This is a genomic window from Pseudomonas sp. ok272 (assembly GCF_900109995.1).
Taxonomy (GTDB): Bacteria; Pseudomonadota; Gammaproteobacteria; order Pseudomonadales; family Pseudomonadaceae; genus Aquipseudomonas.
This window is the reverse complement of sequence record NZ_FOCB01000017.1, coordinates 1-57028: the sequence shown is the minus strand read 5'-3', so window position 1 is coordinate 57028 and position 57028 is coordinate 1. Positions and strand designations below refer to the sequence as shown.

The 57028-nt window shown below is 63.1% G+C and carries 50 protein-coding genes and 1 tRNA gene (1 of these 51 cut by a window edge); 12 read left to right on the top strand and 39 right to left on the bottom strand.

Annotated elements, in window-relative coordinates:
• The 3 genes in view from BMW74_RS21135 to BMW74_RS21125 are tightly spaced (each overlapping or abutting the next) and all read right to left on the bottom strand, a layout consistent with a single transcriptional unit that may run on beyond the window.
• On the bottom strand, window positions 1-868 hold the start of the coding sequence (locus BMW74_RS21135; RefSeq protein WP_093426088.1) for an efflux RND transporter permease subunit. 2183 nt of this gene lie to the left of the window's left edge; the window shows 868 of its 3051 coding nt (coding positions 1-868); it begins with the start codon at window positions 866-868; its stop codon lies beyond the left edge, outside the window.
• A complete protein-coding gene (locus tag BMW74_RS21130) occupies window positions 865-1932 on the bottom strand; it encodes an efflux RND transporter periplasmic adaptor subunit (RefSeq protein ID WP_093426087.1) in 1068 nt (355 codons plus the stop codon). The genes BMW74_RS21135 and BMW74_RS21130 overlap by 4 nt, the downstream gene beginning before the upstream one ends.
• Window positions 1929-3026 (bottom strand): efflux RND transporter periplasmic adaptor subunit, encoded by a 1098-nt coding sequence (locus BMW74_RS21125; RefSeq protein ID WP_093426086.1) that lies wholly within the window; start codon window positions 3024-3026, stop codon window positions 1929-1931. Before BMW74_RS21125 ends, BMW74_RS21130 begins: the two co-directional genes overlap by 4 nt.
• A 255-nt stretch (window positions 3027-3281) precedes the next feature.
• Between BMW74_RS21125 and BMW74_RS21120 the strand changes: the two genes are divergently transcribed.
• Complete coding sequence (locus BMW74_RS21120) at window positions 3282-4442, top strand: AAA family ATPase (protein ID WP_093426085.1); 1161 nt, start codon at window positions 3282-3284, stop codon at window positions 4440-4442.
• A 307-nt stretch (window positions 4443-4749) separates the two neighbouring features.
• On the opposite strand, the gene BMW74_RS21115 is transcribed toward BMW74_RS21120, so the two are convergent.
• The 4 genes from BMW74_RS21115 to BMW74_RS21095 all read right to left on the bottom strand — a co-directional run bounded on the left by BMW74_RS21115 (window position 4750) and on the right by BMW74_RS21095 (window position 9060).
• Complete coding sequence (locus tag BMW74_RS21115) at window positions 4750-5532, bottom strand: MetQ/NlpA family ABC transporter substrate-binding protein (protein ID WP_093426084.1); 783 nt, start codon at window positions 5530-5532, stop codon at window positions 4750-4752.
• A 640-nt stretch (window positions 5533-6172) separates the two neighbouring features.
• Window positions 6173-7105: a sigma 54-interacting transcriptional regulator gene (locus BMW74_RS21105; protein ID WP_093426082.1), complete on the bottom strand. Its 933-nt coding sequence runs from the start codon at window positions 7103-7105 to the stop codon at window positions 6173-6175.
• Window positions 7106-7160: 55 nt separating this feature from the next.
• Window positions 7161-7742 carry an alpha/beta hydrolase gene (locus tag BMW74_RS21100; RefSeq protein ID WP_093426081.1) on the bottom strand — a complete coding sequence of 194 codons (582 nt, stop codon included), beginning with the start codon at window positions 7740-7742 and terminating at the stop codon, window positions 7161-7163.
• Between the two features lie 244 nt (window positions 7743-7986).
• The gene (locus tag BMW74_RS21095; protein WP_093426080.1) at window positions 7987-9060 is read right to left on the bottom strand and encodes a fatty acid desaturase; all 1074 of its coding nucleotides are present in this window, start codon (window positions 9058-9060) and stop codon (window positions 7987-7989) included.
• 100 nt (window positions 9061-9160) lie between these two features.
• On the opposite strand from BMW74_RS21095, the gene BMW74_RS21090 reads away from it, so the two are divergent.
• Entirely contained in the window at window positions 9161-10165 is a 1005-nt protein-coding gene (locus BMW74_RS21090; protein WP_093426079.1) for an AraC family transcriptional regulator, read from the top strand.
• 6 nt (window positions 10166-10171) lie between these two features.
• Here the strand turns inward: BMW74_RS21090 and BMW74_RS21085 are convergent, their stop codons facing one another.
• Complete coding sequence (locus BMW74_RS21085; RefSeq protein WP_093426078.1) at window positions 10172-10537, bottom strand: response regulator; 366 nt, start codon at window positions 10535-10537, stop codon at window positions 10172-10174.
• A 75-nt stretch (window positions 10538-10612) separates the two neighbouring features.
• Window positions 10613-11311: a Crp/Fnr family transcriptional regulator gene (locus BMW74_RS21080; protein WP_093426077.1), complete on the bottom strand. Its 699-nt coding sequence runs from the start codon at window positions 11309-11311 to the stop codon at window positions 10613-10615.
• 90 nt (window positions 11312-11401) lie between these two features.
• Between BMW74_RS21080 and BMW74_RS21075 the strand changes: the two genes are divergently transcribed.
• Complete coding sequence (locus tag BMW74_RS21075; RefSeq protein WP_093426076.1) at window positions 11402-11932, top strand: Mpo1 family 2-hydroxy fatty acid dioxygenase; 531 nt, start codon at window positions 11402-11404, stop codon at window positions 11930-11932.
• Between the two features lie 209 nt (window positions 11933-12141).
• On the opposite strand, the gene BMW74_RS21065 is transcribed toward BMW74_RS21075, so the two are convergent.
• Window positions 12142-13893 (bottom strand): hybrid sensor histidine kinase/response regulator, encoded by a 1752-nt coding sequence (locus BMW74_RS21065; protein WP_093426074.1) that lies wholly within the window; start codon window positions 13891-13893, stop codon window positions 12142-12144.
• A 35-nt stretch (window positions 13894-13928) separates the two neighbouring features.
• Between BMW74_RS21065 and BMW74_RS21060 the strand changes: the two genes are divergently transcribed.
• Both BMW74_RS21060 and BMW74_RS21055 read left to right on the top strand, forming a co-directional pair.
• The gene (locus tag BMW74_RS21060) at window positions 13929-14588 is read left to right on the top strand and encodes a response regulator (protein ID WP_093426073.1); all 660 of its coding nucleotides are present in this window, start codon (window positions 13929-13931) and stop codon (window positions 14586-14588) included.
• Window positions 14589-15020: 432 nt separating this feature from the next.
• Entirely contained in the window at window positions 15021-15641 is a 621-nt protein-coding gene (locus BMW74_RS21055) for a LysE family translocator (protein ID WP_093426072.1), read from the top strand.
• Between the two features lie 124 nt (window positions 15642-15765).
• On the opposite strand, the gene BMW74_RS21050 is transcribed toward BMW74_RS21055, so the two are convergent.
• The 6 genes from BMW74_RS21050 to dibA all read right to left on the bottom strand — a co-directional run bounded on the left by BMW74_RS21050 (window position 15766) and on the right by dibA (window position 22080).
• Entirely contained in the window at window positions 15766-16755 is a 990-nt protein-coding gene (locus tag BMW74_RS21050) for a sulfate/molybdate ABC transporter ATP-binding protein (protein WP_093426071.1), read from the bottom strand.
• Window positions 16756-16758: 3 nt separating this feature from the next.
• A complete protein-coding gene (gene cysW, locus BMW74_RS21045) occupies window positions 16759-17631 on the bottom strand; it encodes a sulfate ABC transporter permease subunit CysW (protein ID WP_093426070.1) in 873 nt (290 codons plus the stop codon).
• Window positions 17632-17643: 12 nt separating this feature from the next.
• A complete protein-coding gene (cysT, locus tag BMW74_RS21040; RefSeq protein ID WP_093426069.1) occupies window positions 17644-18462 on the bottom strand; it encodes a sulfate ABC transporter permease subunit CysT in 819 nt (272 codons plus the stop codon).
• A gap of 176 nt (window positions 18463-18638) precedes the next feature.
• Entirely contained in the window at window positions 18639-19652 is a 1014-nt protein-coding gene (locus tag BMW74_RS21035) for a sulfate ABC transporter substrate-binding protein (protein ID WP_093426068.1), read from the bottom strand.
• Between the two features lie 67 nt (window positions 19653-19719).
• Entirely contained in the window at window positions 19720-19902 is a 183-nt protein-coding gene (oscA, locus tag BMW74_RS21030; RefSeq protein WP_093426067.1) for a sulfur starvation response protein OscA, read from the bottom strand.
• Between the two features lie 249 nt (window positions 19903-20151).
• A complete protein-coding gene (gene dibA, locus BMW74_RS21025; protein ID WP_093426066.1) occupies window positions 20152-22080 on the bottom strand; it encodes a phosphodiesterase DibA in 1929 nt (642 codons plus the stop codon).
• Between the two features lie 144 nt (window positions 22081-22224).
• On the opposite strand from dibA, the gene desA reads away from it, so the two are divergent.
• Window positions 22225-23403, top strand: coding sequence for a delta-9 fatty acid desaturase DesA (gene desA / locus BMW74_RS21020; RefSeq protein ID WP_093426065.1), 1179 nt, complete (start codon window positions 22225-22227; stop codon window positions 23401-23403).
• Window positions 23404-23809: 406 nt separating this feature from the next.
• Here desA and BMW74_RS21015 read toward each other — a convergent pair whose 3' ends face one another.
• The 3 genes from BMW74_RS21015 to gabD all read right to left on the bottom strand — a co-directional run bounded on the left by BMW74_RS21015 (window position 23810) and on the right by gabD (window position 28063).
• On the bottom strand, window positions 23810-25024 hold the full coding sequence (locus tag BMW74_RS21015) for an HDOD domain-containing protein (RefSeq protein ID WP_093426064.1): 1215 nt from the start codon (window positions 25022-25024) through the stop codon (window positions 23810-23812).
• A 136-nt stretch (window positions 25025-25160) separates the two neighbouring features.
• On the bottom strand, window positions 25161-26438 hold the full coding sequence (gabT, locus tag BMW74_RS21010; RefSeq protein ID WP_093426063.1) for a 4-aminobutyrate--2-oxoglutarate transaminase: 1278 nt from the start codon (window positions 26436-26438) through the stop codon (window positions 25161-25163).
• 182 nt (window positions 26439-26620) lie between these two features.
• A complete protein-coding gene (gene gabD, locus BMW74_RS21005) occupies window positions 26621-28063 on the bottom strand; it encodes an NADP-dependent succinate-semialdehyde dehydrogenase (protein WP_093426062.1) in 1443 nt (480 codons plus the stop codon).
• A 347-nt stretch (window positions 28064-28410) separates the two neighbouring features.
• Between gabD and BMW74_RS21000 the strand changes: the two genes are divergently transcribed.
• The 3 genes from BMW74_RS21000 (at window position 28411) to BMW74_RS20990 (ending at window position 30533) form a co-directional block, all read left to right on the top strand.
• Window positions 28411-28487, top strand: a tRNA-Arg gene (locus BMW74_RS21000).
• A gap of 226 nt (window positions 28488-28713) precedes the next feature.
• Window positions 28714-29775: an acyltransferase family protein gene (locus BMW74_RS20995; RefSeq protein ID WP_093426061.1), complete on the top strand. Its 1062-nt coding sequence runs from the start codon at window positions 28714-28716 to the stop codon at window positions 29773-29775.
• 152 nt (window positions 29776-29927) lie between these two features.
• Window positions 29928-30533, top strand: coding sequence for a transglycosylase SLT domain-containing protein (locus tag BMW74_RS20990; protein WP_093426060.1), 606 nt, complete (start codon window positions 29928-29930; stop codon window positions 30531-30533).
• Between the two features lie 2 nt (window positions 30534-30535).
• Here BMW74_RS20990 and BMW74_RS25280 read toward each other — a convergent pair whose 3' ends face one another.
• From BMW74_RS25280 to BMW74_RS20915, 16 genes are all read right to left on the bottom strand, one after another.
• Window positions 30536-30709 carry a hypothetical protein gene (locus BMW74_RS25280; protein ID WP_175479274.1) on the bottom strand — a complete coding sequence of 58 codons (174 nt, stop codon included), beginning with the start codon at window positions 30707-30709 and terminating at the stop codon, window positions 30536-30538.
• A gap of 119 nt (window positions 30710-30828) precedes the next feature.
• Window positions 30829-31302 (bottom strand): poly-beta-1,6-N-acetyl-D-glucosamine biosynthesis protein PgaD, encoded by a 474-nt coding sequence (gene pgaD / locus BMW74_RS20985; protein WP_093426059.1) that lies wholly within the window; start codon window positions 31300-31302, stop codon window positions 30829-30831.
• Window positions 31299-32666, bottom strand: a complete 1368-nt coding sequence (gene pgaC, locus BMW74_RS20980; protein ID WP_093426058.1) for a poly-beta-1,6-N-acetyl-D-glucosamine synthase — start codon at window positions 32664-32666, stop codon at window positions 31299-31301. Before pgaC ends, pgaD begins: the two co-directional genes overlap by 4 nt.
• Window position 32667: 1 nt before the next feature.
• The gene (pgaB, locus tag BMW74_RS20975) at window positions 32668-34665 is read right to left on the bottom strand and encodes a poly-beta-1,6-N-acetyl-D-glucosamine N-deacetylase PgaB (protein WP_093426057.1); all 1998 of its coding nucleotides are present in this window, start codon (window positions 34663-34665) and stop codon (window positions 32668-32670) included.
• A 12-nt stretch (window positions 34666-34677) separates the two neighbouring features.
• Window positions 34678-37158, bottom strand: coding sequence for a poly-beta-1,6 N-acetyl-D-glucosamine export porin PgaA (gene pgaA / locus BMW74_RS20970; RefSeq protein WP_093426056.1), 2481 nt, complete (start codon window positions 37156-37158; stop codon window positions 34678-34680).
• Between the two features lie 334 nt (window positions 37159-37492).
• The gene (locus BMW74_RS20965) at window positions 37493-39001 is read right to left on the bottom strand and encodes a YdgA family protein (protein WP_093426054.1); all 1509 of its coding nucleotides are present in this window, start codon (window positions 38999-39001) and stop codon (window positions 37493-37495) included.
• Window positions 39002-39236: 235 nt separating this feature from the next.
• Window positions 39237-39872, bottom strand: coding sequence for an NADH:ubiquinone oxidoreductase subunit N (locus tag BMW74_RS20960; protein ID WP_093426051.1), 636 nt, complete (start codon window positions 39870-39872; stop codon window positions 39237-39239).
• An 81-nt stretch (window positions 39873-39953) separates the two neighbouring features.
• Window positions 39954-41402 (bottom strand): efflux transporter outer membrane subunit, encoded by a 1449-nt coding sequence (locus BMW74_RS20955; RefSeq protein ID WP_093426048.1) that lies wholly within the window; start codon window positions 41400-41402, stop codon window positions 39954-39956.
• Window positions 41399-42289 carry an efflux RND transporter periplasmic adaptor subunit gene (locus tag BMW74_RS20950; RefSeq protein ID WP_093426045.1) on the bottom strand — a complete coding sequence of 297 codons (891 nt, stop codon included), beginning with the start codon at window positions 42287-42289 and terminating at the stop codon, window positions 41399-41401. Before BMW74_RS20950 ends, BMW74_RS20955 begins: the two co-directional genes overlap by 4 nt.
• Entirely contained in the window at window positions 42286-42495 is a 210-nt protein-coding gene (locus BMW74_RS20945; protein WP_093426042.1) for a DUF1656 domain-containing protein, read from the bottom strand. The genes BMW74_RS20950 and BMW74_RS20945 overlap by 4 nt, the downstream gene beginning before the upstream one ends.
• Window positions 42492-44573 carry an FUSC family protein gene (locus tag BMW74_RS20940; protein ID WP_093426038.1) on the bottom strand — a complete coding sequence of 694 codons (2082 nt, stop codon included), beginning with the start codon at window positions 44571-44573 and terminating at the stop codon, window positions 42492-42494. Before BMW74_RS20940 ends, BMW74_RS20945 begins: the two co-directional genes overlap by 4 nt.
• Complete coding sequence (locus tag BMW74_RS20935) at window positions 44570-44998, bottom strand: MarR family winged helix-turn-helix transcriptional regulator (RefSeq protein WP_093426127.1); 429 nt, start codon at window positions 44996-44998, stop codon at window positions 44570-44572. Before BMW74_RS20935 ends, BMW74_RS20940 begins: the two co-directional genes overlap by 4 nt.
• Before the next feature lie 368 nt (window positions 44999-45366).
• A complete protein-coding gene (locus tag BMW74_RS20930) occupies window positions 45367-45660 on the bottom strand; it encodes a type II toxin-antitoxin system RelE family toxin (RefSeq protein WP_093426035.1) in 294 nt (97 codons plus the stop codon).
• Complete coding sequence (locus BMW74_RS20925) at window positions 45650-45895, bottom strand: type II toxin-antitoxin system Phd/YefM family antitoxin (protein ID WP_093426032.1); 246 nt, start codon at window positions 45893-45895, stop codon at window positions 45650-45652. The genes BMW74_RS20930 and BMW74_RS20925 overlap by 11 nt, the downstream gene beginning before the upstream one ends.
• 42 nt (window positions 45896-45937) lie before the next feature.
• Window positions 45938-46189: a DUF2789 domain-containing protein gene (locus BMW74_RS20920; protein ID WP_093426030.1), complete on the bottom strand. Its 252-nt coding sequence runs from the start codon at window positions 46187-46189 to the stop codon at window positions 45938-45940.
• A gap of 97 nt (window positions 46190-46286) precedes the next feature.
• On the bottom strand, window positions 46287-46748 hold the full coding sequence (locus tag BMW74_RS20915) for an aminoacyl-tRNA deacylase (protein ID WP_093426028.1): 462 nt from the start codon (window positions 46746-46748) through the stop codon (window positions 46287-46289).
• A 215-nt stretch (window positions 46749-46963) separates the two neighbouring features.
• On the opposite strand from BMW74_RS20915, the gene BMW74_RS20910 reads away from it, so the two are divergent.
• Window positions 46964-47500, top strand: coding sequence for an NfeD family protein (locus BMW74_RS20910; protein WP_093426026.1), 537 nt, complete (start codon window positions 46964-46966; stop codon window positions 47498-47500).
• Between the two features lie 2 nt (window positions 47501-47502).
• The gene (locus tag BMW74_RS20905; protein WP_093426126.1) at window positions 47503-48261 is read left to right on the top strand and encodes a slipin family protein; all 759 of its coding nucleotides are present in this window, start codon (window positions 47503-47505) and stop codon (window positions 48259-48261) included.
• 34 nt (window positions 48262-48295) lie between these two features.
• On the opposite strand, the gene BMW74_RS20900 is transcribed toward BMW74_RS20905, so the two are convergent.
• The 4 genes from BMW74_RS20900 to BMW74_RS20885 all read right to left on the bottom strand — a co-directional run bounded on the left by BMW74_RS20900 (window position 48296) and on the right by BMW74_RS20885 (window position 54976).
• On the bottom strand, window positions 48296-49882 hold the full coding sequence (locus BMW74_RS20900) for a glycosyltransferase family 39 protein (RefSeq protein WP_093426024.1): 1587 nt from the start codon (window positions 49880-49882) through the stop codon (window positions 48296-48298).
• A gap of 190 nt (window positions 49883-50072) precedes the next feature.
• Entirely contained in the window at window positions 50073-51440 is a 1368-nt protein-coding gene (locus tag BMW74_RS20895) for an HlyD family type I secretion periplasmic adaptor subunit (RefSeq protein WP_093426021.1), read from the bottom strand.
• On the bottom strand, window positions 51430-53586 hold the full coding sequence (locus BMW74_RS20890) for a type I secretion system permease/ATPase (RefSeq protein ID WP_093426019.1): 2157 nt from the start codon (window positions 53584-53586) through the stop codon (window positions 51430-51432). Before BMW74_RS20890 ends, BMW74_RS20895 begins: the two co-directional genes overlap by 11 nt.
• A gap of 40 nt (window positions 53587-53626) precedes the next feature.
• Window positions 53627-54976 (bottom strand): TolC family outer membrane protein, encoded by a 1350-nt coding sequence (locus BMW74_RS20885; protein WP_093426017.1) that lies wholly within the window; start codon window positions 54974-54976, stop codon window positions 53627-53629.
• A gap of 355 nt (window positions 54977-55331) precedes the next feature.
• Here BMW74_RS20885 and BMW74_RS20880 point away from each other — a divergent pair.
• On the top strand, window positions 55332-57028 hold a 1697-nt coding region (locus tag BMW74_RS20880), incomplete at its 3' end, for a retention module-containing protein (protein WP_139208442.1).

The following is a 57028-nucleotide window of genomic DNA, read 5'->3' as shown; positions in this document are numbered from 1 at the left end:
TGATCGCCAGGCCAATGGCCGGCTGGCCGTTGAAGCGAAACATCGGCGCGGCCGGGTCGACGTAGCCACGGCTGATCTCAGCGATATCGGCCAGGCGATAGAAGCGGTCGTTGAGCTTCAGGTTCACCGCCGCCAGGTCCTTCTCCGAGGCGAACTGCCCGGAGGTGCGCACCGAGATCCGCTCCGGTCCGGCCTCGATCACCCCGGCCGGGGTCACCGCGTTTTGTGCCTGCAGGCTCTGCACCACCTGGCGCTGGTCGATGCCCAGCGCGGCCAGTTTGCGGGTGGAGAAGTTCAGGTACAGCACCTCGTCCTGCTGGCCGACCATTTCCACCTTGCCCAGCCCCGGCACGCTGTGGATCTCGATACGCGCCTGCTCGACGTAGTCGCGCAACTGGCGCATCGACAGGCCGTCGGCGGTAAAGGCGTAGATCGAGCCATAGACATCACCGAACTCATCGTTGAACGACGGCCCCTGGATGCCCTGGGGAAAGGTGCCGCGGATGTCGCCGATCTTCTTGCGCACCTGGTACCAGATGTCCGGGATCGCCTTGGCCGGCGTGGTGTCCAGCAGATACACGTACACCGTGGACTCACCCGGACGGGTGTAGCTTTTCACGTAGTCGAGGGTGTCGAGTTCTTCGAGTTTTTTCTCGATGCGATCGGTGACCTGCTTGAGGGTTTCCTCCTGGGTCGCGCCCGGCCAGCGGGTCTGGATCACCATGGTCTTGGTAGCAAACGTGGGGTCTTCTTCGCGCCCCAGGTTGAGGTAGGAGAACACGCCCATCAACAGGGCGACGAACATCAGGTACCAGACAAACGACTGATGCTTGAGGGCCCATTCGGATAAGTTGAAACTCCCTTTCATCGCGGGCTTTCCTCGTCGATTTTGACTTTTTGCCCGGGTTCCAGGCTGTTCACACCGGCGCTGACCACGCGCTCGCCATTGGTCACACCCTGCCCCAGGATCACCCGCTCCTCGTCGCGGCTGAGCACCGTGACGTCGCGCGGCGAAACCGTCTGGGTCTGCGGGTCGATCACCCAGACCCGGGGCTTGCCGGCCACCTCCTGCAAGGCGCTGCGCGGCAGTTCGATGCGCGGCGCGATGGCGGTGCGCAAGGTCACGCTGATCGCCGTGCCCAGGCGGAAACCGCTCGGCGTGTCGGCCAGCGTCAGGCGGGCACGCCGGGTGCGGGTCGCGCTTTGTGCCTGGGGTTCGATTTCACGCACCGTGGCGGTGGTGTGGATGCTGGGGTCCAACTGGGTTTCGACAGCAAACACCACGTCCGCCGGTAACTGCCCGGCCAGGTCTGCCGGCAGGTCGATCACCGCTTCCTTGATATCCGGGCGCGCCAGGGTCACCACTTGCTGACCGGCCGTCACCACTTGCCCGGCCTCGGCCGACCAGCCCGTCACGACGGCGTCATGGTCGTTGCGCAGTTGGGTGTAGCCCAACTGGTCCCGGGCCTGGCTGACCGCCGCCTTGGCCTGGTCCAGTGAGGCCTGGGTGGTTTTCAGGTCGGTCTGGGCAATGTCCAGTTGCGCCTGGGCGCCCACGCCCTGGTTGAACAACTCCTGCTGGCGGCGCGCGGTGGCCTGGGCATTGATCAACTGCGCACGGACCTTCGCCAGATCGCCCTCGGCCGCACGCAGTTGGTTCTGCTGATCGGTCGGGTCGAGGGTGGCCAACAGCGTGCCGGCCTTGACCTCACTGCCCACGTCGACATTGCGGGTGGCGATCCGTCCTGCGACACGAAAGCCGGTGTTGCTTTCATAGCGCGCCTGGATGCTCCCGGCGAAGCGCCCGAGGTCTTGTTGATCCAGGGTCCGCACTTCGATCGACAGCACCGGGCGCACCGGCGCAGGCGGGGGTTCTTGCTTGGAGCAGGCGGCCAGCAACACCCCCAGCGACATCAGCAACGCGCGCTTCATGGCTGGTTCCCCGTGGCGGTGGCAGGCGGCGTGGCGATCTCCACGAGCACATCGGGATGCAGCAACTGCCCGCCGGCCGTGACGATTTTCTCCCCGGCCGTCAGCCCATCACTGATGATCACACTCCCGGTCTGGTAGCGACCGACCGTGACTACCTGCAAGTTGGCCTTGCCCTGTTCGTCCACTCGCCACACCGCGGGCGCGCTGAGTTTCTTGGTCAGCGCCGACCACGGCAATTCGACGGCTTTCTGTGCCGCCACCTTACCGGTGGCACTGACCACCGCGCCCAGCGGCATGCCCTCGGGCAGTTCCTTGAGCGCGACCTTGATCTGCACGGTGCCGGTTTGCGCCGAGACCGCCGGCGTCACTTCGCGCACGGTGCCAGAGGCCTTGATCTTCGGATTGTCGAGCAGGCTGACCACGATCGACTTGTCTTGCGGGGTGTCCAGCAACAGTGACTCATAGACGTTGAACACCGCATCGCGCTCACCGTCCTGGGCCAGGCTGAAAATCGGCACCGTGGCCTGCACCACTTGCCCGACCTCGGCCTGGCGCTCGGTGATCACACCGGAGGCGTCGGCAATCAGCGCGGTATAGCTCAATTGATCGCGGGCATTGGCCAGTTGCGCCTGGGCGGCGGCCAGGGCGCTCTGGCTACTCAACAGTGCCGCCTGGGCCGAGTCATATTCACTTTGGCTGGTGTAGGCCTTGGGCAACAGTTTCTGCTGGCGGACAAACGCCGCGGCCGTCTGCTTGACCCGCGCCTGCTCGGCCACCACCTGGGCCTGGGCCGAGTCGACATTGGTCTGCAAGTCCTTGGGATCGAGTCGCGCCAGGACCTGCTTGGCCGTCACCCGGTCGCCCACATCGACCATGCGCTGGATAATCTTGCCGCCGACGCGAAACGACAACTGCGTCTGCACCCGGGCCTGGATATCGCCGGTCAAGGTGACTGAAGCCGCGAAATCAGCAGGCTGGACCTCCTGCACAAACACCCTGGGGCGTTCCTTTTCAACCGGCTTTTTTTCACCACATGCCGTCAGCACGGTTAAAAGACTCAGGCCAACGACTATCTTCCATCCAGGACCAGCCATGCAGGCTCCTTGGCAGTTTGGGGGCAAATACGCTTGAGAGCTTAGATCAGGGAAAAAACGGCGCATTGATAGACCGCAATCAATCGCAAGAACGGCGTAGCAGGCGCGTTTGCCACCGTGTGCAGACGGCTTCGTGTCGCCGCTGACACATCCTGGCAAAATCCCTCTCCGGAGAGTGAACGAGCGCGCTTGCCACAGATTAAGTGTTCACTTTCAATGCAGCATGCCCCGTCCCGCTGTTGAAGGAATACGCGGATGCTCAAGACCCTCGCCGTCGCCCATTACCGCTCGATCAATACGCTGGTGATCCCGCTCGGGCGCCTGAACCTGATTACCGGACCCAATGGCAGCGGCAAGTCCAACCTCTACCGCGCCTTGCGCCTGCTGGCCGAGACGGCCCAGGGCGGTGTGGTCAACGCCCTGGCGCGCGAGGGCGGGCTGGATTCGACGTTCTGGGCCGGCCCGCAAACCATCAGCCGGCGCATGCGCAACGGTGATGTGCCCATCCAGGCGTCGGTGCACCAGGGCCCCAAACGCCTGCGCCTGGGGTTTGCCGCCGAGGACTTCAGCTACGCCATCGCCCTGGGCCTGCCGGAGCTGTCGAGCTCGGCGTTTGCCCTGGACCCGGAAATCAAGCGTGAATGCATCTGGGCCGGCGCCGTGTACCGCCCCGCCGCCCTGCTGGTCAACCGCACCGGGCCCGTGGTGCGCTCACGGGTCGAGCGCACCTGGGAAGTGCTGGCCCAGCACACGCCGACCTTCGACAGCCTGTTCGATCAGGTCGGCAGCCTGAGCAGCTCGCCCGAGGTCCTGCAACTGCGCGAGTTCATCCGCCGCTGGCGCTTCTACGATCACTTTCGCAGTGACGCCGATGCCCCCGTGCGCCAACCGCAACTGGGCACCCGCACCCCAGTGCTGCACCACGACGGCCGCGACCTGGCAGCCGCGCTGCAAACCATCCTGGAAATCGGCGATCCCCAGGCCCTGCACACCGCGATCAGCGACGCCTTCCCCGGCGCCCGACTGCACATCCAGCCGCTACAAGGCGCGCGCTTTGCCATCGAGTTCTATCAAGAAGGCTTGCTACGGCCGCTGTCCGCCGCCGAGCTGTCGGACGGCACCTTGCGCTACCTGCTGCTGGTCGCCGCCCTGCTGACCCCACGGCCACCGACGCTGATGGTCCTCAACGAACCGGAAACCAGCCTGCACCCGGACCTGCTGCCGGCGCTGGCGCGGTTGATCATCCGGGCGTCCCATGAGTGCCAGGTGTGGGTGGTGTCCCACGCCAGCCGCCTGATCGCAGCGTTGCAGCAAGACCCCGGGTGCAATGCCATCGTGCTGGAGAAAAACATCGGCCAGACCGAGGTCGTCGGCCAAGGAATACTGGATGAGCCGGCATGGCGCTGGCCGGATTGAACGAGGTCGATGGGTGCCTTTGGGGGCTCCTGTCGCACCAGCGGCGGACAGCTGTTTTACCCATCGCTGTAGGAAGGTTCCTTTTTTAAGCTCGTCCCTCCCAGGTCAAACAACCTGGCGCCACACTCCACGGCCGAGCACCGACCTAGATAATTGAAATGACTGACGCAACACCCGCCAAGCGCATGGACCCGCAAGATGCCTTGAAGTGGTTGATCGCCCTGCGCCGGGCGCTCCAACCACAATAAAAAACGCCGACGCTGGATCAGCCGTCGGCGTTGAAACCTTGGTCGGGCTTACCGCGTGATCAGAACGCCGGCAACACCGCACCGCTGTATTTCTTCTCGATGAACGCTTTGACTTCCGGGCTGGTCAGGGCCTTGGCCAGCTTCTGGATCGCCACGCTGTCCTTGTTGTCAGGACGTGCCACCAGGAAGTTCACGTAAGGCGAATCCGGCCCTTCGATCAGCAGCGCATCTTTGGCCGGATTCAGGCCCGCTTCCAGCGCGTAGTTGGTGTTGATCATGTCCAGATCGACCTGATCCAGCACACGCGGCAGCATGGCCGACTCCAGCTCCTTGAACTTGAAGTTGTGCGGGTTCTTGGCGATGTCCTTGGGCGTGGACACGGCGTTTGTCGGGTCTTTCAACTCGATCAGGCCAGCCTTCTGCAACAGAATCAGCGCACGGCCGCTGTTACTGCCTTCGTTCGGGATAGCGATGGTGGCGCCATCCTTGAGTTCAGCCAGGGACTTGACCTTCTTCGAGTAACCCCCGAACGGCTCGACATGAACGCCGATCACCGTTACCAGATTAGTGCCTTTGCCTTCGTTGAAACTCTTCAGGTACGGCAGGGTCTGGAAATAGTTGGCGTCCAGACGCTTCTGATCGACCTGTACGTTGGGCTGCACGTAGTCGGTGAACACCTTGATTTCCAGGTCCACGCCTTCTTTGGCAAGCGCCGGCTTGATCAGCTCAAGAATCTCGGCATGAGGCACCGGCGTCGCGGCCACTACCAACTTCTCATTCGCTTGAGCCAAACCCGCAGCCAGGGCAGCCGCCAATGCGGTGAACAACAAAACCTTTTTCATGCAGTGTCCTTATTTGTCGTTGTCGACAACAGCTTAAACGTAGGGTGCCAGTGAAGAGCTATCAGTGGCGTGAGAGGGAAGATACCGAGGGTTTTTATTCCTGAACAATACCTTTTATTCACTTTCATATTCCATTTTGTTCATACAGCCTTGCCTGCACCTGTGAGGAATGGAGTGACTGCCAAGTCGCCTTCGCGAGCAGGCTCGCTTCCACCAAAAGCAAAACCACCAGCCCCACCGATCCGCTCTTCACCACTCAACAGGCCGAGCGGTAGCTCGCCTGCAGCTCTTGATCCACCCGCCCCATCGGCAGGCTGAGTGGAGGTATGCCTCTGGGGACTGGCGCGCAGCGCCGTTCGACGCAGTCGAACTCATCGCATGGAGGTGCAGCGAAGCAAACCGGAGGCGATGCCCCCAGAGGGATACCGTAGCGAAGGAACCCCGAGCCTTAGCGAGGGGCCGGACGCGGGGGCGAGACCTTTGCTTCCTTTGGGCTGGGCCGGCACTCCGGCGTTTGCCAAAGGGAGTCGACCGTCAGGGCGAAACCAAAAGCCGCCACACCCGCAGCAATGGATATGCACACCACCCGCCAAGCCTTCGCGAGCGGGCTCGCTCCCACAGTTGGACCTGGGTACATCCACTAGCGATTGACCACCCCACCACCCCCCCGCAACAACCGCTTCAACGCCTCACGCTCAGCATCCGTCCCCCCCTCGACAATCCCCTTGAGCAGTAGCTCAACCTGCGCCAACGGCGACAGCAAATTCAAATGCCCAGGAAGAATCTCCTCACCACTGCTGACCAACAACGCAAAGTGAATGACATTCTCCAACTCCCGGGTATTCCCCGGCCAACTGTGCTGCTCCAGCACCCGCTGCGCCTCATCACTGATCAACGGCACGGGCAGCCCCAGGCGCTGACTGTAGATACCCAGGAAATACTCGGCCAACGACTGAATATCCCCCACCCGCTCGCGCAGCGCCGGCAATTGCAGTTGGCCTTCACTGAGGTAGTGATAGAGCCGCTCATGAAACTTGCCCGCCGCCACCGCCTGGGCCAGGTCAATGCTGGTGGCCGCCACCAGGCGCACATCCACCGGGCTGGGCTGCTGCGCGCCAACCCGGGTGACCTCGTGGTTCTCCAGGGCAGCGAGCAGCTTGATCTGGATCGGCAGCGGCAAGTCGCCGATCTCATCCAGGTACAACGTCCCGCCATTGGCCGAACCGAACCAACCGGCGCGACTGCTGGCCGAGCCGGTGAAACTGCCAGCGGCATAGCCGAACAACTCAGCATCGGCGTAGGTCGGGCTGATCGCCCCGCAGTTGACCGAGACGAACAACCCGCCGCGATCACTGGCGCGGTGAATGTGCCGGGCCAGCAACTCTTTGCCGCTGCCGGTTTCACCGCGGATCAACACCGAGAGTGAGCGCGTTGCCAGTTGCTCAAGCTCCTGGCGCAACTGGCGCGAGCGTGGATCGACGAACACCAGCGCCTTGGCGCGAATGCTCAGGGGGCTTTTTTCCGCGTCGGGAAAGGTCAACAAGGGCTGGCCGAAGGACTCATGCACACTCATGGCAGGCTCCCGCCCAAAACCGCCAGGCGACGGGGGCGTTCAAATAAACGTAGATTCAGGCACGACGCAGGGCGTGGTGTTCCAGGCGATTCTGCAGGCGATACAGGTAGGCAAACCCTTGCTCCCAGCGATGGTGGCCGGACTTGACGTTGATGTGCCCGGCGCCCGTCAGGACGCCCGCCTCGGCGCCCCAATGGCGCGCCAGTTGCAGCGCACGCGGGGCACTGACGGCAGCATCGTTGTCGGAGCTGACCACTTGGCTGGGGAACGGCAGCAGGTGCGTGGGGATCGGCGCGAAGTTGCGCAGGGCCGGTACGCAGGCCGGCCGCTCGACATCCGCCGGCGCCACCAGCAACGCGCCGCGCACCTGGCGCAATGCGGCAAGCGGTGCAGTAGCGGCCCAATGGGCAACGGTGATGCAACCCAGGCTGTGGGCGATCAGGATCACCGGCGTGCTGTCGGCCTGGATCGCTTCGGCCAACGCCGCGACCCAGTCTTCGCGCCGGGGTGTCAGCCAGTCGGCCTGCTCGACCCGGGCGCTATTGGGCAGGCTGCGCTGCCAATGGCTTTGCCAATGATCTTCCGGCGATCCTTGCCAGCCCGGCACAATCAGGTAGCGAATGGGTTCGTTGCGCATGGGGCGCTCTCCTGTGCGTGTCTGTTCCTGGTCGAGTATAGGGAGAGGTTTTATATTCGTTAAGGAATAAGAAGCTATTTATTAATATCAAAAAGACATATAAAGCCCTGCGCCGTAGGAGCGAGGCTTGCCCGCGAGCGCGGTGTGTCTGCAACAGTGCCGCTGGCTGACACGCCCTTTTCGCGGGCAAGCCTCACTCCTACAACAATCCAGTGTGGGAGCGAGCCTGCTCGCGAAGAGGCCATCAAGCCCGCGCCGCGTGCACCTTTTCCCCCGCCACCGCCTCCTGGCGCACAAACCGATTCGCCCGCCCGAACGTCCCGAAATCATTGAAGCGCACCCCCATCTCGCGCATCACCTTGTGTGCCACCGGTACGGTGAGTTGACGGAGGTAGAACGGTTCCTTGACCACAAAGTGATGGATGCCATGGCTGCTGCCGAAATTGCAGCAGAACGCCTGCAACGGCCACATCCACCAGGGGTTGAGCACCTGGGTCTGCTGGATCACATTGCCCGCCTCGATGTCGCCGTAGTAGTGCATGTTGGAGCTGACAACGTGCAGGCAAAAGGTGCGCAGCACGTTCGGCCCAATGATCACCACCACCGCGACCTGGATCACCTGCATCACCGCCAGCGTGCTCGCCGACCACTCGACCGGGCTGCCCAAAAGGTAGGCGATGCCATTGACGGCATGAAAACCCAGGAACACATACCACGCCCCCCAATGCACCAGCGCCAGCGGCGCGTAGGCCATCAGCGTGCGCCTGGCGATGCTCCACCTGTGGGCCCAGGTCTTGGCCCGCAGCAGGCGGATGAACGCCGACATCAGGTTGTCGCCGACCATCAGCAAACGCGCGATCCCCCACGGTTCGCCATTGGTGATGGCACGCTCTTCCACGTCGGTCTCGGTGCCGGACACCTTGTGGTGATTGAGGTGCAGGTGACGGCGAATCCAGGGGTTGATGGTGCTCGGCCGCGCCAGCCACACCAGGCCCATCATCAGGTTGTGGGGCAGGCGTTGCTTGCGAAAGTACAGGCTGTGGATCAGGTCGTGTTCCAGCTCGTGGGTCAGGGAGGCGAAAAATGCGTTGAGCAGCAGACAGGCCCACCCGGCCAGGTGCCCGCTCATGTACAGCGCCGCCGAGCCGATCATCCCGACCAGGGCAAGGGCCAGGATGCCCACGCCAATGGTGTCCTGATGCTTGAGCAGCGGGTAACGCTCGCGCAGTTCGACGCCCTTGGCCAACACCACTTGGCGAATGTGTGCGGATCGTTGTTGTGCATTCAGGCGTTCGGGACTTGCAGAAGTACCGTGCATGCTTCCATCCTCTGGTTATTGATGTTCGCATCCTGCCTTGTGCGCGCACCCAGGGTGCTAGCTGTGAACGCCAACCTGTTGACCTTGAGCGCCAATCATCATGATTGAACCCACCTCCCTCGCCAGTTGGACCCGCGCCCTGCGCAAGCAACTCGATGCCCTGGACCTGGACAGTGCTGCCCTGTGCCGACAAGCTGGGCTCGACCCGCAGTTGATGGACGACCCCAACGCCCGCTACCCACTGTCCGCCACCACCCGTTTGTGGGAACTGGCGGTGCAGGCCAGCGGCGACCCGGCAATCGGCCTGCGCGTGTCGCGCTTCGTCAGCCCCACCACCTTCCATGCGCTGGGGTATGCGCTGGTGGCCAGCAGCAACCTGCGAGAAGTCTTCGAGCGCATCGTGCGGTATCACCCGGTGGTCAGTGACGCCCTGACGCTGGGACTCAGCCGTGGCGCGGACCGCTATCGGTTCACCCTCAAGGTCCCCGAAGGCGGCCCGCCACCCGCACCGCAAGCCATCGACGCCTTCGCCGCGATCTACGTGCGCACCTGCCGCAACCGCCTGGGCCGCGACTACGCGCCGCTGGCGGTGTACCTGCGCCGCCCGGAACCTGCGGACCCGCAGCCCTGGCACAAGGTGTTCCGCGCGCCGGTATTCTTCGCCGCCACCGAGGACTGCCTGGAGTTTGCCCTCGTCGACTTTGACAGCCACCTGGACGACGCCAACCCGGAACTGGCCGAGCACAACGAAACCGTGCTCAAGCGCACCCTGGCCCAACTCCAGCCACTGACCTGGGAGCGCAAGGTGCGTCACGCCATTGAAGAACAACTGCCCGAAGGCGAACCCAGCGCCGAACACATCGCCCAGGCCTTGCACCTGAGCCTGCGCAGCCTGCAACGCCACCTGGCGGACGAAGGCTGTCGGTTCGACACCCTGCTCAACGAAAGCCGCGAAAACCTCGCGTTGCTGCACCTGCGCGATCCACAGTGCTCATTGAGTGAAATCAGCTACCTGCTCGGTTTCGCCGACGCCAGCAGCTTCAGCCGCGCGTTCAAGCGCTGGACCGGCCTGACGCCGGGGCAGTTCAGGGATGGGTTGCGTTGAAGGGGATCAACGCCCGCGATCACGCCGTACCACCTTGCGCGCCCGGGTCACCAACTCGCTCACGGTGAAGGGTTTGAGCAGGTAGTCATCCTCATGCAGCTCCAGGTCGCGCAGGCGGTCTTCGATGCCGTCGTGGGTGGTCAGCAACAGCACCGGCGTTGCGCCGAGCTTGCGGATTTGTTGCAGCAACTGCCAGCCGTTGAGGCCGGGCAGCATCACATCGAGGATGATCAGGTCGTATTCACCGGTCTCGATGAAGCGTCGGCCGGCCATGCCGTTGTCCGCCACATCCACGGTGTAACCGGCTTCGCTCAGGCCCTGGGCCAACAGTTTTGCGGTTTCGGGTTCATCTTCCACTAACAGCACACGCATGGCACACCTCGAATAAACGTCGCTACAGGCTAGGCGCCTTGGCGCACAAAGCCCATCACTAACGGTTATTTCGGATCAGTTGAACCCGTCGACGCCCGCCAGGGCCTGCAAGCGCGGGGTATCGAGCAGTTCGATCTCGCCATACCCCAGGCGCAGCATGCCCTGGTGCTCCAGGTCCTTGAGGATCTGGTTGGTGGTCTGGCGCGACAATGACAGCAACAGCGCCAGCTGTTCCTGGGGCAGTTGCAGGACGCGGCGGGTGGCGGTGGTCTCGCCGTAGCCTTGGGCAATCATCAGCAAGCGGTGCGCCACCCTGGCCGGCGCCGGCAGCAGGGTCAGTTGCTCCAGGTTGATCAGGGTCAGGCGCAGCTTGTGGCTCATCAGCAGCGCCAGGTGGCGCCAGTGTTGCGGCTGCTGGTCCAGGAAGGCCAGCAGCGTGGCCTGCGGGATCTGCAGCAGCACACTGGAGCCCACCGCGTCGGCATCATGGGTGCGCGGCTGGCCGTCGAACAGGCAGATTTCGCCGAACCAGTGCACCGGCTCGATCAGGCTCAGCAGCGCCTCCTTGCCCTGCTCGCTCACCGCGCCGACCCGTATCGCGCCTTCGAGCACCGCATACAGGCCACACGGCGCATCGCCCCGGGCGAACAGCCGCTGGCCCGCCGACAAGCGCCGCACGCGGGCCAGGGACAGCAGGCTATCCTGAAGGGAGGACGGCAAATGGCTGAACCACTGACCCTGTAGCAGATGGGATCGCCAGGCCTGTGCGTGCATGCATGCATACTCCAACGTGATTGTCGCCTGGCTGACAGAGCGGCGACGGCCCCCGGGGGCATGATCGACCACCCTACAGGAGGAATAACAATGAAAAGCCTCGTTGACCACCTCAGTCAATACGCCGCGTATCACCGCGACCCACGCAATATCGCCAGCCACTTCATCGGGATCCCGCTGATCGTGGTCGCCGTGGCCGTGCTGCTGTCGCGGCCGGCCTGGCCAGTGGCCGGGATCGGTTGGTCGCCTGCGGTGTTGCTGGCGCTGGCCTCGGCCTGGTTTTACCTGCGCCTGGAAGTGCGCCTCGGGGTGTTGATGACGGTGTTGCTGGGCTTGTCGGTGTGGCTCGGCCAGGTCCTCGCGCAGCAGAGTACGCTGGTCTGGCTGGGCAGCGGCATCGCGATGTTCGTGGTGGGCTGGGCGATCCAGTTTGTCGGCCACTACTACGAGGGGCGCAAGCCGGCGTTCGTCGATGACGTCAGCGGGCTGATCGTCGGGCCGCTGTTCGTGGTGGCGGAGTTGGCGTTCATGCTCGGCCTGCGCCACGACCTCAAGGAACAGGTCGAACAACGCGCAGGCCCGGTGCGCCCCGCGGCGCACCGGCGTTCCGGGCAGGTTTAGCTCACGCGCCAGTCCGGAACGTGTGGGCATTGCCTGCTCGCAATCAACATCATCGCTGCCGGCTCAAACACTTTCGCGAGCAGGCTCGCTCCCACAGGCAATACTTCGACATTCAAACAGTCCGTGGCTCGCGCTGGGTCGCGCAGCGGCCCCATACAAGGGACGGCTACGCCGTCCAGCGCGAGCAGGCGCGCGCCCACACAGTCCGTTCAATCCCGGGCATCCAGGCACGTCTTGAGACTGTCGCGCAGCAGCGTGGCGTCGAGGGGTTTTTGCAGCACGCGGAACTCGCTCTGGGCCGTGCTATCCAGGCAGGCTCCCGAGGTGTCGCCGGTGATGATGATCGCCGGCACCGCCTCGTTGAGGTAATGCCGCGCGCGGCGGATCGCTTCCAGGCCATTCATCCCGCTCAAGCGAAAATCACTGAGAATCAAATGGACCTCGGCCGGGCCCTTTTCGGCCGCTTCGCCATGCCGATTGCAGGCCTCTTGCACCGAGGCCCCGGCGTACACCTTGTGGCCCCAGACTTCGAGCAGTTGGCGCAGCGCGTCCAGCACCGTGAGCTCGTTGTCGATGATCAGGATGCCCAGCCCGGCGCCCCGTGCGCCCACCGGCTGCGGCGGGCGCAACGTGGCCGGCGGCACGGCCAGCGGCACGCGGATGGCAAACATCGAGCCGCTGCCCAGGGCCGATGAGATTCGCACCTCATGCCCCAGCAGCTTTGCGGTATGACGCACGATGGCCAACCCCAGGCCCAAGCCCTGGCTGCGATCACGTTCGGCGTTATGCAACTGGACGAACTCTTCGAAGATCTGCTCGCGGTACTTCCTGGCGATGCCGGGGCCGGTATCGAACACTTGGATCTCCAGGCTCGTGCCTCGCCGTCGGCACCCCAGCAGCACGCCGCCTTCGTGGGTGTAGCGAAAGGCGTTGGACAGCAGGTTGTCGAGCATGCGCTTGAGCAGCACCGGGTCACTGTCGACCCACAGGCCGCGTGGACGCACCCGCCAATGCAGCAACCGGGCCCGAGCGTTGGCGCCAAATTCGTCCGCCAGGTCGGCGAACAGGCGCTCCACCGACACCGCTTCCCGGGTCACCGGCACCACCCCGGCGTCCAGCTGGGAGATATCCAGTAAGCCGTTCAACAGCCCTCCCAGGTTGCCGATCACCGTGCCCAGGCGGGCCGCCAGGTCGCGGGCCTTGGCCGCCGCCACATCGCCGCGCTCGGCCAGGGCCGCCAGGCCCGCCACGAACAGGCCCAAGGCATGGATCGGCTGGCGCAGGTCATGGCTGGCCGACGCCAGGAAGCGCGACTTGGCCTGGTCAGCCGCCTGGGCGCGGTCGCGCTCCAACTCCAACCGGCCCACCAGGTCGACGTTTTCCAGGCGCAGGCCGATGGTCTCGCACAACGACCGATAGGTGACCCGGCAGTAGTACACATTGACCGCGGCCAGGCAGGCGACAAACAACAAATAAGTGGTGTATATCTCCCCGGACTGGATCAGACACTGTAGGGTGACCGGAGCCAGCATAGCCAGCATCAAGCCCACATACGCCGCCGGAAACGCCGAGAGCGAGGGCACGGCACCGCATACCAGGCCCGTGAGCACCACGCAGCTGAAGGCCAGCATCTGCGGATCACCGCTGGCGAAGCCAACCCAGCCGATCACGCCCCACAACAGGCTCGATGCCCAGGACAGCCCGGCCGCCCACCAGCCCCAGGTTTGCGGGTTGCCGATACCGGCCTTGGACGATTGCTCAAAGTAGCGCAGTGCCAGCATCAGCCGACAGGCAGTCAGGCCGTACATGCCCAGGATCCAGGCGCCGATTTCGCTCAGCGTCGCGACATCGCGAAAGATGTACGCCACCGGCCAAGGTATGACGAAGTTGGCAAACAGCACACCGTAGGACTGTCGAAACAACAGATCGACGAAGTACTTGCGCTGATTCGTGTCGGGCATGGCGAAATCTCAACGAATAAGAAGAGCAACTGACAATGGAAGCGAAGCGCCTGAACGTCTTGATTGCCGATGACCATAGCATCGTGCGCGATGGCCTGAAGTTTCTGCTCTCGACCCGTGATGACCTGCTCGTCGTCGGCGAGGCCGCCAACAGCGACGAGATTCTCCACGTCCTGTCCGAGCAGCGCGTCGACCTGCTGTTGCTCGACCTGGGCATGCCCGGGGTCAACCGCCTGCAATTCATCCGCGACCTGCGTGGCGACTACCCCAAGCTGAAAATCCTGGTGCTGACCGCCAACATCGAGCTGAGCACCATCCGTGGCGTACTCGATGCCGGTGTACATGCCTACATCACCAAGGCCGATGAAAGCCACGAACTGTTCGACGCGATTGACGCCGTGCGCCTGAACAACCGCTACCTGGCCCTCTCCGTACGCTTTGCCGTCGATGGCCATGACCACACCCCCAGCGACATCGGCGAGCACCTGATCGCCCAGGCCGAACTGACCCCGCGCGAACGCCAGATCCTCAGCCTAGTCGCCCAGGGCGCCACCGCCCGCGACATCGCCGAACGGTTCTGCATCAGCCCGTTCACCGTGCGCAAGCACCGGGAAAACCTGATGCGCAAACTCGACCTGCACAACACCGCGGAACTGGCGGTTTATGCCGTGCGCCTGGGTTTGCCCACGGGCTGAACAAACCAATCCCTGTGGGAGCGGGCTTGCTCGCGAACGCGGTGTGCCTGTCCACTGTGATGTTGAATGTGCCGCAGCCTTCGCGAGCAAGCCCGCTCCCACAATGGTCCACGGCGAACACACATCCGGGAGCAGTTCAATTCCTTGTAGGAGCGAGGCTCAACCCAGATTCCTGCTCGCGATGGCGGTGACGAGCGGCATGGCTAAGACAGTTGCTCCCACAAGGTTGTGTGCCAAGGCTGAGATCGAACGCATCCAGCATCACCCCCCAACTGATCTGACAAAATACGACACCTGTCGTATTTCTACGCGCCTGGCCGGTCCCTAACCTTGCGGCTCTGGTATTTCGCTGCACGCAAGACCTGCTGTTCCTCTGTTCCAGCGTTCTCCAGAACTTGCCCACGGGCACACAGCCACTGGAAGAACACCCTCATGTCACTGCAACTCTGGATCCCCTTCGCCACCGCCACACTGGCCTTCGCCTGCATGCCGGGCCCGGCGATTCTCTACATGACCAGCCAGACCCTGGCCCACGGCCGGCGCGCCGGGCTCAAGGCGGCACTGGGTATTCACCTGGGCTGCTACGCCCACATCGCCGCCGCGACGTTCGGTTTGTCGGCATTGCTGCATGCCGCGCCCATGGCATTCGACGTCATCCGCCTGGCCGGTGCCGGCTACCTGATCTGGCTGGGCGGATCGATGATCGTCAAGAGCCGGCATGCCGCCGATGCAGACCCCGAGCACAAGCCCGGCGTGCTGCGCGACAGTGTGGTGGTGGAGGTCCTCAACCCGAAGACCGCGCTGTTCTTCCTGACCTTTCTGCCGCAGTTCGTCGACGTCACCGCCTCGGCCCCGGTCTGGTTGCAGTTCCTGGTGCTGGGGAGCTTCGTCAACCTGGTGTTTTCGTTTGCCGATGTGGCGGCGGTGCTGGGCGCGTCGGTGTTGCTCGGCCCGTTGTCATCGCCCAGGTTCAAGCGCTTCGTGCCGCGTTTAAGCGGCTCGATCCTGATGGGGTTGGGGTGTGTGTTGGTGTTGCAGGATGGGTTCAACTGAACCACAGCAATCCAACGTGGGAACGAGACCGGCTTGCCGGCGATGAGGCCGGCACTGCCAACATCACCGTTGACTGGCACACTGCTTTCGCGAGCAGGCTCGCTCCCACAGGGATTGCGGCGGGTTAGAGGTTGGCGATCTTCTGCCAGACCTTGGGCTTGAAGAACAGCGTCTCGCCCTTGGCCAGGCCGGTCAGGCTGTCGTGGTCCTTGACCACTTCGGCCTCGATCAACTCACTCTGACCCTCCACCTTCAGCGTCACCCGCGTGGTCGCGCCCAGTGGGCGGATGTCGCGCACCTCGGCAGGGTGGTGGTCTTCCAGCTCATGGCGCGACAGCGACACTTCATGGGGACGGAACAACACGTGCTTGTCTTCGCCCAGGTGCAAGCGGTTCGAGTCACCGAGGAAGTGGTACACGAAGTCGCTGGCCGGGTTTTCGTAGACATCGCCCGGCGAGCCGATCTGCTCGATCACGCCCTTGTTCATCACCACGATGCGATCCGCCACTTCCATGGCTTCTTCCTGGTCGTGGGTCACGAACACCGACGTCAGGTTGATGTCTTCGTGCAGGCGCGCCAACCAGCGACGCAGCTCTTTACGGACCTTGGCATCCAGCGCACCAAACGGTTCGTCGAGCAACAGCACCTTGGGCTCTACCGCCAGGGCGCGGGCCAGGGCGATCCGTTGGCGCTGGCCGCCGGAGAGTTGTTCGGGGTAGCGGTCCGACAGCCAGTCCAGTTGCACCATGTTGAGCAACTCGTGGACTTTCACCGCAATCTGGCTTTCGCTCGGGCGCTGGTTCTTGGGCTTCATGCGCAGGCCGAACGCGACGTTGTCGAACACCGTCATGTGGCGGAACAACGCATAGTGCTGGAACACAAACCCGACGTTGCGATCACGCACGTCGTGCCCGGACACGTCCTCACCGTGGAACACGATGCTGCCCTGGTCCGGGGTTTCCAGCCCGGCGATGATCCGCAACAGGGTGGTCTTGCCGCAGCCGGACGGGCCGAGCAAGGCCACCAGCTCGCCGCTCTGGATGTCCAGGCTGATGTTGTCCAGCGCCTTGAACGCATTGAAATTCTTGCTGACGTTACGCACTTCGATCGACATGAGTTATTCCTCCGCGGCGCTGGCGCGCAGGCGGTTAATACGGGATTCGCTCCACTGCTTGAGCAGCAGGATGAAGAGCGCCAGGATCAGCAACAGGCTCGCCACAGCGAACGCGGCCACGTGGTTGTATTCGTTGTAGAGGATCTCGACGTGCAGCGGCAAGGTGTTGGTCACCCCGCGAATGTGCCCGGAGACCACCGACACCGCACCGAACTCGCCCATCGCCCGCGCGGTACACAGCACCACGCCGTAGATCAGGCCCCATTTGATGTTGGGGACGGTCACGTGCCAGAACATTTGCCAGCCGTTGGCGCCCAGCAGACGCGCGGCCTCTTCCTCTTGCGTGCCCTGCTCCTGCATCAGCGGGATCAGCTCGCGGGCCACGAACGGCACGGTGACAAAAATCGTCGCCAGCACGATACCCGGCAAGGCGAAGACGATCTGAATGTCGTGATCCTGCAACCACGGGCCGAAAAGGCCCTGGGCGCCGAACATCAACACGTAGACCAGGCCCGCGATCACCGGCGACACCGAGAACGGCAAGTCGATCAGGGTCACCAGCATGCTCTTGCCACGAAACGAGTACTTGCTCACGCACCAGGCGGCGCTGACGCCGAACACCAGGTTCAACGGCACCGAGATCAACACGGCGATCACCGTGAGCTTGAGGGCCGACAGCGCATCGGGTTCGAAGATCGCGGCGAAGAATGCACCGAGGCCGAGCTTCAATCCCTGGGAGACCACGATGAACAGTGGCAACAACAGGAACAGCGCAAAGATCAGCCAGCCGAGGCCGATCAGGACACGGCGCGAAACGGCGCTGCCACGGCGAGCCGCGTTGGCCGACGACGCGGCGCTAATAGACGATTGGGACATGTTCGCGCCTCCTTATGGGGTTTCGATGCGCCGCTGCAACAAGTTGATCAGCAGCAACAGGACAAAGGAAACCACCAGCATCAACACGCCAATGGAAGTAGCACCGGTGTAATCGTACTGGTCGAGCTTGACCATGATCAGCAGCGGCAGGATTTCGGTCTTCATCGGCATGTTGCCGGCAATGAAAATCACCGAGCCGTACTCACCGACCCCGCGGGCAAACGCCAGGGCAAACCCCGTCAGCCAGGCGGGCAGCAAGGCCGGCACCAGGATGTGGCGGAACACTTGCAGCGGCTTGGCCCCCAGGCAGGCAGCGGCCTCTTCCACCTCACGCGGGATATCGGCCAATACTGGCTGTACTGTACGTACCACGAATGGAAGTGTCACAAAAGTCAGGGCGAGGGTGATGCCCAGGGGGGTGTAGGCGATCTTGAAACCCAGGTCCGTTGCAAACTGACCCACCAAGCCGGTGGGCGCGTACAGCGCTGTCAGCGCGATACCGGCCACGGCCGTGGGCAATGCGAACGGCAGGTCGATCATCGCGTCGATCACTTTGCGTCCAGGGAAGGTATAGCGCACTAATACCCACGCCAGGAGCGTACCGATGATGCCGTTGATAATCGCCGCGAACAGCGCGGTACCAAAACTGAGCTTCAACGCGGCCCACACCCGTGGGGCCGAGATGATTGCCCAGAACTGATCCCAGGTGAGTTGGGAGGCGTGCACGAACATCGCCGCCAGGGGTATGAGCACAATCAAGCTGAGGTACACCAAGGTGTAGCCCAGCGTCAGCCCGAAGCCGGGTATGACAGGGGAGATACGACGAGACATAAAAGTCCTTGGTCAAAGAGAACATTCAGCTAAACGCATTCATGTGGGAGCGGGCTTGCTCGCGAAGTGGCCGGCACACTCAACATCCCAGTTGACTGACACGACGCCTTCGCGAGCAAGCCCGCTCCCACATGTTACGAGCCCGGCATCAGGCACGCGGCGTGGCTTGGATCAGATTACTGCGCCTGATAGATCTGGTCGAACACACCACCATCGTTGAAGAACTTCGGCTGCGCGGTTTTCCAGCCGCCAAAGTCCTTGTCGATGGTCACCAGCTCCAGGGTCGGGAACTGCTTGGCGTACTTGGCCGCCACCTCCTTGTCACGCGGGCGGTAGAAGTTTTTCGCCGCAATCTCCTGGCCGGCCGGGCTGTACAGGTGATTGAGGTAGGCCTCGGCGATCTGCTCGTTGCCCTTCTTCTCGGCATTCTTGTCGACCACGGCCACCGGTGGCTCGGCGAGGATCGACAGCGAAGGCACGACGATGTCGAACTTCTCGGCGCCGCCCTCTTCTTTCAGGGCCAGGAACGCTTCGTTTTCCCAGGCCAGCAACACGTCGCCCTGACCGTTGTTGACGAAGGTAATGGTCGAGCCGCGGGCGCCGGTGTCCAGGATCGGCACGTGCTTGAACAGGGTTTGTACGTACTGCTTGGCCTTGGCTTCGTCACCGCCGTTGGCTTTGAGGCCATAGGCCCAGGCCGCGAGGAAGTTCCAGCGCGCACCGCCCGAGGTTTTCGGGTTCGGCGTGATCACCGACACGTCGTTCTTGACCAGGTCGCCCCAGTCCTTGATGCCTTTAGGGTTGCCCTTGCGCACCAGGAACACGATGGTCGAGGTGTACGGGGTGCTCGCATCCGGCAGACGTTTCTGCCAGTCCACCGGCAGGGTCTTGCCCAGCTTGGCGATTTCATCGATATCACCGGCCAGGGCCAGGGTCACCACGTCGGCCCGCAGGCCATCGATCACGGCGCGCCCTTGCTTGCCCGAGCCACCATGGGACTGCTGGATCTTCACCGTGTCGCCGGCGTGCTCTGTCTTCCAGTAGCTGATGAATTCCGCGTTGTAGTCCTGGTACAGCTCACGGGTCGGGTCGTACGACACGTTGAGCAGCTCATAGTCCTTGGCAACCGCGGAACCGGCAAAAACGGCGCTGGCCAGGGCGGCCAAAGCGTAACGGCGAATAGACGGCATGGTGAAGCTCCTGAAATTTTGGCTGTTCTTATGGATTTCTGGAATCGGGTTGGCGCCGGTGTCGACTTCAGCTCGGCTTGTGAGCAGGGCTCTGCAAGCGGAATTTTTCCTTGCGCTCGATCTGCACCACCTGGGCGTTGTGCACGGTGATCTCTACCGCGCCAAAGCGCAGGTCACGCAGGGCACTTTGGATTTCACGCAGGATGGTTGCTTCGTCCTGGCCATCGACGCTACGTAGAGATGCGCTCATGTTGCTGCTCCTGAAATGAGGTGCGCCCCGGCAGTGGCGGCACTGCGTGTGGCGTAGGAGCAATACTAGAGACGCGGAGATATTCTTAAAAAGACTATTTAAGAATGTTTATATAACTGAAAAGAAGTTTTCGCCGGTGCAGCTCTTCCGTGGGAGCGAGCCTGCTCGCGAAGACGGCAGCGACGTCAACATCAATGTTGACTGACCTACCCTTATCGCGAGCAGGCTCGCTCCCACAGCGGCTATGCGCTACTGACCCACGGCAATCGCCGGCGCCCGCGCCCAGTCGATGTGTTCCGCCGGCACCGGGCGGCCGAACCAGTAGCCCTGACCCAGGTCGCAGGCGTGTTCCAGCAGGAAGACCGCTTGCTCGACCTGCTCGATGCCTTCGGCGTGAACCTGCATGCCCATGCTTTGCGCCAGCGCGATGATCGCCCGGACGATCGCCGCGTCATCGTCATCCCCAGGCAGGCCCGCGACAAAGCCCTGGTCGATCTTGAGTTTCTGCACTGGCAGGCGCTTGAGCCGCAGCAACGACGAGTAGCCGGTGCCGAAATCATCGATGGCCAACCGCACCCCCAGCTCGCGCAAGCGGTGCATTTGCTCCAGGGCGACTTCCGGATCGCCCATCACCGTGCTTTCAATCACCTCCAGCTCAAGGTAGGCAGGATCGAGCCCGGTGTCGTGCAGCACACAGGCGACCTGCTCATACAGCTCTCGCCGGGCAAACAAGCGTGCCGAGACGTTCACCGCCATGAACGACAAGGCCACCCCGGCCCGCTGCCAGGCGCACATCTGTTCACAAGCCTGGCGCATCACCCACCCATCGATTTCAGTGATCAGCCCGGTGCGCTCGGCAATCGGAATAAAGTCGCCCGGCGGCACCAACCCTCGCTGCGGATGCTGCCAGCGCACCAAGGCCTCAACACCAACCAGGCGGCGGGTCTTGAGGTCGTGGACCGGCTGGTAATAGACCCGCAGCTCCTGCTCGTCGAGGGCGCGGCGCAGTTCAAAGGTGATTTCGACCCGCTGCTGCGCATGGGCCGTCAGCTCTTCGGTGTACAGAGCATAGCTGTCGCGTCCCGAACTCTTGGCCTTGAACAGCGCCGAGTCGGCATTGCGCAGCAGTTGCTCGTCAGTGAGCGCATCACTGGGGAACAAACTGATGCCGACACTGGCGTTGATGAACAATTGATGGACATCGATTGGATACGCCTCTTTCAGGCCGCTGATGATCTGTTGCGCCAGCGCGGCGGCTTGTGCCGGCTGCGGGCAACGTTCGATCAGCACCACAAACTCATCACCGCCAAAGCGCGCCAGGGTAATCCCGGGACCGAGCATCCCCTGCAGTCGCTCTGCCACGGCCTTGAGCAACTGATCACCGACGTTGTGCCCCAGGCTGTCGTTGATCATCTTGAAATGGTCCAGGTCGATCATCAGCAACGCACAACCGCACTTGTGTGCCTGGGCCGAGGCCAACGCCTGCTCGACCCGGTCGCTGAACAACAAGCGGTTGGGCAAGTCGGTCAATGGGTCGTGGTGGGCCAGGTGCTTAAGTTCGTGCTCGGAGTCCTTGATCGCGCTGATATCGGAAAACACCGCCACATAGTGGGTCAGGTGACCGCCGTCGTCGCGAATCGCGCGGATGGTCTGCCATTGCGGATAGATCTCACCGCTTTTGCGTCGGTTCCAGATCTCGCCGCTCCAATCGCCCGAGCGGTCCAGGGTTTGAAACATCTCCCGATAGAAGTCGGGCGCGTGCTGGCCTGACTTGAACAGACTGGGGCGCTGGCCCAGCACCTCTTCAGCCGCGTAGCCGGTGATCTCCATGAACGCGCGATTGACGTGCACGATCAGCCCGCGGCGATCGGTCACCAACACCCCTTCGTGCGTGCAATCGAACACCGCCTGCGCCTGGCGTAATTGTGCCCGGTAGGCCTCGCGGCGAAGGGACTTGCCGCCAATCCCCAGCAAACCCGGCAACCGGCGACGGGCCACCACGATCAACCCGGCACTGAGCAGCCCCCAGGCATAGCCGCTGATCAGTTGCCAGCGCAGTAGTTCCGTCGTTTTATCGAAAAAACTGTTCAGTAAATAACCAGTAAGTCCCAGCCAGGCGATGAAAAGCACCAGATAAAGCAGCGCTACACGTAAAGCATCGCGGTAAGAGGCAGCCATTCGGCAGTCCATGTCCCTGAAAAGCTTAGGATTATAATGTAAAGACACATATCGCCACTCTTATCTGAAAGGGCGACTGGTTTTATCTGTGACCTGAGTGATAATGCGCCAGCTATTTTTTCTTTATCGAGGGCCCTACAGGCTATGTGGTACGAAGGTTTACTCGGCTTGTCGGCCTGGCAACTGGTGGCAGTCACCCTGCTAATGACCCACATCACCATCGTGGGTGTCACGGTTTATCTGCATCGTTATTCGGCCCACCGCTCCCTTGAGCTGAATGCCGGCCTGAAACACTTTTTCCGCTTCTGGCTGTGGCTGACCACGGCCCAGAACACCCGCGAGTGGACCGCCATCCACCGCAAGCACCACGCCAAGTGCGAAACCGTCGACGACCCTCACAGTCCTGTGATTAAAGGGCTGTCCACGGTATTACGCAAAGGTGCGGAGCTGTATCGCAGCGAGGCCGAGAATCCCGAGACCCTGCGCATCTACGGCAAGAACTGCCCCGAAGACTGGATCGAACGCAATCTGTACAGCCGCTACCCGCTGCTGGGCGTGGCGATCATGGGCGTGATCGACGTGCTGCTGTTCGGCACCATCGGCATCACCATCTGGGCGATCCAGATGATGTGGATCCCGTTCTGGGCCGCTGGCGTGATCAATGGCCTGGGCCACGCCGTCGGCTATCGCAACTTCGAATGCCGCGACGCGGCGACCAACCTGGTGCCGTGGGGCATCCTGATTGGCGGCGAAGAACTGCACAACAACCACCACACCTACCCCAACTCGGCCAAGCTCTCGGTGAAAAAGTGGGAGTTCGACCTCGGCTGGGCCTGGATCCAGGTCTTCAGCTCCCTGCGCCTGGCCAAGGTCCAGCGTGTCGCGCCTATCGCCCACCGGGTCGAAGGCAAGGGCAGCCTGGACATGGACACCGCGATGGCGATCCTCAACAACCGCTTCCAGATCATGGCCCAGTACCGCAAGCTGGTGATCGGCCCGCTGGTCAAGCAGGAGCTGGAGCGGGTCGACCACTCGGTGCGCCACCAATTCCATCGTGCCAAGCGCCTGCTCTCGCGGGAAACCAGCCTGCTGGATGACAAGCACCACGTGCGCATCCAGACCATGCTCGAACACAGCCAGGCGCTGAAGGTCATCTACGAGAAACGCCTGGCCCTGCAGCAGATCTGGCTCAAGACCAGCACCAACGGTCACGACATGCTGGCAGCGATCAAGGACTGGGTGCATGAAGCCGAAGCCAGCGGGATTCAATCGCTGCGCGACTTCGCCCACCAGTTGAAGACCTACTCGCTGCGTCCGGCGTAACGCCAGACATGAAACCCTGATGTGGGAGCGCAATACTGCTCACTTAAGGGCCACACGATAGTGACGAAACAGCCGGTGGCGAGCGAGCTTGCTCGCCACCGGCTGTTTGAATGTCGACTGTAGGAGCGAGGCTTGCCCGCGAAGGGGCCCACACAGCCAACCGCTTCATCGACTGAACGGCCATCTTCGCGGGCAAGCCTTAATGCCAGTCAGTTAAGCGAAACCCACGTGGGAGCGAGCCTGCTCGCGATAGCAGTAGGTCAGTCAACGGAGATGTTGGCTGTGTTGCCGTCTTCGCGAGCAGGCTCGCTCCCACAGGTTTGGCGCCTTAACTGACTGGCATTAGGGCAAGCCTCGCGCCTACAGGGAATCAGGCTGGACACATAAGGTGTGTTCAAGCTCGGGCTCAGGCCTTGCGCAGCCGTATCAACTCCGGCAGGCCGATCTTGAGCAGGCGCGCCGTTCGGCTCTTGGCCAGCTCTTCAACGCCCTCATGCTCGGTCAGGCGCGCCAGTTGCGCGGCCATGTTCATCACCAGCGCCTCACGGGAGTAAACCCCACCTCCGAGGTGATAGACCGCCGCAATCAGCTCCCGCAGCTCCAACGGCAGCCGCCAGCGGGTGCGCAATGCCGAACCGTAGGCCGCGCCGAACCGGGCCAGTGCCTCGCCCACTTCCTCCCGCTCTTCCAGCTCACCACCGGCCTGCTTCCACTCCTGCAGGCAACGCAGCAGCGCCAGGTCCCCCAGGCAATGAAGCATGCCGGCGCAGTAGCAGCGCTCATGATCCAGGTCGAGCAGACGCGCCAACGTGCGCGCGTACTCGGCGGTATGCAGTGACAAGCCCCAGTAGCGCTCGGCGTAGTCCGCCAGGCACGGGTCATTCAGCTTCGCGCAACGCTTGAGGGCCAGGCCCAGGATCAGGTTCATGCTCTGTCCGGTGCCCAGGCGTTGCAGGGCCTGCGTCAGGGTCTGCACCGAAGCGCCATGATGGTGCGCCGCGCTGTTGGCCGCGGCGATCAGCACGGCGGTGATCTGCGGATCCGTGCGCACTTCGTCTTCCAGGCGCTTGAGGTCCAGGCCATTGGGATTGAGGCTGCGTTTGACCGCTTGCTGCACGTCGGCGAGCAGCGGAGCACCGTCAGCCAGCTCCCGACGACTTTCGAGAAACGTCGCCAAGGTCATGTCCGGCACCAGGGTCGGCACCTCGCAGGCGATGGTCTGGCCGGCATTGAGCAGCAAGTCTTGCAGGCGCTGGGTCAGGCCATCCATGTTCAGCGGCTTGGTCAGGTAGGCCGTGGGCGCCAGCGGCACCGCCTCGCGCACGCTGGCGCTGTCATTGCGGTTGCTCATCAGGATGAACGGCAGCACCGGGTTGCGCCGGCGCTGGCGCACGCTACGCAACAGGCTCAGGCCATCGATACCGGGCAACTCCCAATCGGCAATCACCAGGTCATAGGGGTGTTCACTCAACAGCTGCAAGGCATGCTGGCCGTCGGCGCACAGGTCCAGCCGGGCGTCGCAGCGCACGGTCAACAGCACCTGCTTGAGCAGGTCGCGGGACCAGGGGTCGGCCTCGGCGATCAGCACTCGCGGTACGGCAGGTAATTCAACAGCGGTCATCAGTACACTCCGAGGCAATGCTTGCACCTTAGACAATGATGGCCAGTCGATACAGGCGAAAACCCGTCGATGTGTTTCAAGGGCCCAAAAAAACCCGCCGAAGCGGGTTTTTTGTGGATCAGGTCACACCGGGCAATCAGAGTTCCGAGAAGCACTCTTCGATGATCGCCAGGCCCTTGTCCAGTTGCTCGTCCGGCGAGGTCAGCGGTACCAGGACGCGCAGAACGTTGCCGTAGGTGCCGCAGGACAGCAGGATCAGGCCCTTGTCACGCGCCTTGGCCACAACGGCTGCCACAGCGGCCGCGTTCGGCTTGTGGGTGTCGCCGTTGTCGAACAGCTCGATCGCGATCATTGCGCCCAGGGCACGGACGTCGCCGATCACCGGGTACTTGGCCTGGATCGCCTTGAGGCCAGTGACCAGACGCTCGCCGACAGCCTTGCAGCGGTCCAGCAGGTGCTCTTCTTCGAACACTTCCATCACGGCCAGGGCCGCGGCGCAAGCGATCGGGCTACCGGCGTAGGTGCCGCCCAGGCCGCCTGGCGCGATAGCGTCCATATACTCGGCCTTGCCGCACACACCGGCCAGCGGGAAACCGCCTGCGATGGATTTGGCGAAGGTGGTCAGGTCGGCAGAAACGCCCATCTGTTCCATGGCGAAGAAGGTGCCGGTACGGCCAGCGCCGGTTTGTACTTCGTCGGCGATCAGCAGGATGCCGTGCTGGTCGCACAGGGCACGCAGGCGCTTCATGAACTCTTTAGGCGCGACGTAGAAACCGCCTTCGCCCTGGACCGGCTCGATGATGATCGCGGCGATGTCACGCGGCTCGGCGTCATTCTTGAAGATGCGCTCGATGCTGGCGATCGAATCGTCGACGCTCACACCGTGCAGCTCGTTCGGGTACAGCGCGCGGAAGATGCCGCCTGGCATCAGGCCCATGCCGGCCGAGTAAGGCACGACTTTACCGGTCAGGCCCAGGGTCATCATGGTGCGACCGTGGTAAGCGCCGGTGAAGGCGATCACGCCAGCGCGGCCAGTGGCGGCACGGGCGATCTTCACGGCGTTTTCAACGGCTTCGGAACCGGTGGTGACCAGCAGGGTTTTCTTGGCGAAGTCGCCAGGCACCTTGGCGTTCACTTTTTCGCACAGTTCAACGTACGGTTCGTAGGCCAGTACCTGGAAGCAGGTGTGCGTCAGCTTGTTCAACTGCTCGGTCACGGCCGCGATGATTTTCGGGTGCAGGTGACCGGTGTTCAGCACGGCGATACCGCCGGCGAAGTCGATGAACTCGCGACCTTCAACGTCGGTCACGGTGGAGTTCTTCGCGGACTCGGCGAAGATCGGGTGAATCTGGCCAACACCGCGTGGTACAGCGGCTTCGCGGCGTTTCATCAAAGAAGCGTTAGTCTTGCTCATAGTGTCCTCTGTCGCCGCTCATCGGGCGGCGTGGTTCAAGGATTAGGCGGCGGGGAGGCAACTACGACAGCATACGATGATCGACTGCCACAGCTTTCCCAGCCACAGATAACAATCTGTTGAAACACGCAAAGGGTCAGCGCTCTCGTGCCCTTTGCGTTTGAAGCAATGCCTTGCCGGACTTAGATGCCCAGGCAGAGGTATTTGATTTCCAGGTAATCTTCGATGCCGTACTTGGAGCCTTCACGGCCCAGGCCCGAGGCCTTGATGCCGCCGAACGGCGCGACTTCGTTGGAGATCAACCCGGTGTTGACGCCGACCATACCGTATTCCAGGGCTTCGGCCACACGGAACACACGGCCCAGGTCACGGGCATAGAAGTACGAGGCCAGGCCGAACTCGGTGTCGTTGGACATCGCGATCACTTCGGCTTCGTCTTTGAAGCGGAACAGCGGCGCCAATGGGCCGAAGGTTTCTTCCTTGGCCACTGCCGCGTTTTTCGGCACGTTGGTCAGGATGGTCGGTTCAAAGAAGTTGCCTTCCATGACCTTGCCACCGGCCAGCAGGGTCGCGCCTTTGCTCAGGGCATCGGCAATGTGTTCCTGGACCTTGGCCACAGCTTTGCCGTCGATCAGCGGACCGGTGGTAGTGCCTTCGTCCAGACCGTTGCCGATTTTGAGCTTGGCCACCGCCGCCGCGAGTTTTTCGGCGAACGCGTCGTAGACCGAGTCCTGGATGTACAGGCGGTTGGCGCAGACGCAGGTCTGGCCGTTGTTGCGGTACTTGGAGATGATCGCGCCTTCGACGGCCTTATCCAGGTCAGCGTCGTCGAACACGATGAACGGTGCGTTACCGCCCAGTTCCAGGGACACTTTCTTGATGTCCTTGGCGCATTCGGCCATCAACTGGCGACCGATTTCGGTCGAGCCGGTGAACGACAGCTTGCGCACGATCGGGTTGCTGGTCAGCTCGCTGCCGATGTCGCCGGCGCTGCCGGACACCACGCTGAACACACCAGCAGGAATGCCGGCACGCTGGGCCAGCTCAGCCAGGGCGAACGCGGAGAACGGAGTTTGCGAAGCCGGCTTGAGGACCATGGTGCAACCGGCAGCCAGGGCTGGGCCGGCTTTACGGGTGATCATCGCGGCCGGGAAGTTCCACGGGGTGATAGCCGCGGTCACGCCAATCGGCTGCTTGATCACGATCAGGCGCTTGTCTGGCTGGTGGCCCGGGATCACGTCACCGTAGACGCGCTTGGCCTCTTCGGCGAACCACTCGATAAAGGAAGCGGCGTAAACGATTTCGCCCTTGGCTTCGGCCAGCGGCTTGCCTTGTTCCAGCGTCATCAGGCGGGCCAGGTCTTCCTGGTTCTCGATGATCAGCTCGAACCAGCGACGCAGCTTGTTCGCACGGTCCTTGGCGGTCAGTGCACGCCAGGCCGGCAGCGCTTTGTCAGCGGCTTCGATTGCACGGCGGGTTTCGGCAGCGCCCATTTTCGGCACGGTACCCAGGATTTCGCCCGTTGCCGGGTTGTTGACCTTGATCGTCTGACCATTGTCCGCATCAACCCAAGCGCCATCGATGTAGGCTTGCTGGCGGAACAATTGGGTGTCTTTAAGCTGCATGTCGGCTTTCCTTAACAGCACCGCACGAAGCGGAGCGAATTATGATTGTAGAAAGGCGCCCTATAGGCTGCCGTCAGGGAAATCATTCACTGGGCTGAAGCACATAAATAGCGCACTGATTGAACTCGTGCGGTTCAGCACCCAGACAAGAGCGTTTGAAATCTCAAACGAATCCTAGGTTCAAAGGGGGTAAAGGACAATAGCCTGTTCGAAAAAAAGAACGAAAAGCCCGTGTTTGCTGATTTTTTCTGATCAACGCCCCGAACACCCCGACAGTCACTGCAAAACATGAGGCGATTCAGCAGCATGGACGCCCGCAGTGCATATGAGTATCATGGCGCCCGCTTGCACCAGTAGCTCAGCTGGATAGAGTACTGCCCTCCGAAGGCAGGGGTCGTGGGTTCGAATCCCGCCTGGTGCACCATACGCAATACGACAAAGCCTCAGTCCGCAGGGACTGGGGCTTTTTTGTGGGCGCTGGAAAATGCCGGTGCCCGGTTTGACCGAACATAGCCGGTGAGCCAGGCCCCGCAGGATCTGCTTTACTCAACACTTGTCAGGGAGCATGGCCGTACCGAGGTACTCCCTTGAATGCGACACCACGGGCAGTGTCGCTTTGCTTGAGCCGGGCCGGCTCAAGGGGGTCCTGCATGTCTTTCGTCACCGAGGTTTCAGATGACCGGCTGGACAGCGTCCAGTTCCTGCGCGCCATCGCCGCGACGGCCGTGGTGATCTTCCATATCCCGCTGTTCCGTAATGGCTCCTGGGGTGTGGATATCTTCTTTGTGATCAGCGGATTCATCATGGCCCTGGTCACTGCCAAGTCGGGCCGGCACTTTTTCGCCAAGCGGGTGATTCGCGTGGTGCCGCTGTACTGGCTCGGCACCGTGGGCGTGTTCTGTGTCGCCTTGCTGCTGCCGAACCTGCTGGACAACACCACGGCCGATCTCACCGGCCTGATCAAGTCGCTGCTGTTCATTCCCTACCAGAAGGGCGAGTACGTCCAGCCGCTGCTGTTCCTGGGCTGGACCCTGAACTTCGAGATGTTCTTCTACCTGCTGTTCGCCCTCGCCATGGCCATCAGTCACCGACACCGCCTGCTGATCTGCTCGGCGGTGATTATGACGTTGGTGGTGGTGGGCCAGGTCGTGACGTTCGAGGCGGTGATCCCGGCCTTCTACACCTCGCAGATTCTCGCCGAGTTCGTCCTGGGGATGGGCTGCTACGCGGTGTATTCGCGCACCCGGGCCTGGCGCGCCGCCGACCCCTCGCGCGGGATACGTACATTCCTGGTGGTGATCGGTATCGCTTGTCTCGCCACCATGCCGTTCAGCGCCGGCCTTGAGCCGCTACTGGGGCGCGCGGGCGTCTGGGGCATTCCGGCGATGCTCGGGTTCCTGGCCATCGTCCACGGACTCTCGGGCGTAACCCTGCCCAGGGGCGTGGTGCTGATCGGCGACGCCAGCTACTCCCTGTACCTGTTCCACCCCTATGTGATGAAGGTGTTCAACAAGGTGTTCCACGTCTTCGATGCGCCGGGCATCCTCGCCTACCTGATGACGCCGCTGACCATCGGCCTGTGCTACGCGGTGGCCATCGGCATGTACCGCCTGGTGGAGTTGCCGATGACCCAATGGCTACGCGTCCGCTTCCTCGACCCGCGCCGGGTCGCCACCGCACCGGCACCGCTGCCCGTGGAGAGCAACGAGTAAGCCACGACGGCGTGAAAGCTTGGCAATCTGCGCCGTGGTTTAAGAGAATGCCCCGCATCCAACGATGCGGGGCATTTTTTTGATCGCCCAGCGGCACGCGGTGCCCCTGCCCCTTTCAACCCCTAACGATTGGCCGCCGGCCAAGTGAGTGAATTTTGCACGGACGTTTTTTACTGGTACTCCTCGCCCTGGCCCTGCTGGCCGGCTGTTCAACCGTACCGCCCAAGGACCAGAGCAACCTGTGCAACATCTACCGCCAGTACCCCGACTGGTACAAGGACTCCCAGAAGATGGAGCAAGCCTGGGGCCTGCCGCCCCACGTGGCGATGGCGATCATCAAGCAGGAGAGCAGCTTCGTGCACGACGCCCTGCCGCCACGCTATTACTTTTTGTGGGTGATCCCCTGGGGCCGGGTCAGTTCGGCGTATGGCTACGCCCAGGCGCAGGACCCGGTGTGGGGCGAATACAAGCGTGCTACCGGCAATGGCGGCTCGCGGGACAACTTCGACGACGCGATCATGTTCGTCGGCTGGTACGCCGCCGGCACCCAGCGCCAACTGGGGATTTCCAAGTGGGACACCTACAACCAGTACCTGGCCTACCACGAAGGGCGCGGAGGATTCAGCCGCCAGAGCTACCTGCAAAAGCCGTGGCTGATGCAGGTGGCGCGCAAGGTCGAGCAACAGGCCAAGGACTTTGGCTGGCAGTACCGGCAATGCCAGGCTGAGCTAGAGGACAATCGCAGTAGCTGGTGGTAGGGTCATGCGGGCGACGATGGGTCTTGCGCATCGTCGTGTTCAAGATCCTCGTCGTCATCTTCTTCATCGTCATCCAGAAGAAAATCCTTGCGCGCTTCAGTGATCGCCCGGCGCATGTCTTCACCCTTGAGCGGGCAATTGAGTAGCTGGGCGATGCGGTCGATACGTTGTGTCACAGCTGGCCTCCAACACGCCAGGAATTGCCTCGATAGTGCGCGCTTTCCACCTTCGATGCCAATTTCCTGCGCACTCGTGCGCCAGACTGCGCCTCAACCGCCGCCAACACCATGAGCTTCTAGCCCACCATAGACACCGTCGGTTGCAACGGCTGGCAGGCCGGCGGGGCAATGCGCAAGAACCCGGTGATCACCTGGCTGACATCACCCGCCTCGTTGTTGTAGATCACCATGGTCCCCAGTTGGCGCAGGCGCGCCAGGCTGTCGCCGGTGAGCTTGAAGCTCTTGCTCAAGCCTTCGTCGTCGACCACCGGGGCGGGCAAGCGGCGCCGGGCATAACGTTTGCTCTTGCGGTGCTGATAACGTGCCCAGGCGATCAGGATCACCGCGTTGAGCAGCGCCACCCACAGGTAGACATGCAGGGTGCCGAGGGCATCGAGCATGCTCGATTCAACCTTGAAGTAGCCGTTGGGCTCGATCAATGGCCAGATCCCGCGCACCAACAGGTACAGCAAGCCGACCCAGGCCAGCACGGTGAAAAAGGCGTCGACCAGCACCAGCAAAGGCCGTTGTCGGGTTCTGACGATGTTCATTTTTGCAGCTCCTCTTGCTCGATCCCTTGATCTTCATTCAGCGGCTTGATGCCGCGGTCCGGGCTGACCCAGCGCGCACGCTGCTGGTGTCGGCCAAACAGCACTTTGGGAAAGCTGACCAGGGTGGTGAGCAAGCTGATGAACCAGAACACCAGTGGGTACCAGACCACCCAGAACATGGTTTTCCACAGGCCGCGTTCGTAGCGGCGGTCGATCAGGATGCTGACCGCGAATTGCAGCAGGCAGACCATCGCCAGCAACAGCCCGGTGAAGGCCGGTGGCAGCAAGTGATTCACCGCGATGGCGGCGGGCATGTCGACGAACTTGCCCATCGCCCAGAACACCACCGACAGCAGGAAGGTGAAGGCCCAGCCCGTGGACAGGCAGTATTCGAACAGCAGTGGCCAGAGATAGCGGTGGCGGTACTGCCAGATGCCGCGAATGTTCTTGAGCAGCACCTCGGCGCCGCCCTGGGCCCAGCGCAAACGCTGTTTCCACAGTCCGCCCAGGGTTTCAGGCATGAGGATCCAGCACAGCGCGCGCGGCTCGTAGAAGATGCTCCAGTGGTCCAGTTGCAGTTTCCAACTGATGTCGATGTCTTCGGTGATCATGTCCGGGCTCCAGTAGCCCACCCGGTCCAACGCGGTACGCCGGAACGCGACAATCACCCCGGACACGGTAAACACCCGGCCGAACACCCGTTGCGTGCGCTTGATCAGCCCGATGATCGAGGAGAACTCCCCGACCTGCACCCGCCCGATCAGCGTCGAGCGCGTGCGGATCCGTGGGTTGCCGGTGACCGCGCCCAACCGGGCGTTGTCCAGCATCGGCGCCACCAGGTAGGCCGCCGTATTCGGCGCCAGCAAGGCATCGCCATCGATGCACACCAGGTACTCGCTGCGCGCGGCAATGGCGCCCATGCGCAGGGCGACGGCCTTGCCCTGGTTCTGTGCCAGGTGCAGCACCCGCAGGCGCGGGTCCGTCGCAGCCAGGGCATCGAGCACCTGGCCGGTGTTGTCCTTGGAGCCGTCGTTGATCGCGATCACTTCGATGTTCGGGTAGTGCTGGGCGAGCGCCGCGTGAATGGTCTCGGCCGCGTTGTCGCCCTCGTTGTAGCAAGGGATCAGGATCGAGATCAGCGGCTCGCCGGCCAGGGCCGGGGGCAGCGTGTCCCGGGTCCATGGCCAGTGCCGCTCCCAGTGCAGCCAGAAGTACAGGCCGCCGGCGATCCACAGGCCGGACATGAACAGCGGGTAGAAGAACACGAAGTCCATCAGGAATTCGCCGGTGATCAGGAAGATCAGCCCCAGGGGCACCCCCAGGACAATCGCCAGCACCAGCAGGGCGAGGAGTCTGTCCAGCATGTTATGGATTCCACTTGTTGGAGAGCGCAGGCCGCACGGTTTTCAGGTCCGGCTGGTTCTCGAGGAAATTGTCCGGGTAGTAGCCGAAGCTGGTCGCACCCTGGCGTTTGAGGCGGCCCATCCAGTCAGCCAGGCGCTGGCCGTCGATGTCGCCATCGGTGGTTTTCGTCCAGTCCCGGGCCTGTAGCTCGAACACCGTGCGCTGCAACGCGCCGGGGCGGGACTTGAGCGTCGCCACCAAGTCTTCGAGCCACGCCCCGGAGGCGTTGAGCGACTGGCCTTCCATCAGCGGCATAGCCATCGGTGCGGTCCAGTCGTAGGCCGCGAGGAAGTCATCGAGGTTCTGCGCAAACCACGCTTCGCTCTCGGGGTTGAGCATCGGCTCGGCAAACAGGTTGCGCGCCGTCAGCACCTGCGGCCCACGAATGGCGCGGACCTTGGCCGTCAGTTCATGGGTGAAGTCGATCAGGTAGCGGCTCTTGAAGCGCGTCCAGCGCTGCATCACCGCCGGATCCTCGCGCAGCGCGGCCATCGAGCCCGGCAGGCCGTTGGCGACATAGGCGCTCAGGGCCTGTGGGCTGGCGTCCTCGAAGTCCGACAGCAGCGCGTCATCGTGATAGAGGATGCCGTCCACCGAGGACAGGCGCGCCACGTCCTCGTAGAGCTCGCCAATGATCCGCCGCACGTTCGGGTCGAACGGCGACAGGCGCCGGTACTGCGTGGGATCGACCGCGACCTGGCCGGTGGCCGGGTCCCAGCGGGTGACCCGGGGCAGCGTCGGGTCGAGGTCAAAGGCCAGCACCGGCATCCAGGCGAAGACTTTCACATGGGCGCGAGTGCGCAGTTGCCAGGCCACGCGGTCGAAGAGATCGGCGCGCATCGGCAGGTGGCGGTTGGGGAAGTACAGCGAGCGCACCAGGCCGTCACCCTTGGGGTCGGCGAAGGCTTGCAGGAACACGGTGTTGGCGCCCATGTCGGCCATGCGCTGGATCAGCTTGCCCAGGTTGACTTCCTGCTGGGCCGGGTCGGGGTCGTAGACGTTATCGAGGTCGACGTGCACCACCCGCATCGGCGCTTCGGCCTGTGCCCCGACGATGCTGTTGGCGAAGTGTTCGCCGTCCGGGTCCGACGCCACCAGGAAGCGCGGGCTGCTCATCAGGTTGTCCAGCGTGTCCAGGCCGTCATCCAGCGTCAGGGCCAGCTCGTAGCCCTCGGCGCCGATCACCTGCAACGCGGTGCCGTCGGCCGCGCCATACGGCCAGACCCACACGCGGGGGGTGTAGCCGGTGGCCTGGCGGATTTTCTCGGAGATGGTGACCACGTCCTGGCGCAGGCGGGCCTGGAACGCGGCTTCGGACTCGTAGCGACCGGTGCTCGGCTCAAAACGGCGGGTCGCGGCAGCCGGTTGCAGGTTGCCTTGCGGGTTGGCCAGGACGCCTTTGTGGTTGGCGTCGGTATGGGCGGCGATTTCCACCAGGCCGGACCGGGCGATCTCGCTGATCTGCGGCCAGGTCAGGAACTGCGAACGCGCACGCTTCTCTCCGGCGAAGTCCACGGCCTGATTGGCCGGGGTGTCGACCCACGCCCCCACCGGCGCCAGCAAGGCGGGCCAGTGGTAGGCCCGCAGCACCGGCATCACGCGGGTATAGAAGCTGGCATAGCCATCGTCAAAACTCAGCACGATGGCCTTGGCCGGCAGCGGCGGCCCACCTTTGCGCGCGGCCATGATCTGGTCGATGGTGACCGGCTGGTAGCCGTTTTCCCGCAGCCAGGCCAGTTGCTCGATCAAGCGCTCGGTGCGTACGGCCACCACCGCCTGATCGGGGTCGCGGTCCTCGACATCGTGATAGGCAATGCCCAGCACATGATTGTTCGGCCACGGCGCCTCGCTCGCGGGCATCGGGCGCTGGGCCGGAGGCGTAAAGTCCGGGGCTTGCTGGGCGCAGGCGCCGGTCAGCAGCAGGCCCAACACAAGGATGCAACGGGAAATCAGAGGCATCTTCATACTCATCTAGAAGCGGTAGGTAAGGTCGACGAGCAGGCGCAGATCGGTTTCTCGATCACCGTCGTAGGGTCGATTGATCGCGCTCAGCACCGCGCCGACCTCGAACACGTCGTTCCAGCTGTAGCGTTGGCCGTAGCTCAACAAGGCCACGCCCCCGGTCCCGTAGTCACGCTGGCTGTACGTACCGGCACCCGCCTGGAACTGCTGGCTCCAGACCGTTTCGTAGCGCTGGTAGAGCACGTGATTGACGCTGACCGTGGGCAGGACGCTGAAGTCCGCCTTGGGGTTGAAGTACGGCACGTCCTCGTTTTCGCTGTTGTGGCTGGCGCCCACTTCAAGCCCCAGGTCGACCTGCAGCCCCGGCGCGCGGTAGACCCCTTCGCGCCCGGTGAGCAAGGCTTCCTGGCGGTTGTTGCCGTCGCTGAAGTGCGAAGGGCTCAGCGCCAGTTTCCACTCGCGGCTTTCGTTGGCCCGCCAGCGCAGGAACGCGCTGGCGCCGTTGGCCGTGACATCGCTGTTCAAGGCCCGCAGCGGTGTGCTGGCCGACAGGTACTCGAGACTGGCGCCGTACTGCCAGGCATCGTCGATGTCCCGGGCGATCGACAGGCGCGCCCCCTGTTGGTTGCCGTAGCCAAAGTTGTGATTGGAGACCTCCGCTTCCAGGGTCATGTCGCGGGTCCGCCGCTCCACGCCGAGGCGCTCGACGCGGTCGCGCCCGGTGCCTTCCTGGAAGTCGCCGGTGGCATAGGCGTAGCCACCGAACACCCGCCAGTCCTCAGCGATCGGCGGGCTGTAGAGCGTGGTCTGTATGCCAAAGTCCTTGCTGCCGGAGACCGCGCCGGCACCGTTGCTGCCCCCGCCATAGCTCTTGCCGCCGTAGGTCTCGACCCGCAACTGCGCCATGTCATGCACCGCCCGCTGGCGCGCCAGGCGCTGGACGGCACGGTTGTCGGGCAAGCGGGCGACGACGTCATCGGTCAGCGCATCGAGCTGGCGCCACTCCTGCAAGTCCTGGGCGGTATGGCCCTGGGCGACTTCCAGGCCGATGTCGCGCGGGGCCTGGCTTTCGGTTTCCTTGAGCTGGCCCTCGGCGCGGCGTGGCCAGTCGCGGGCCCGGTACAGGTCCGCCTCGGCCAGGCGCAGGCCGAGATTGCCCGGTGCCTGCTCGACCAACGCCTCCAACCCTTGCTGGCTGCCGGGCAAATCACCGCTGTAGACCCCGGATTGAGCCTTCAACTGTTGCGCATCCATCCAGGCATCGTTGGGATTGCCCAGCGGCAGGCCCTTGAGGTTCACCCGTGGATTCTGCTGCTTGGCCAGGTCCTCGGCGACGGCGCGGGCGGCCCGGGGCTGATCGCTTTCCATCAAGGCGTAATACAGCGCCGTGCTGTCTTCGACGTGGTCGGCGGGATCGGCGTCCGGGGCGGCCACGACCTGGCGATAGAGGTCGATGGCGGTCTCGGGCTGGCGCTGGTCGAGGTAGGCGGCAGCCACCCAACGCAGGGCGTAGGTGGGAATCTTGACCTGGTCGGCGAGCAGCTTCTGGTACTCGCCGATGACCTGGGCAGTACGCGCGCGCGCCTTGAGGGCGCCCATGCGGTCGATGCGCCAGACGATCACGTCGTCGTGGGCCGAGGCGTCCGGCGTCCACGTGGCGATCAACTGGTCGTAGTCACGCAAGGCCCGATCGGCGATCACGTAGCGCTCTTTTTCGCTGCGGGTGGCGAACTCCGCCATGCGCACGCGCTCGGCGGCCACATCGCCCTCAAGCCGACGCATCTGCCCCGGGTCAATCAGCCCCGGGCGTTGCCGGGCCAGGCGCAAGGCCGGCTCCGGCAAGCGGGCGCGCTTGAGGGCGTACACGTATTCACGGGCGACTTCGGCTTGGCTGCCCGCGCGGACGAAGGCCTGGTCGTACTCGAACAACGCATCAAAGGTGGCACCGGAGCGGGTCAGGGCATAGGCCAGCGCCATGCGCCGGGCCGGATCACCCGGCTTGGCCGCAACCAGGGCCCGGGCGCGACTGACCGCGGCTTCAGGCTTGCCGCCGTCGGCCTGGGTCATCGCCAGGCCCAGTTGCAGGTCAGCGTTATTCGGTTCAACGACCAGCGCCTTGCGGTACAGCTCGGTGGCCGCATCCCAGCGCTGGAGGTTGCGATAGGCACGGGCGGTGGCGGTCAGGGCCGGGACCGGCAGCACGCGGTTGCGCCCCTGGGTTTCATAGACCTGCACCACTTCGGCATCCAGGCCGGCCCAACTGGCGATCTGCAGGTGATCACTGACCTGGCCGGGGGTCACTTGCTGGCTCGGCACGCCGCGCAACCGCGTCAGCACCGGCACGTAGTCACCGCCACGGGCGTCGCGGATCAGTTGATCATAGGCGGCATCGGCGACGGCCAGGCTCGGCCACAGCAACTGGCTGCACAAGGCCATGCCCAGCAGCGGCGGTAAACGATCACGAAACAACGGACGGGTAACACGTGACATTCGTCAGCATCCTTACACGGCAAGCCGGAGCGTCATTGCTCCTCCCCTGCCTGATTAAAAAACGAGCGCCTGGCATCAGCCTGGCTCGGTTTTCAAGGGCAGTCTTTCATGCAAGGAGCGACGAACTCCCCAATCCACACAATTGTTCAGATTTGTCCTATGGACTTAACGCCTCGCCCTTCAAGTCTTGTGCAGCGCGCCTCGGGCGCCGGACGCCAGAATGCAAGACGCCCGGTGATCGCATCATGCGAAAGACCGGGCGTCTGGTTTTACTGTTGACCACACTTTAATGGGCCAGTGGGATCGCTCCCATGGGGTCAACCCCGCGCGTTCACTACAGCGCGCCGAGGCTCGCCAACCCGCGCATCACAAAGCCCACAAACTGCTCCACCGGCATTTTCTGGCCGTTGAGGTCCACCTGGTTGTTGGCGTAGTTCAGCTTGATCACGACATTGTCGCCGTCCGGCTTCGCAAAGTGGCTGCCGACCGCCATGCTGGCAACCATCACGCTGGTATCCGCCGCCTGCTCGCCGATGGCCTTGGCATTGGTCTGGCCTTCCAGTTGCGCTTGCACGCTGAACAAGTCGGCGAGCATTGGCTTGGACAGCACCAGGCTGAAGTCCAGTTGGCTGATCATCTGGCGGAGCAGTTGCGGTGTCGGCAGCTCAAAGCTCGACGGCTTGGTCAAATCGACCACCAGGCTGGCGCGGCTTTCACCATTGGGCGTGGTCAGCGAGAGGTTCTCCAGGGCCATTTGCGGTTGCGCGGCCAACATGCCTTCCAGGGCGGTCTGGATCTGAGCCAGCTCGGCGTCGCTCAGGTTCAGGTCCGGAACCGGCTCGCCGGCCTCGGCAGCCGCCGCAGCCGCTTCCTGGTAAGGCTGCAGGCGGGTCTGGGAGATTTCCATCAGCGACAGCGCCGACGGCACTTCGAAGTTCTTCATGCTCCAGGCCATCTTGGCCGAGCCGATGGGCTTGTCGTTGAGGGTGATGTCGCCAACCGAGTAGTCGACACGCCCGGCCGCCAGGGTGCCGGACTCGCTGGTGGAGCCTTTGGTCTCGATTTTCTTGAGGGCCAGTACCGACTGCTTTTCACCCAGGGTGGCCTTGGCGCTGCTCAGCTCGAATAGGTTGTCACCCAGGTAAAAGCCATAGGCGCCCCGGCTGACATTGCTGGCCATGGTCAGGCCATGGAGCTCGACTTTCACCGGCGTCTGGTCTTGCGCAACCCCGGTCAGGACCAGGCTGTCCATGTAGCCATTGGCCTTGACCTTCTGCCCCTTGGCGTTGGCCGAGACCTCAAGGTTGAGGCCGGAGAACTTCAGGGTGGAGGCATCGTCCAGCACGGTGTCGACGGGCAGCAGCTCAAGCGTGCCAAAGGTGGAGTTGTCGTAGCCGATGTTGACCACGCCCTTGGCCGGCGACTCGCCCTGGGTGGCGGCGAACCACTTCTCGGTCAGCGCGGACTTCTCCAGCGCATAGTGACTGGTGGCCATGACCGGCAGCCACTTCAGCGACAGCAAACGCGAGAACGGCAACGGGCCGTGCTCGATACGGTCGACAAACAGCAACTCGATGCCGTCCGGGCGGTCACCGAACATCTCGCCCTGGGCCTTGAGGCGATAGTGCGCGGTGCTGCTGAACAGACTCCGATCCAGCGACACCAGCTCCACGCTCGCGCTGCCGTTGGAACCAACCATCACCGTTTTCAGCTCGTTGTTGGCGTCGACAAGCGACGACTGCAACACCGCCTCGAGCTTGGTCCCGGTGTACCAGGCACCGCCGACGCTGATAGCGCCAATGGCCACGACAATTCCAAGAAGCACGCCTGCTGATTTATTCATGAATGACCTGATCGATATCCGTTATTGAAAGTAGAGTCGTCTTCCCTGAACCCATGACAGGCCGTGGTTCGACTGTGCTGAAAGCGGCGTGCAGATTAGCACTGGTGCCGTGGGCTGGCCCATGATTAGCGGGTAAGAAAATTCTGAAACGGCCTCGACCTGAAGGTTCGCAGTGCTCACCGTGGGCGCGCGCCTGCTCGCGAAGCGGCTCGGCCCACCGCGATAGCAGCCGGGCTCAGGAATACTGCACCTCCATTTCATCCAACTGATGATCAAAGGTCTTCAGACGGGCAGTCCAGGTGTAGACCAGCACCTCGAAGTCGCGATTGATCACCACGCCTTCGGGCGAGTCGGCACGCGGGTCGCAGACGTCCAGCTGATAGCGCTCGCGGGCCATGGCCGTGGCCACGTCGCTGAGTTCGCGGGCGTTGCTCAGCCAGTGCCAGCCTTCGCCGGCGACCTGTTGATCAAGGGTCCGGCATTGGCGCTTGAGGGCTTCGAGGCTTTTCTCCAGCGGGGTGCCGGTCAGTTCACCCATGACTTCGGCAAAGGTGCGTCCCGGCTGCCAGTAACTGCCCCAGAAGTAGCGGTCGAACACCGTTTCAACCCGGCGCAACGCCACTTTGGTATCCCAGATCAGCACCAGGGTCTTGCCCTGTTCGAGCTGTCTTTTCTTGACCCGCAGTGTTTGCAGCGACGCCCAGGCCACCACCACCATCGCCATCACTCCGATCAGCGCGCTGACGCTGTCGAGAAACAGCAGCGCCCGGTCGAGTGAATGCGCCAGCATCACACCATAGAAGTAAGTCGCCGAAAGCAGCACCAGCGCGACGATTGCGCACCAGAAGCCGAGAGCATATGGGTTTTTCATTATTGCTATCCCCAGAGCCATGCACGCCTTGAACGTCGAATCCGCATGGCGGACCCGACCTTTCAAAGCATAGCAACGGCCTCAGGGTTTCGTGGGTTGCGAACCTGGCGTTCGTCCACTTTCCCAACCGCCGCCCAACGCCAGGAACAGATCGATCTGGCTCATGGCAACCTGGGTGTTGGCCGCCGCCAGTTGCGCCTGCACATCGGTGTAGGTGCGGGTGGCCTGCAAGTCGGCCAGGAATGACGCCCGCCCGGCCTGGAAGAAGCGGTGGGTCTGCTGCGCGGCGAGTTGCGCCGACTGGCCCGCATCGGCCAGCGCATCGCGGCGCTGCAACAGCGCGGCGTACTGCGCCAGGCCGGTCTGGGTTTCGCGGATGGCGTTGAGCACCACCCCGTCGAAGTGCGCCAGCGCGCCTTGCGTGACGGCTTCGGCCTCATGCACCCGCGCCCGGGCACCGTTGGTCGGCACGCTCCAGGTCAGCAATGGACCGAAGCCCCAGCGATTGGTCTGCGCCTCGCCCAGGTGATCGAGGATACCGACCGTGCCCACCGTCGCGCCGATGCTGATGTCCGGGTACAACTGCCCCGTTGCGACGCCGATCTCGGCCGTCGCCGCCGCCAGCCGGCGCTCGGCCTGGCGCACATCCGGCCGACGCTTGAGCAGCGTGGCGCCGTCGCCCACCGGCAACAGCTGGGCGATCTGGGGCAACTCGTGGCAACCGGCGGTGCCGGCGGGCAACTGGTTCACCGGCTTGGCCAACAGCATCGACAGGCGGAACAACCCGGCCTGGCGTGCCGCTTCATAGCGCGGCAGGTCGGCGCGCAGGGATTTGAATTGGGTCTGCGAACGGGTGACCTGGGTTTCGTCGCCGCGTCCGGCATCGCGCAGGCGCTGGATCAATTGGGTGCTCTGGCCCTGCAGGTCCAGGGAGTGTTCGGCGATCTCCCGCTCCTCGTTGGCCGCGCACACCTGGGTGTAGGCGCGCACCACATCGGCGACCACGGTGATGCGGGCCGTGTCGGCCGCCGCCTGGGTCGCATCGGCATTGGCCTTGGCCGCCTCGATACCGCGCTGCAAGGTACCGAACAGGTCGAACTGATAGGAGGTGGTCAGGGCGATGTTACCAATGTTCGCCACCGGGACTTTTTCCGGCAGCAGGAACGCCTCGCCAGACTCCTGCAGACGCTCGGCCGCGAGCGTCACGCCGCCACTCCAGCCACCCGCCGACTCGGCCTGCTCAACCTGGGTCCGGGCCCGGGACAGGTTCGCCGCCGCCACCCGCAAATCGGTGTTGGAGGCGATGGCCTGCTGCACCAGTTGATCCAGGCGCGGGTCCTGGTACAAGCGCCACCAATCCCCCGGCACCGGCGCCGACACCACGTTGTGGCCATGGGCTGTCAGGTCCCCCTGCAAGTCCGCGCGCTGCAGCGCCGCGTCCTTGGGCAACTGGTAATCCGGGCCGACCACCTGGCAGGCCGACAGCAACAAACCGAGACCGGCCGTGGCTAAGCAGGCACCCGCTCTCATTGGGCCGGCTCCTGCGCGGGCTGGTCGGCGATGATCGACACGGTGGCCGTACGCCCGGCGATCATGCGAAAGTCCTCCGGCACATCGTCAAAGGCAATGCGCACCGGAATCCGCTGGGCCAGGCGCACCCAGCTGAACGCCGGGTTGACGTTGGGCAGCAGGTTGGCGCCGCTGCTGCGGTCGCGGTCCTCGATGCCGGCGACGATGCTTACGACGCGACCGCGCAAGCGGGCATTGTCGCCGACCACGCGGATATCCACGCGCTGGCCAACATGAATGCCGCCCAGCTTGGTCTCTTCGAAGTAGCCGTCGATGTGGAACGAGTTGCTGTCCACCACCGACAACACCGCCCGTCCGGCAGTGACGAACTCCTGGAACCGGGGCGCGCGGTCGTTGACGTAGCCGTCCACGGGGCTGCGGATCACCGAGCGGTCGAGGTTGAGTTGGGCGCTGTCCACGGCCACCTGGGCTTCCATCAACGCCACTTCGGCGCGGGCCACCTTGGACTGGCTTTCTTCCAGTTGCTCGGTGGGCACCAGGTTGCCCAGGCCACGGTTACGCTTGGCCTCGCGCTGGGCCTGGGCCAGGGTTTCCTGGCGGTCAGCCACGGCGGCCTTGGCCTGGCGCAACGCCAGGGTGAAGCGATCCTGGTCGATGGTGAACAACACCTGGCCGCGCTTGACCGGCTGGTTGTCGCGGACGTCCACCTGCTGGATCAACCCGGAAACGTCCGGGGCGATCTGCACGATGTCGGCGCGGATGTGTCCATCGCGGGTCCAGGGGGCGAACATGTAGTACGCCACCATGCGCCACACCACAAAAACGGCCAGCGTCACGACCAGCACGGTCAACACCACGCGGCCAAGGGTCAACATTGGTTTCTTCATGTCATCAGGTATCGACTGAGTGAGTCCACGGCGCCGAGCAGCAAGGCGTAGAGACCCACGTTGAACAACGCCCGGTGCCAGACCAGACGATAAAAGTGCAAGCGCGTCAGCACCCCGTGCACCAGCAGGTACAACACATACGTAATGCCCATCAGCACCAGCAGGGTGGGCAGGAATACCCCGCTGACATCCAGGTCACCGATCATAAAGGCGCTCCGTCAATGCCATGGGGCATAGGTTCTTCCACATCCATCGCCCCGACAAACGCTACGCCCGGCAGCAGCGCCAGACGCAGGCCGCTGAGGGCGTGCAGCAGGTTCAAACGGGTGTCATCGTCGCCTTGCAGGCCTTGGCCATTGAGCGCACGGCGGGCGCGGTCCATGGTCATGCGCAGCGAGGCCGGCGGCGGCAGGCGCTCGCCCGCTTTCAGGCACGCCTTGAAGTACTCGCCGACCTCGGCCACCACCTGGCGCAGCAGCACATTCGGCACCCCCAGCACCCGTGGCGCGTAGGCCAGGATGTCCAGCAAATTGAGGCCCACGCGCACTTCGCGCAGGGCGATGCCGGTGTCCTGGCCGGTCATGGCCAGGCGCGGCAGGTGCTGCATCAAGCGGTCGAGCATTTGCACCCCCAGTTGCCGGCTCTCGGCCAGGTTGGCCAGTTCGGTCATGCCGACGATGTCCTGCCAACTGAAGCGGGTCAGGCGCTTGGCCGCCAGCTCCGAACCGAAGGGACGCGCCACCAGGGTCCAGACAAAGGCAAACAACAGGCCGATGGGACCGGCCAGGTTGCCGTTGACGAAGCTCAGGAAGTCCGCGTCGTAGGTGCCCTGCAGGCTGATGAAGGACGAGGTGTTGACGATGGTCAGCAGCATGCCCAGGTAGAACGCCGGCTGGACCGTCAATGTGCCGACGACGATGTAGGGCACGGCGAACGCCAGCACCAGCATCGGGAAGTCATGCAGGCTGGGCAGGATCAGGAACAGGTAGAGGCTGGCGAACACCACCGACAGCGCGGTCCAGAAGAAGAATCGGTAGATCTGCGGCGCCGGGTCGTCCATCGCGGCAAAGAAGCTGCACGCCACCGCCGCCAGGATCACCGCGCTACCGCCGTCGGGCCAGCCGAGCAGAATCCACAGCACCGAGGCCACGATGATCGCCAGCACCGTGGAGGCCGCCGAGTAGAGCATCAGCCCACGGTCGAGAAAGGGTGTCAGCCGCCCCAGGCGCCAGTGCCGGTACACCGCGCGCCAGTTGTCCTGGCTGTCGGTGTGGATCGCGTATTGCAGGCTGCGCAGGTCCTGCCACAAGTCGATCCACTCGCCGAGGCGGTACAGGGCGTTGGAGAACACCAACTGCGCACGATCATCCAGCGCTTCGGGGCTGGGTTGCAGGGCTTGGAGTTGCGCGCGCAAGGCTTCCCAGCGCGCGACCGAGGCGTCGCTGTGCTCCAGCCACTCAAGCGCCGCCGCCAGCAGCGGGGTGAATCCATCCGCCAGCTCCGGGGTGCGCCGCTGCAAGGCGTACAGCGCATCGTCCAGGGCGTCGATCACCGGCAACAGGTGGATCATCCGCCCACGCAGTTCCTTGATGTTACGTACCGTCTGCGGCCGGGCCCCTTCGTGGGGCAACTGGCCGATCATCAGCTCCAGGGAGTTGAAGGTACCGACCATGGTGGTGCGCAGGGTGCTGACTTCCTCCGGCTGCACGTTGCGCGCCAGGAAGCGCTGGCTGTAGGTCACCGCCTCGCCAAACCACTTGCTCACCGCATCGTCGAACACCGGCGCCAGGCGGCGCGGCCAGAAGATGCTACCGACCACCGCGGCACAGATGATCCCCAGAAAAATCTCTTCGGTGCGCGCCTCGGCCACATCCCACACCGCCAGCGGGTTATCCACCACCGGCAGGGCAATCATCGGCAAGGTGTAGCCGGCCAGCATCAGCGCGTAGCTGTTGGCGGTGCGCAGGTGCATCGACAGAAACAACAGGGTGCCGGTCCACAGCGCAATCACCACCACCAGCATATAGGGGCTCTGGACGAACATCGGCACGAACAACAAGGCCGCCGCCGCACCGGTAAAGGTGCCGATGGCGCGGTACAGGGCCTTGGAACTGGTGGGGCCGACGAACGGGCTGGAGACGATATAGACCGTGGCCATCGCCCAATACGGACGCGGCATTTGCATCAGCATGGCGATGTACAGCGCGATCATCGAGGCGCTGAAGGTGCGTACCCCGTAGAACCAGTCGCGAGCCGGGGGGATGCCAGAGAAAAAGCCTTTCAAGAGGGGATCACCGAGGCCTGTTCGGCGCTTTCGAACGCCCGGATCACCCGCAACGCGGCCTCAAGGTCGGCCGGCGCGATGCCCTCCAGCACCTCGCGCCGCAGGCGCATCAACTCGCTCTCGACCGCCTGCAGCAGCTCGCGGCCGCTGTCGGTGAGACTCAGGCATTTGGCGCGGCGATCCTGCCGGTCTTCGCTGCGGCAGACGTAGCCGGCCTGGCACAGTTGGTCGAGCAGGCGCACCAGCGACGGGCTCTCCATCCCGGCCGCCTGGGCCACCGTGACCTGGCGCACGCCCTCGCCCAGGCGGCCGATCATCAGCAGCGGCACGGCGCAGGCTTCGGAGATGCCGTAGTTGACCAGCGTGGTCTGGCAGATTTTGCGCCAATGCCGCGCCGCCACCACCATGGCGCTGCTGATGTTCATCTGAAGGCTGTCGAGGGTCTGGGACACTGGCGGATTCACACACTGTTAGTTTGCTAACTATCAATATCGCATTGACGGGGAAATTCAGTCAAGTTTTGAAACATATTGCCGTATCTTCATCTCGCAGCCTCTACCAACCTACCGCGCTTTTAGGGTGCCAAGGCGGACACCCTCGCCTGCTGGAGCGCCCAACGATGGCCGAGTCCCCTGACTTAGAAGACGAGCATAGCCATAAGCCGGCGGTCACCGCGCACTATGATGATTTTCTGCAACGAAACATCGACGCTACATACCACTCAATGTGGGGTGCTATGGGTCGCAGGAATGATGGGCTGGATGCTCCAATTCAGGGAGCGGGCTTCGACGGTTTACTCACGTTTTCTCGCCCGTTCGTACACGACACTGCGCCCGCGCTTACCCACAGCTACCACAGCCACCACCACGCGCTCATCGATCACCTGATACACCAAGTACACCAAGCGGTAACCCGACGCTTTGAGTTTGATCTTGTAACAGTCAGGCATCCCGTGCAGCGCATCCGATGGGATTCGGGGCAGTTGAAGTCGTTCAACCAACTTCTTTTTGAATTGATCACGCAGGGTATGCCCCAGCTTGTCCCACTCTTTACGCGCAGAAGGCAGGAACTCGAGCTTATAGGTCATCCAGACTTACCGGGATTGGGGTTTCATGGCTTCTAGCGCGAACCAGTTCGGCCAACTCCAGATCATCCAAGCGTTCCATCATGGATTCGAACACGTCGGCAGGCACCATATAGCCCATCACCCGATTGTGATTGAGCACGGCAACCGGCCCGCCCTGGGCACCTTGCAGTACAGCCGTTGGGTTTTTTTTCAGCTCGGAGACACTGACAGCCATGTCGGCCAGAACATTTTGCATAATTAAGACCTCAATTTAGGTCGCTATTCTGGTCCATATAAATCAACCGGACAACCCCCGCCCCTTCCTCAACAACACATCCAATTGATCCACCACCTCGGCCCAATCGGCGTCGTCGCGGATTTCGTCGCGCAGGAACTGGGCCTGACTCGGGCTCCAGAAGAACGCATCGGCCAAGTGCAGCTCGGGCTTGAGCGGTGAGTGGGTGGCGATGAATTGGTCGATGCTGACCGGGTCGTCAGCCAGGCCCAGTTGCTTGAACAGATTGGGCAGGGTGTGGGTCGGTGGTTGCATGGCGGGAGGGTCCTGATGAATGAAGGTGGGCAGCGTTCAGCGCAATCGCCGTGGGAGCGAGCCTGCTCGCTCCCAGTTTTTTCGAGCCTGGCTCGAACTAATGAGTAACCTCGCAGACTTGCGCATGCGGCACCATTTTCAGGTACTGCTCCATGCTCATGTGCACCAGGTTGTGGTGGTTGCCGGCTTCAAGGTAGATATCACGCTGGCGGGTCAGCAGCGGGTCGATGACCACGTTCAGGCCATAGGACTCACCCAAGGCCGGCACCGCGCCGCGCTCGCAATCGTTGAACAGGTGGGCCAGGGTGCTTTCGCGGGAGATCTGCCATTCACCGCCGCCGCGCACCTTGCCAAGGTCCAGGTATCGGCTGGCGGGCAGCACCGCCATCAAGTAGTGGCCGTGGCGATCGTCGAGGATCACCGACTTGGCCATGCGCTCGGCGGGCACCCCCGCCAAACGGGCGGTTTCCAGGCTACTGGCCGAATGGGGATGGGTCACCAGGTCAAATTCACACTGCGCGGCTTCCAGGCTGCGTTGTACGGTTTTTGCCATACGCATGATGCACCTCGGTGCCCGCCCGAGTACCGGGCGGACGCTGGTTGAACGGCGTGTCTGTTTCTTCAGAGTCTAGGCCCGCTGCCGGAACCCGCCGATAAATCTGCCCATCGGAAGCGCTCGACAGCTGATCAAAATTCATCCAATGCCAGGCTCAACTAGACTGTAGGAAGGGCCCGTCTTGGGCTCGCAAACGGACGCCTCTCCCGGAGGGTCAAGTGAACATTCGAAGGTGGCTGGCCGCCGCACTGGTGCTGGGTTTGAGCGGCGCGGCGGTCGCGGCAGACCGCATCATACCGGTGGTGCAAAACCCGCTCGGCATCTGGCTGATGCTGTTCGGCGTGACCTTTCTGGTCGTCGAAGCCGCCGTGCCCAACTACGGGGTGATCGGCCTGGGCGGGGTCGTGATGTTCGTCGTTGGCGCGGTCATCGTCAGCCATGCCGACGTGCCCGAGCCGTTGCTCCTGGGCCTGGGTGTGGCGAGTGCGGTGCTGTTGGCCTTCCTGCTGATCCGCGCCCTGAAGACGCGCCCGCGCCACGCCGTCAGTGGCGACGCCGGCTTGGTCGGCAGCGTGACCCGGGTCACCGGCCTGCAGGCCGACAGCGTGCACCGTGGCTGGGTGCACCTGCAAGGTGAACGCTGGCAGGTGCATAGCCCCGTGCCGCTGCAACCAGGGCAAAAAGTACGGGTGCAGGCGCGCCATGGCCTGACGCTGGAAGTGGCCGCGGCTGACGCGGCATCACCGGGAGAATGATCATGGGCCTGCAAGTGGGTTTTGCCGCGCTGTTACTGCTGGCAATCGCCTTGGCGTCGTCGACCTTTCGCATCCTGCGCGAGTACGAGCGCGGGGTGGTGTTCCAGCTCGGACGCTTCTGGCAGGTCAAGGGCCCGGGGCTGATCCTGCTGATCCCGGCGGTCCAGCAGATGGTGCGGGTGGACCTGCGCACCGTGGTGCTCGATGTCCCGCCGCAAGATGTGATCACCCGCGACAACGTCTCGGTGAAGGTCAATGCGGTGCTGTACTTCCGGGTGATCGACCCGCAAAAAGCGATCATCCAGGTCGAGAGTTTCCTCATGGCCACCAGCCAACTGGCGCAGACCACCTTGCGGGCGGTGCTGGGTAAACATGAGTTGGATGAGCTCCTGGCTGAGCGCGAACGGCTGAACATCGACATCCAGCAAGTGCTCGACGCGCAAACCGACGCCTGGGGGATCAAGGTCGCCAACGTCGAGATCAAGCACGTCGACCTCAACGAGTCGATGGTCCGCGCCATTGCCAAGCAGGCCGAAGCCGAGCGCGAGCGCCGGGCCAAGGTGATCCACGCCGAAGGCGAGTTGCAGGCCTCGGAGAAACTCATGCAGGCCGCCGAAATGCTCGGTCGCCAGCCAGGCGCCATGCAATTGCGCTACATGCAGACCCTCAGCTCGATTGCCGGCGACAAGAGTTCGACCATCGTCTTCCCGCTGCCCATCGAGTTGCTCAAGGGCATGGCCGAGTTGTCTGCCAAATCCTGATGCCGCGGTTCGTCTCCACAAGACGCGCAGGAGACTACGGCGTGCCCACCATAAACAACCGCGCCCGGTTGTTGCCGGCAGCCATATCGCTGACCGGCTGCCAGTTGCCGGGCAGCGGGGCAAATTCGTCGGGCTGGTCGGCGGTGCTGATCAGCCACACGCGGTGGTTGCCGACCGGCAGCTGGGCCAACTGATCGAGGTAGACCGCCGGCCCGTCAGCGTCCACCAGGGTGCCGAACCCATAGGCGTTCGGCCGGCTGGAACTGCCATTGGCATTGGGCGGGGTATAGAGCAACGGCGTCGCGTCGGTGCGGTTGTAATAGACGTAGGGCATGTACCAGAGCATGTCGCTGATCACAATCTGATCGCCCGGGGTGTAATGCTGGTTGACGAACTCGACCATCACGCTGGCCTGGTCATTCACATCCACCGTGGCATTGTTCTTCAGGCCCACCAGCTCCGTGCCGACGAATACCAGCAGCAGCGCCAGGGCCAGTACGCGCGAGCGCTGCCACAGGCGACTGATCGCCAGCGCGATAATCAAGGGCAGGCCCAGGGCGTAGGCGCTCAAGTAGCGCTCGATGAACACCGGCGAGATGAACGACACCCCGTACACCAGCAACAGCGGCAGCAGGGTGTAGATCGCCAGCAATGCACTCCAGCGATAGACACTGCGGTCGCGCCACACCGTGACCCACACCACGGCGAGCAGCAGCAACGGCAGAGCGATAAACAGCGGCCAGGCGAAGTCCGTACCGTCATCCTGGATCATGAAGCTCCAGACCATCGACGGCATGGAACTCCAGTCCACCGGCAACTCCCAGCCGACGTCACCGTTGGCCTTGAGCTGATCCACATGCTGGACCAGCTCGATCAGGCCCGGCACCCACGGCATGAACAGCAACACGATGGCGAGGTTGGCCAGCCACCACGCCGGACGTTGTAGGTAGCGTTGGGGATGGGCGGGCTGCACACGCAGCACCAGCAGGTACACCCAATGGGCAATCACGCACAGGGCGGTGAAGTAATGGGTGTAGAACGCCGCCGTCATCAGCAGCGTGTAGATCACCAGGTAGCGCGAGCGCTGCGGCTGCTTGAGCCAATACACCAAGGCGATCGTCGCGCCCAGCAGCCACACGCCCAGCAGCGAGTACATGCGCACTTCCTGGCTATAGCGCACCGCCGTCGGCAGCAGCGCCAACAACAGCCCAGCCAGCAGCGCCACCCGCGGATTGGCGACCAGGCGCACCAGCCAGACCCCGAGCGCCACCGCGACGACGCCCGGCAACGCACTCAGGGCGCGAATGGCAAAGAGGCCATCACCGAACAGCGCCATCCAGCCGTGCAGCAGCATGAAGTACAGGGGCGGGTGCACATCGTGGGCGGCGTGGAACCAGATACCCGACAAGGTGAACTGGCTCATCAACAGGCTGGAACCTTCGTCACCCCAGATCGCCGCAGATGTCAGGCCATACAGGCGCACCAGCGCGGCCAGCACCAGGATGGGCCAGATACCGTAGTCCTCCAGCCATTGGAACAACCGCGACTCGGCCACCAGCCCGATGGGCGCCGAACGCTCATCCGGTTGGCCTGCCAACTCGGTTTCTCTACGGTATTGCATGCGCCCACCTGCCTGTTGCGCCTGTCCAGTCACCCTCGGACAGCACTTTTGGAATGTGCGCCGATGCTCCACCGTTAAGCTGAAAAAGGCAACGGCCCCTCACGCAGGACGCCCCAGGAAGAGGCGTAATCCTGCGCGCTTAAGGGTCTCGCGAGTGTGGCGAGCTCGCCACTGGCGGTTTGAGTGTTGGCTAGCGCTCGTGCAACGCTTCCGCCCGGGCCTTGATGATCGGCTTGAGCAGGTAGCTGAGGATGGACTTCTTGCCGGTGATGATGTCCACCGAGGCGACCATCCCGGGAATGATCAGCAAGGGCTTTTCATCGGTGCCCAGGTGGCTGCGGTCGGTGCGCAGCTTGATCAGGTAGTAGGTGGTTTTCTTGTCTTCGTCGGTGATGGTGTCGGCGCCGATCTGTTCCAGCTTGGCCTTCAGGCCGCCGTAGATGGTGTAGTCATAGGCGGTGAACTTGACGATGGCTTCCTGGCCCGGGTGGAGGAAGGCGATGTCTTGCGGACGAATCTTGGCTTCCACCAACAGGGTGTCGTCCAGCGGCACGATCTCGACCATGTCGCTGCCCGGCTGGATCACGCCGCCGATGGTATTGACCAGCAACTGCTTGACGATGCCGCGTACCGGCGAGGTCACCAGGGTACGGCTGACGCGATCTTCCAGCGCCTTGCCGGTGGCCTGGGCCTTGTTCAGGTCGGTGCGCGCCTCGTTGAGCTGGGTCAGCGCCTCGCTGCGGAACTTGCCACGGGTTTCATCGATCTTGCGCTGCACTTCCTTGATCGCCGACTCGGCACGGGGAATGGCCAAGGTCGTCGCGTCGAGCTGACCACGGGTTTCGACTTCGGCACGCTTGAGGCGCAACACTTCCACCGGCGATACCGCGCCTTGGGCCACCAACGGCTCGGACATGTTGATTTCCTGGCGTTGCAGGCTCAACTGCTGGCGATACTGCCCCTGCTTGGAGCTGAATTCGCGCAGCTCCTGCTGGCGCTGGATCAGTTGCTCCTGCAAACCACCCACTTCGTCATGCAATTGCTGGCGGCGGCTTTCAAACAACGATTTCTCGCTGGCGGCCTGCACCGGCACGGCCTTCATCACGTCCTGCGGGAAGTCCAGCGCGCGGCCGTCGACTTCCGCGCTCAAGCGCTCGACCCGCAGCAGCATGGATTGGCGGTCGGCTTCGGTTTCGCCGGCGTTGGACACGAACCGCGTGTCGTCCAGGCGAATCAGCGGTGCGCCGGCCTCGACGATTTGCCCTTCCTTGACGAACAACTCGGAAACGATACCGCCTTCCAGGTTCTGGATCTTTTGCAGCTTGGACGACGGGATCGCCTTGCCGTCGCCCTTGGTGACCTCATCGATCACCGCAAAGTTGGCCCACAGCAGCAGGAACACGAAGAAGCCGATGATCGCCCAGATGGTCAGTCGCACCACCCGCGGGGCATCTTCCATCAGCGCCTTTTTGACTTCGGGCAATGGCTGGTCGGCCATTGAGTCGGTGCCTTTGAAGTAACGAGCGAGCGAGTCGCGGATACCGGACTTAAGCAACACTGATCTGCCCCTTCTTCAACGCTTCCATGACCACCGCTTTCGGCCCATCGGCCAGAATCTGCCCACGATCGATCACCAGCAACCGGTCGACCAGCGACAACAGCGACGCACGGTGGGTGACCAGGATCACGGTCTTGTTCTCGATCACGGCGTGCAGGCGTTGTTTCAAGCGTTCTTCACCGGTGTTGTCCATCGCGCTGGTCGGTTCATCGAGCAGCAGGATCGGCGGGTTGAGCAACAGCGCCCGGGCCAGGGCCACGTTCTGGCGCTGGCCGCCGGAGAGGTTTTGCCCACGCTCACCGACTTGCAACTCGTAACCGTTGGGGTGCAGGCGGGCGAACTCATGCACGCCGGCCAGTTCAGCGGCCTGGAGCACCAGTTCGTCCTCCATGTAGCGGGCGCCGGACACCAGGTTGTCGCGCAGGGTGCCAGCCAGCAGTTGGATGTCTTGTGGCACGTAGCCGATGTTATGGCGCAGCTCGCTGACGTCGATCTGGCGGATGTCCACGCCATCGACCAGCAGCGCGCCGGAATCCGGCTGATAGAGCCCCACCAGCAGCTTGGCCAGCGAGCTTTTGCCCGAGCCGCTGCGGCCGATGATGCCGATCTTCTCGCCCGGCTTGACCACCAGGTTGATGTTCTTCAGCGCCGCGTTCTGTTGGTCCGGGTACGTGAAGTTCATCTGGCGGCATTCGATGGCGCCTTGCAGCACCCGGCGACTCATCGGGCGCTCTTCGAAGTTGCGCTCTTGCGGCAACTCCATCATCTGGTCGACCGAGGTCATGGTGACCCGCGCCTGCTGGTAGCGGGTCAGCAGGCCGGACAGCGAGGCCAGCGGGCTGAGGGCACGGCCACTGAGCATGTAGCAGGCAATCAGGCCCCCCATGCTGAGGTTGCCGGCGATGATCTGGTACACGCCGAAGACGATCATGATCACCCCGGCCAGTTGCTGGATCAGCAGGGTGATGTTCATCGACAGGCCGGAAAGCATTTTCACCCGCAGCTCAAGACGGCTGAGGGTGCCAATGGTCTGTTCCCACTGGTACTGGCGTTCGCTCTCGGCGTTGTTGACCTTGACCGCGTCGAGCCCGGCGAGGGTTTCGATCAGGCTCGACTGGCGTTCGGCGCCCAGGGCCATGGTGCGTTCCATCGTGGCCACCAGCGGCTTCTGCAGCAGGTAGCCGATGCCCAGGGCCAGCGGGAACGCCAGCACCGGGATCCACACCAGGTGGCCACCGAGCAGGGCGATCACCAAAAAGATCAGCAAGGTGAACGGCAGGTCGATCAGGCTGGTGAGCGTCAGGGAGGCGAGGAAGTCGCGCAGGCTCTGGAACTCGTGGATGTTCTGGGCAAAGCTGCCGACCCGGGCGGGACGGTACTTCATGGCCATGCCGACGATGCGTTCGAACAGCGTGGCGGAGATGATCAGGTCGGTCTTTTTGCCCGCCAGGTCCAGGCACAGGGCCCGCAGGCTCTTGAGGACCAGGTCGAACAGATAGGCACCGCAGATCCCAATGGCCAACACCCACAACGTCGCCTCGGCCTGGTTGGGCACCACGCGGTCGTAGACGTTCATCACGAACAGCGGCGCGGCCATGGCGATGAGGTTGATCAGGAAACTGGCGGCGATCGCATCGGCGTACAGCCAGCGCGAACGCATCAGGGTGTCACGGAACCAGGAACGCGCACGCGGGATCAGCGTGCCGTGGTTCACATCGAATTTGTGTTGGGGTTGGGCGAAGAACGCCTGCCCAATGTAGTCGTCGGCCAACAGCTCGCGACTGACCCGCACTTCGCCGCCGTCGCTTTCGCTGAGCAGCAAGCGCGCCTGGTCGTCGCCCTGCCAACCCACCAGCACGGCGCAGCGGCCGTCTTTGAGCAGCAGCAACGCCGGCAGGGCAATCGCGGGGATGTTTTCCAACTTGCGTTGCAGCAACCGCCCTTGCAGACCGGCGCGCGCCGCTGCACGGGGCAGCAACTCGACACTCAGGCGCTGCTCGGGCAATGGCAGACCGGTGGTCAGCATCGCCGCACTGGCGGGTTTTTGATGCAACGCACACAGCGCCAACAATCCGTCTAGCAACGGATCGTCGTGCATCGCGCGTGGATCATGACTGAGTTGAACTCGACTGGCTTCTGATTCCACGCTCGATACTCTTGGCTATCCATTGAACATTAGAAGTAACTCAGTTCATGCCAGGCAGTTGGACCTTTGGCTTCTCGTCGTTCTGTACGACGGTGGCCATGGGTGCAACGACGCCCTGACTCTTGAGCAATTCGCCCATGGTCGCCTTGATTCGATACTGAGTAAACATCTGACTGTTCTTGATTTCGGCCAGGCGGCGCGAAGCGGTGAACAGTTCATTCTCACTGTCGAGCAAGTCGAGCAAAGTACGCTCACCCAGGCTGAACTGCTTTTGGTAAGCGGTGCGCACGCTCGTACTGTAGTCAACATATTGCTGGGCAATCGGCACTTGAGCGTTGGCATTGTTCATGGCGTTCCAGGCCAGGCCCAACTCTTCGTTCAGCACGCGCAAGGCGTTGTTGCGGATATCCAGCGCCTCGTTGGACTGATAGGACTTGGACTCCAGCTCAGCCTTGTTGCTGCCACCGTTGTACAGGTTGAAGCTCATGCGCAGCATGGCTTGCCACTCGTTGTTATAGCCCTGCTGGCCGTCGAGGTTGTTGTCGGCGGTGCGGCCCAGCTCGGCATCAAACCGTGGGTAGAAGGTCGACTTGGCGGTTTCGTACTGGCGCTCGGCGGCCACGATGTCCGACTCGGCGGAGCGCAGGATCGGGCTGTTCTCCAGCATTTGGCGACGCGCTTCGTTGAGGTTGGCCGGCAGCATGGCCATGAATGATGCAGGACGCTCCAACTGATCCGGCATCTGGCCCACGGCGCTGAGGTAGTTGGTCTGGGCGTCGGCCAGGTTGGTCTGTTCGGTGATCAGGTTGTTGCGCGCCTGCGCCAGACGGGCTTCAGCCTGGTCGCGGTCGGCGGTACGGCCCACACCGCGCTCGGTGCGCAGCTTGATCTGGTCGAAAATACGCTCGTGGCTGCGCAGGTTGTCCTCGGCCAGTTGCACCATCTCACGACGGGTCAGCACGTCCAGGTAAACCTGGGCCACGGTCAGGCCCGTGCGCTCGGAGGTGCCCAGCAGAGAGTAGGCGCGGGAGTTAACGGTGGCTTGTTGACGGCCCACTTCATTGGGTGTGGCGAAACCGTCAAAAACCATTTGGCGCAGACGAATGCTCGACTCGCCACGGGTCAGGCTTTCCCAATCATTGCCTTTACCCAAGCGGGTGGTCGGGGTGTTGGAGCCTTCACGGCCATAACCGGCCAGGACATCGACTTTAGGCAGGTAGCCACCCTCGGCAGCGCGCAATTGACCGTCAGCCGCCAGGCGGCTGTTCACGCCAGCCTGGATTTCCGGGTGGACATCCAGCGCCTGTTGCATGGCTTGGGGCAGGGATTGGGCTTGTACGAAACTGGCAGCTAGAGCGAAAGGCAAAGCCTTGAACAGGTGCGAACGCATAGTAAGAATTTCCCAGGACTTCTTGTCTCAAATCACAGCAAACAAAGGGTGCTGCAACGGAAAATGGCAACCGTAATGTCCGTATGTCGGAAAGTTCAAAAGCGGAACTGGTTCACACACTGTAGGACGGGTCGCCGCGAAAATATCAATGTGACATTACGGAGCCGATTGTTTAGGATGGCGCCGAGAAGGTCAATAGTTTGGCACAAACTTAACCTCGAAAAGAAAGTGCCGGTAAATTGACTAGTAGACGCGCCATTTATACGTCTACTGTTGTAACCACGTCCAGACTGAAACGGCATACAGCCCTTCAGGTCTATGGAAGCCTACTGAACGGAACACCGGAGAGTCTTCAATGAGCAGTGTCGTTGCCATCGTCAAAAGCATTGTCGGTCAAGTTTTTGCAGTGTCCCCAGAGGGCACCAGACGCGTACTCATTGAAGGCGACCGACTGCTCGTGGGCGACCAGTTGGACACCGGTGCAGCCGGTGCCGTGACCCTGGAGCTGGCCGACGGCCGCTCCCTGGACCTGGGTCGTGACACGCAGTGGAGCGGCAGCGCTCCGGATTCCGGCACCGACCTGGCGCAAGCCACTGCGCGCGCCGCGCCATCGGTAGACGAGCTGCAACAAGCCATCGTCGCCGGCGCTGACCCGACGACCGAACTCGAAGCCACCGCCGCCGGCCCGACCGCTGCGGGCTCGGGTGGTGCGGCCGGTGGTGGCCACAGCTTCGTGATGCTGGACGAAACCGCTGGCCGGGTTGACCCGAACATCGGCTTCCCGACCGCAGGCGTCGACAATGGCGGCGCGCTCACGCAGCAGTTCCTCGGCGGCCAGGACAACAACAACGACGCCAATGCCCCGTACGAATCGACCCTGAGCCTGACCGCCACCCCGACCATCACCGAAGCCGGTGGTGTGCTGGTGTACACCGCGAACGTGACCCAGGCACCGCGCAGCGACCTGACCATCACCCTGTCCAATGGCTCGGTGATCGTGATCCCGGCGGGCTCGACCAGCGGCAGCGTCAACGTGCCGCTGAACCCGAATGACAGCCCGTACATCGACCCGTCGCAAATCACCGTGACCGTCACCGGCACCACTGGCGGGGGCAGCATCGTGCTGACCATCGACCCGAACCCGGCCGTGACCCAGATCACCGACACCATCGACACCACCACGGTCACCCTGACCGCGCAGCCGAACATCACGGAAGGCGGGCAGATCACCTACACCGCCACCTTGACCAACCCGGCGCAGACCCCGGTCACCGTGACCCTGAGCAACGGTTCGACCATCACCATCGGTGCCGGCCAAACCAGCGGCACAGTGAGCGTCGAGACCACGCCCAACGACGTCTACAACAACGGCAGCACCGTCACCACGACCATCACCAACGCCACCGGCGGCAACTTCGAAAACCTGGTGCCGAACCCGAACCCGGCCGTCACCACCATCACCGACTCCACCGACGACACCGGCCTGACCCTCACCGCCACCGGCACCGTGGTCGAAGGCGGTTCGATCCTCTATACCGCGACCCTGGGCAACCCGGCCGGCACTGACATGACCGTGACCTTGAGCAACGGCTCGGTCATCCTCATCAAAGCGGGCGATACCAGCGGCACCGTGAGCGTCCCGACGTCGCCGAATGACGTCTACGTCAACGAAGGCACAATCAGCACCACCATCACCGGGACCACCGGCGGCAACTTCGAGAACCTGGTGCCGAACGGCGACGCCGCGGTGACCCGCGTCACCGACTCCAAAGATACCGTGACCGTCAGCATCACCGGCAACGGCGAGGTGTTCGAGAACGCCAACCCGACCTTCACCATCACCCTCAACCAAGCATTGAAGGACGACCTGACCGTACAGTTGAGCAACGGTGGCACCGTCACCATCAAGGCCGGTGAAACCAGTGCCATCTACACCGCGCCAGTTCAGGGCGATGACGTCTACGAGGACGGCGCGCCACTGAGTCTGACCGTCACCGACGCCACCGTACCGGGCAAGGTCTTCGAAGACCTGCAACTGAGCAAAGAGCCGGG

Excerpts from the sequence above, each read along its gene's own strand:
- BMW74_RS21130 (WP_093426087.1), bottom strand. The coding sequence starts at position 1,932 with ATGAAGCGCGCGTTGCTGATGTCGCTGGGGGTGTTGCTGGCCGCCTGC.
- BMW74_RS21125 (WP_093426086.1), bottom strand. The coding sequence starts at position 3,026 with ATGGCTGGTCCTGGATGGAAGATAGTCGTTGGCCTGAGTCTTTTAACC.
- BMW74_RS21120 (WP_093426085.1), top strand. The coding sequence starts at position 3,282 with ATGCTCAAGACCCTCGCCGTCGCCCATTACCGCTCGATCAATACGCTG.
- BMW74_RS21115 (WP_093426084.1), bottom strand. The coding sequence starts at position 5,532 with ATGAAAAAGGTTTTGTTGTTCACCGCATTGGCGGCTGCCCTGGCTGCG.
- BMW74_RS21105 (WP_093426082.1), bottom strand. The coding sequence starts at position 7,105 with ATGAGTGTGCATGAGTCCTTCGGCCAGCCCTTGTTGACCTTTCCCGAC.
- BMW74_RS21100 (WP_093426081.1), bottom strand. The coding sequence starts at position 7,742 with ATGCGCAACGAACCCATTCGCTACCTGATTGTGCCGGGCTGGCAAGGA.
- BMW74_RS21095 (WP_093426080.1), bottom strand. The coding sequence starts at position 9,060 with ATGCACGGTACTTCTGCAAGTCCCGAACGCCTGAATGCACAACAACGA.
- BMW74_RS21090 (WP_093426079.1), top strand. The coding sequence starts at position 9,161 with ATGATTGAACCCACCTCCCTCGCCAGTTGGACCCGCGCCCTGCGCAAG.
- BMW74_RS21085 (WP_093426078.1), bottom strand. The coding sequence starts at position 10,537 with ATGCGTGTGCTGTTAGTGGAAGATGAACCCGAAACCGCAAAACTGTTG.
- BMW74_RS21080 (WP_093426077.1), bottom strand. The coding sequence starts at position 11,311 with ATGCACGCACAGGCCTGGCGATCCCATCTGCTACAGGGTCAGTGGTTC.
- BMW74_RS21075 (WP_093426076.1), top strand. The coding sequence starts at position 11,402 with ATGAAAAGCCTCGTTGACCACCTCAGTCAATACGCCGCGTATCACCGC.
- BMW74_RS21065 (WP_093426074.1), bottom strand. The coding sequence starts at position 13,893 with ATGCCCGACACGAATCAGCGCAAGTACTTCGTCGATCTGTTGTTTCGA.
- BMW74_RS21060 (WP_093426073.1), top strand. The coding sequence starts at position 13,929 with ATGGAAGCGAAGCGCCTGAACGTCTTGATTGCCGATGACCATAGCATC.
- BMW74_RS21055 (WP_093426072.1), top strand. The coding sequence starts at position 15,021 with ATGTCACTGCAACTCTGGATCCCCTTCGCCACCGCCACACTGGCCTTC.
- BMW74_RS21050 (WP_093426071.1), bottom strand. The coding sequence starts at position 16,755 with ATGTCGATCGAAGTGCGTAACGTCAGCAAGAATTTCAATGCGTTCAAG.
- cysW (WP_093426070.1), bottom strand. The coding sequence starts at position 17,631 with ATGTCCCAATCGTCTATTAGCGCCGCGTCGTCGGCCAACGCGGCTCGC.
- cysT (WP_093426069.1), bottom strand. The coding sequence starts at position 18,462 with ATGTCTCGTCGTATCTCCCCTGTCATACCCGGCTTCGGGCTGACGCTG.
- BMW74_RS21035 (WP_093426068.1), bottom strand. The coding sequence starts at position 19,652 with ATGCCGTCTATTCGCCGTTACGCTTTGGCCGCCCTGGCCAGCGCCGTT.
- oscA (WP_093426067.1), bottom strand. The coding sequence starts at position 19,902 with ATGAGCGCATCTCTACGTAGCGTCGATGGCCAGGACGAAGCAACCATC.
- dibA (WP_093426066.1), bottom strand. The coding sequence starts at position 22,080 with ATGGCTGCCTCTTACCGCGATGCTTTACGTGTAGCGCTGCTTTATCTG.
- desA (WP_093426065.1), top strand. The coding sequence starts at position 22,225 with ATGTGGTACGAAGGTTTACTCGGCTTGTCGGCCTGGCAACTGGTGGCA.
- BMW74_RS21015 (WP_093426064.1), bottom strand. The coding sequence starts at position 25,024 with ATGACCGCTGTTGAATTACCTGCCGTACCGCGAGTGCTGATCGCCGAG.
- gabT (WP_093426063.1), bottom strand. The coding sequence starts at position 26,438 with ATGAGCAAGACTAACGCTTCTTTGATGAAACGCCGCGAAGCCGCTGTA.
- gabD (WP_093426062.1), bottom strand. The coding sequence starts at position 28,063 with ATGCAGCTTAAAGACACCCAATTGTTCCGCCAGCAAGCCTACATCGAT.
- BMW74_RS20995 (WP_093426061.1), top strand. The coding sequence starts at position 28,714 with ATGTCTTTCGTCACCGAGGTTTCAGATGACCGGCTGGACAGCGTCCAG.
- pgaD (WP_093426059.1), bottom strand. The coding sequence starts at position 31,302 with ATGAACATCGTCAGAACCCGACAACGGCCTTTGCTGGTGCTGGTCGAC.
- pgaC (WP_093426058.1), bottom strand. The coding sequence starts at position 32,666 with ATGCTGGACAGACTCCTCGCCCTGCTGGTGCTGGCGATTGTCCTGGGG.
- pgaB (WP_093426057.1), bottom strand. The coding sequence starts at position 34,665 with ATGCCTCTGATTTCCCGTTGCATCCTTGTGTTGGGCCTGCTGCTGACC.
- pgaA (WP_093426056.1), bottom strand. The coding sequence starts at position 37,158 with ATGTCACGTGTTACCCGTCCGTTGTTTCGTGATCGTTTACCGCCGCTG.
- BMW74_RS20965 (WP_093426054.1), bottom strand. The coding sequence starts at position 39,001 with ATGAATAAATCAGCAGGCGTGCTTCTTGGAATTGTCGTGGCCATTGGC.
- BMW74_RS20960 (WP_093426051.1), bottom strand. The coding sequence starts at position 39,872 with ATGAAAAACCCATATGCTCTCGGCTTCTGGTGCGCAATCGTCGCGCTG.
- BMW74_RS20955 (WP_093426048.1), bottom strand. The coding sequence starts at position 41,402 with ATGAGAGCGGGTGCCTGCTTAGCCACGGCCGGTCTCGGTTTGTTGCTG.
- BMW74_RS20950 (WP_093426045.1), bottom strand. The coding sequence starts at position 42,289 with ATGAAGAAACCAATGTTGACCCTTGGCCGCGTGGTGTTGACCGTGCTG.
- BMW74_RS20945 (WP_093426042.1), bottom strand. The coding sequence starts at position 42,495 with ATGATCGGTGACCTGGATGTCAGCGGGGTATTCCTGCCCACCCTGCTG.
- BMW74_RS20935 (WP_093426127.1), bottom strand. The coding sequence starts at position 44,998 with ATGAACATCAGCAGCGCCATGGTGGTGGCGGCGCGGCATTGGCGCAAA.
- BMW74_RS20930 (WP_093426035.1), bottom strand. The coding sequence starts at position 45,660 with ATGACCTATAAGCTCGAGTTCCTGCCTTCTGCGCGTAAAGAGTGGGAC.
- BMW74_RS20925 (WP_093426032.1), bottom strand. The coding sequence starts at position 45,895 with ATGCAAAATGTTCTGGCCGACATGGCTGTCAGTGTCTCCGAGCTGAAA.
- BMW74_RS20920 (WP_093426030.1), bottom strand. The coding sequence starts at position 46,189 with ATGCAACCACCGACCCACACCCTGCCCAATCTGTTCAAGCAACTGGGC.
- BMW74_RS20915 (WP_093426028.1), bottom strand. The coding sequence starts at position 46,748 with ATGCGTATGGCAAAAACCGTACAACGCAGCCTGGAAGCCGCGCAGTGT.
- BMW74_RS20905 (WP_093426126.1), top strand. The coding sequence starts at position 47,503 with ATGGGCCTGCAAGTGGGTTTTGCCGCGCTGTTACTGCTGGCAATCGCC.
- BMW74_RS20900 (WP_093426024.1), bottom strand. The coding sequence starts at position 49,882 with ATGCAATACCGTAGAGAAACCGAGTTGGCAGGCCAACCGGATGAGCGT.
- BMW74_RS20885 (WP_093426017.1), bottom strand. The coding sequence starts at position 54,976 with ATGCGTTCGCACCTGTTCAAGGCTTTGCCTTTCGCTCTAGCTGCCAGT.